The following is a 56,790-nucleotide window of genomic DNA, read 5'->3' on the forward strand; positions in this document are numbered from 1 at the left end:
CCGTGATCTGGCACAACTGGACCATCGGCGCACCCAGCAAACGATCACTCATCGCCTACGACCACTGAGGCAGCTTCAAGGCATCAATCATCTAGCTCTACGCTCCGTGACGAGGGCTGAATTACCGGCATTGCGATTACCGGTAATTCAGTTATTCGGTAATCGCCGGAGCGGATGCGGTCGCAGCGATGCCCATCCGCGTGGTCGGCGTCGCAGCTTACGAGCCTGGCAGGAGCCCCCGGCGAACTTGTACGATCGTACAAGTTCGGTGATCTGGGGAGGTTTCCGTGGCGTACGTAATGCTGGGGCTGGCCATCGCGGTCGAGGTGGTCGGGACCAGCCTGCTCAAGGCCACCGTGGGGTTCACGAAGCTGTGGCCGACGCTGGGGGTGCTCGTCGCCTACACGTTGGCGTTCCTGTTCATGGCGCAGTCGGTGAAGGTGGTGCCGGTCGGGGTGGCGTACGCGATGTGGTCCGGGCTCGGGACGGCCGCCATCGTGGCGATCGGGGCGGTGTTCCTCGGGGAGCCGCTCAGCCTGCTCAAAGTGATCGGCGTCGGCCTGGTGATCGCCGGAGTCGTGGTGCTGAACCTCGGCGGGGCGCACTGACCGCGCCGAACCTCGTGTTCAAATCGAGTCGGTGCATGATCCAGATGGCGGGGCCGGTCTCGCACACCTGAGCGGTGGGGGCAGACCACGCCGGCGCGCCAACCGTGGAAGGTGCGTCGGCGGATCGCTCGGCCGATCCGGGTCCGACTGCTGCGGGGAAGGCGGCCGGCACCGGCGGGATCGGCGAGTGCCGGCGCTCGGTCGGAGCCGCAGTGTGCACGGCATGGCGGTAACACCGAAGGCGACGAGGGAGTGGACGTGGTCAACGCGCGGCGGGACCCGGAGGGACGGAAGCGGGCGCTCGCCGAGGCCGTCGTCGAAGTGGTGGCCGAGGTCGGGGTCGGCAAGACCACGCATCGGATGGTGGCGAGCCGGGCCGGGGTGCCGCTGGGGGCCACGACGTATTACTTCCCGACCCTCCCGGACCTGATCGCGGCCGGGCTCGCGCTGGTCAGTGACTCGGTTGCCGCTGACCTCGCGGACTGGCGAGCGGCGATCGAGCGGGAGCCGGACGATCTGGCGGGGGCGCTGAGCCGGAAGGTCGCGGCGTACGTGGCGGATCAGCCGAAGGCGCTGCTCGAATACGAGCTCTACCTCGCGGCGGCCCGGGTGCCGGCGTTGCGGCCGCTGGCGCGGGCATGGCTCGACGGGGTACACGCGATGCTCGCGCCGCGGACCGGGGATGCCGCCGCGCGGGCGATCAGTGCGCTGGTCGACGGGGCGATGCTGCAGGCCGTGGTCACCGGCGAGGCGGTCGAGCCCGAGGGCCTGGCGGCGGCGATCCGCGACCTGATCCGCTGAGCTCCGGAGGCATCCGACAGCGGCGTGCCGGCCGCTTGCGCGCCGACCCCGCACGCGTGGCCACGACCGTCTCGCCAAAGGGCGGCCGGCAGGTCCGATCAAGACCGGTGCGGGCCGTACCGCCGCTCTCCTACCAGCACACGCTCAGGTCGACGCTGCCCCGGGCAACGCAGCCGTGGTAATACCTGATCTCGGCCTCGAACTGCTCGATGATGCGGCCGGCGAGCTCAGGATAGTTGGCGAGGACGCGCTCGATCTTGGCCCAGACGGCGGCCAGGTCCTCGGCCGTGCGGTACCCGCTGATCCCGTAGCAGGGCACGTCCGTGCCGAAGCCGTACTCCTGGTCGCCCTCGCAATACGCGCTGTGGTGCGCAACCTCGACCGGCACCGCCACGAGCTCCTTCCACGCGGCGTTCCGTTCGTCGAAGTCGTCGCTGAGCACGCCCGTCAGATCGATGCGCTCCGCGGTGTCGGCCGCGAAGAGGAAGTGGCCGAACCAGTCCGGGTCCGGGTACTTTCCGCAGTCGTACGAGCCGAGCCGGCGCCGCTGCTCGGTCGAGAAGGCCAGGTGGGGCCAGGTGAAGCGGGCGCGAAGGTCCTCGTCGGCGAGGGGCGACCAGCTTGCGGCCGCGCTCCAGCGGTTCGCCTCGAACAGAAGGCCGTCGACCCACGCGCTGTCCCGGGGGCGCTCGAGCAGCCGGGCGAGCAGGGCCGCGGGAATCTCCTTGTACTCCTCGTACATTCCCATCGCGCCAAAATACGGGGCCGTATCCGGCGCCCAGGGCTTCGGGTTGCAGATGCAGCAGAACGCGATCGAGCGGCGGGCGTGCCATCCCCGGAAACCCCGGACCGCCGACGCGCGCACGCCTTCGCCAAGATCGGTCAGCCGGTCTCGTTCCAGCCGGGGCCGAGGCGTCGGTACGGACGCCTCGGCCCCGCGGATCACACGAAGGTCGAGCCGTCCGCGGCCTTGGCGCGCAGCAGTGGCGGCGGGGTGAAGCGCTCGCCGTACCGTTCGGCCAGCTCCTCGGCGCGGGCGATGAAGCCGGGCAGGCCGCCGTCGTACTGGTTGATGTACTGCAGCACCCCGCCCGTCCACGCCGGGAAGCCGATGCCGAGGATCGAGCCCACGTTCGCGTCGGCCACCGAGGTCAGCACGCCCTCGTCCAGGCACTTGACGGTCTCGAGCGCCTCGGCGAACAGCATCCGCTCCTGCATGTCGGCGAAGGGAACGGGCGCCGAGCCGGCCGCGAAGTGCTCGCGCAGGCCGGGCCACAGACCGGTGCGTTTCCCGCCCGTGTACTCGTAGAAGCCCGCCCCGCCCGAGCGGCCCGGCCGGCCGAACTCGTCCACCATCCGGTCGATGAGCTCATCGGCGGGGCTCGGGGTCCAGGTGCCGCCGGCGGCCCTGGTCGCGGCGGCGGTCGCGTTGCGGATCTTCTGCGGCAGGGTGAGGGTGAGCTCGTCCATCAGCTGCAGTACCGGTGCCGGATATCCGGCCTGCAGACTGGCCTGTTCGATCGACGGAGCCGGCACGCCCTCGGCGAGCATGCGCAGGCCCTCCATCGTGAACGTGCCGATGACCCGGCTGGTGAAGAAGCCCCGGCTGTCGTTGACCACGATGGGCGTCTTCTTCAGGAGCCGTACGACTGCCAGGGCTTTGTCCAGAGCCGCGTCGGACGTTTCGGCGCCGCGGATGACCTCGACGAGCGGCATCTTGTCGACCGGCGAGAAGAAGTGCAGGCCGATGAAGTCGGCGCGGCGGCGGACGCCCTCGGCGAGCAGGGAGATCGGCAGCGTCGAGGTGTTGGAGCACAGCAGCGCGTCGGGCGCGACGACGTCCTCGATTTCCGCGAACACCTTGTGCTTCAGGCCCGGGTCCTCGAACACGGCCTCGATGACCAGGTCGGCGCCGGCGAGGTCGGCGGCGTCCGCGGTCGGGGTGATCCGGTCCAGGAGCGCCTGGTCGTGGCGGCGGCTCTCGGCGTACGACTTCCCCTTTTGCGCCGCCTCCAGCGTGACGTCCTTGAGCACCACGTCGAGGCCCGACTTCGCGCACACGTAGGCGATCGCGGCGCCCATCATGCCGGCCCCGAGCACGGCGACCTTGCGGAACGTGATGTTCCCGGCACCGCGTGAGTTCGCGGCCTGCAGGTCGAAGAAGAGCGCCTTGATCATGTTCTTGGCGATCCGGCTGGTGGCGAGCTCGACGAAGTACCGGCCTTCGATGACGAACGCAGTGTCGAGGTCGACCTGGGCGCCCTCGACGGCGGCGCAGAGGATGTTGCGCGGGGCCGGATACGGAGCGCCCTTGAGTTCTTTACGCAGCGTGGCCGGGAAGGCCGGGAGGTTCGCGGCGAACTTGGGGTTACTGGGTGTACCGCCCGGAATCCTGTATCCCGCGACGTCCCACGGCTGCACGGCGGCCGGGTTCGCGGCGATCCACTCCCGCGCCCGGTCGACGAGGGAGCCGGCCGGCACCACCTCATGCACGAGCCCGACCTCGAGCGCCTTGGCCGGACGGTGCCGCTGCCCCTTCAGCAGTACCTGCATGAGCGCCTCGGTCACGCCGAGCATCCGCACCGTGCGCACCACGCCGCCGGCGCCGGGCAGCAGGCCGAGCGTCACCTCCGGGAACCCGATCTCGACCCGGGGATCGTCGGCGACGATGCGGTGGTGGCAGGCGAGGGCCAGCTCCAGGCCGCCGCCGAGCGCGGAGCCGTTGATCGCCGCGACGACCGGCCGGCCGAGCGTCTCGAGCCGGCGCAGGAGCTGCTTCAGGTGCGTGGTCGACGCCATGATCTCGGCCGCCTGGTCGGGGCCGAGGCTCACGAGCAGATCGAGGTCGCCGCCCGCGAACCAGGTCTTCTTCGCCGAGGTCAGGATGACGCCGGCGATGTCGGCCTGCTCTGAGTGCAGCCGGTCGACCACGGCAGTGAACGCCTCGGTGAACGCGGCGTTCATGGTGTTCGCGGATCGGGCCGGGTCGTCCATGGTGAGCAGGACGATGCCGTCCTCGCCGCGCTCGTAGCGGATGATCTCCACGTCGCTCCCCCGGTTCACAGTCGCTCGACGATCGTCGCGATACCCATGCCGCCACCGACACACATCGTGGCCAGTCCGTAACGCTCGCCGCGGCGCTCGAGCTCGTCGACGAGCGTGCCGAGCAGCATGCCGCCCGTCGCACCGAGTGGGTGACCCATCGCGATCGCGCCGCCGTTGACGTTGACCTGGTCCAGCGCGAAGCCCATGTCCTTGGCGAAGTGCAGCACGACGGCGGCGAACGCCTCGTTCATCTCGACCAGGGCGATGTCGTCGACGGTGAGCCCGGCCTTGGCGAGGGCCTTGCGGCTGGCCGGGGCGGGGCCGGTGAGCATGATGAGCGGGTCGGCGCCGCTGACCGCCGCGGAGACGATCCGCGCCCGCGGGGTGAGCCCGTGCTCACGGCCGGCGGCCTCGCTGCCGACCAGCACCAATGACGCTCCGTCAACGATCCCGGACGAGTTGCCGGCGGTGTGCACGTGGTCGATGCGCTCGACCCAGTGGTACTTCTGCAGCGCCACGGCGTCGAACCCGCCCAGCTCGCCGATGTTGGCGAACGACGCGGGCAGCGCGCCGAGCCCGTCCATCGACGACTCGCGGATGTGCTCGTCGTGGTCGAGCACGACGAGTCCGTTGCGGTCACGCACCGGCACCACGGAGCGTGTGAAGTACCCGCCCGCCCAGGCCTTCGCAGCGCGAGTCTGCGACTCCAGGGCGTAGGCGTCGACGTCCTCGCGGCTGTAGCCGTCCATGGTCGCGATGAGGTCGGCGCCGATGCCCTGCGGCACGAACCCGCTGGCCAGGTTGGTCTCCGGGTCCATCGCCCAGGCGCCGCCGTCGGAGCCCATCGCCACGCGGGACATGGACTCGACGCCGCCGGCGAGGACGACGTCCTCCCAGCCCGCGCGGACCTTCTGGGCCGCGATGTTCACCGCCTCGAGCCCGGAGGCGCAGAACCGGTTCAGCTGCACGCCCGCCGCGGTCTCCCCGAGCCCGGCGGCGATGGCGGCGATGCGGGCGATGTCGGATCCCTGGTCGCCGATGGGTGACACGACCCCCAGCACGACGTCGTCGATCCGCTCGGGATCGAGCCCGGGATTGCGCCGGCGCAGCTCGTCGATCAGCCCGACGACCAGCGAGATGGGTTTGACGCCATGCAGCGAGCCGTTCTTCTTCCCCCGGCCGCGAGGCGTGCGGATGGCATCGAAAACGAAAGCCTCAGTGCTCACCTACCGAAGAGTAACTAACGGTGGCCGCCAGGCACCAGGGCATCCCGGGACTGGCGCCACCAACCATCCGCGACTTGATCATCACGATTCGCACATGGGGTAGCGGTGCTCATGCGGGTGGCGTGCGGCCGGCGTCCACCTTCGCGGGCGGGGGCCGGAGGACGTCCGCGGCGCCCGTAAGCCACCACAGCCTGCGGTCGCTAACGGCGCACTGGGCCACCGGCCAGAGCGCCGTCGAGGACGCCAACCTCGCCGCCCTCCTGGCCTGGTCTTCGGCCCCGGGTACGCGGTGACGCTTGCCCTTGACACCACGGACCTGGCTGGGCGGTCCCCTCCGGCCGAAGGCCCCTGGGACCGCCCATTTGTCTGGCGGGAGCAACGGTCTGTAACTGACGCGGACCCGAGCCATCTGCCTGATGCCCTTTCGCGGACCCGGCCGCGTCAAATCCGGCGGGCCGTCAGCAGCAGGTACTCCCACTCCATCGACCCGTCGGGCGCCCGGAACCGGGCCGCGAGCTCGTCCAGCGCCGCGTCGATCTCGGCGGTGCGGGCCGGGTCCTCGGCGTGGAGCCGATAGACGGCGAGCGTCGGCCCGTAGTTGCGCTTGAAGTACTCGCGGAATCCGGCGGCCTCCGCGAAGCGCTCGACGCGCACTGTGCGTGTCTGCGCCCGCACGGATTCGGCCCGATCGCCGAGCAGCGCCCGGACATGGGCCTCATCACCCCACAGTGGCGCCGGCTGCGCGCCGGGTGGCGGCGGGGCCGCGAACGGCTTCATCGCCGCGAACAACTGCCCGACGAATCCGGCCGGCGTCCAGCTGATCAGCCCGATCGTCCCGCCCGGCCGGCAGACCCGGACGAGTTCGTCGGCGGCCGCCTGGTGGAACGGCGCGAACATGACCCCGACGCACGAGATCACGCAGTCGTACTCGGCGTCACCGAACGGCAACGCCTCGGCGTCGGCCTCGGTCCAGGTCAGCTTGGCGCCCCGCTCGCCGGCGAGCTGTTGCCCGATCTCGAGCAGTCGTGGCGTGAGGTCACTGGCGGTGACCTCGGCGCCGGCGAGCGCGGCGGGGATGGCGGCGTTGCCGGTGCCGGCGGCGACGTCGAGAACCCGCTGCCCCGGCCCGATGCCGCAGGCCTCGACCAGGATCGGCCCGAGGCTCGGAATGATGTCGGCGGCCACGGCCGCGTAGTCGCCGGAGGCCCAGATCGCACGGTGTTTGTCCTTCTGTGGCGTGGTCATGACCGCACGCTAGGTCGACGCCGAGTGAGCGAACTAGTACTAGATCTGTATCACCACCCGCTGCGACACCTTCGAGACAGATCCCGGGCCGGACGGTGACCGCGGTTTTACGCTGCGGGTCATGGGTGCGGGCTATTACCAGTTCTGCCCCGTCGCGAAGGCGATGGAGCTGCTCGACGAGCGCTGGACGATGCTGGTCCTGCGGGAGTTGATGGCGGGCAGTGAGCGCTTCAACGACCTGCGTCGCGGCCTGCCGCGGATGTCCCCGGCGCTGCTGTCGAAGCGCCTGCACACCCTGGCCGTGGCGGGGCTGATCCGCAACGACGACGGGCGGTACGTGCTGACCGCCGCCGGCCTCGAGCTGGCCCCGATCGTGCAGGCGATCGCGGTGTGGGGCGTGCGCTGGATCGGCGAGCTCGGCGACGCGGACCTGGACCCGAAGCTGCTGCTGTGGGACATGCACCGCCAGGTCGACCACGACGCCGTCCCGGACGGCCGGTCGGTGGTGCGCTTCGAGTTCACGGACGTGCCGGGCGCGATGCGGTCCTGGTGGATGGTGATCGCCGCCCGCGAGGCCGACGTCTGCGACGCCGACCCCGGCTACGAGGTTTCGGTGACGGTGCACGGCTCCCTGCGCCGCCTGACCGAGGTCTGGCGCGGCGACGTGTCCTGGCAGCATGCCCAGCGCGACGGCGGCCTGCGTGTGCTCGGCCCGGAGCACCTGCGCCGCGCGCTGCCGGCGTGGTTCGCCCTGCACGCCTGGACGAGCACGGTCCGCGCTCGCTGAACCCGGGTCGTCACCGTGTCAGCGCCGGCGCCGAGGGTTGTGATGGCGTCACGTTCGGTGCTGGGGGCTGCTGCTCGTACCGATGGAAGAGTGCCCGGCACGCCAGCAGCACCAGCGCGAACACCGGCAGCCACACCACGCGGTCCGCCAGCCACGACGTCCCGGTCGGCGCGGTGTGCAGCCCGGCGAGCGGCCCCGGCACGAGCAGCGACACGGCCAGCAGCGACGTCTGGTGCCACAGGAAGATCGTCATCGCGGAGCGGTTCACCGCGGTCACCGCCCGCCACGGCCGCTCGCGCAGCATCACGCGGCGCAGCACCGGCATCAGCAGGAGCGCCAGGCCGCACTGGGCGATACCGAACGTGACGGCCGCGAGCGTCGGCGGGTTCAGGTTGGAGATCCCCTGTCCCGGTACGCCGACCATCGACACCGGGTAGCCGAACCAGCGCACCAGCACGACCGTCGCCACGAGACCGCCGGCCAGCATCGCCCAGGCGCTCGAGCGGGACCGGAACGCGCCGCGGGACCAGGCCGCGCCGAGGCAGAACGGCACCAGCCACCCGGCGACGAGGTTGATCCAGCCGGTCCAGGCCGGCGCGCCGAGCCCGAACCGCCCGAGGTCCACGAGGACCACCACGGCGAGCGGCCACGCCGGGTGCAGCCGCCCGACGATCGGCTTGGCCATGGTGAGCACGGCGAATACGAGCAGGAACCACAGCGGCGACGCGACCAGCTTCAGCACCGTGTGTGAGCGCAGCGCTCCGGCGAGCCCGCCCGGCTCGACGTACACCCACAGTGTCGCCCCGATCACGATGACGCTCCACACGGCGATCAGCACGAGGACGGGCCGGAACAGCCGCTGCAGGCGCGTGGACAGCCAGGCCCGGTGCGCGGGGCGCGCTCCGCCGGAGCGCCGGGTGGCGACGAGCCCGCCGACGAAGAAGAACAGCGCCAGAGTCTGGAACAGCCACGACGCCGGGGCGAGGGCGGGCACGGCGCGCAGCGGGCTGGCGACCCGGACCGTGCCGTCGCCGACCACCAGGGCGGTGACCAGCCAGTGGCCGAGCACCACGCCGAGGATGGCGACGGCGCGCAGAGCGTCGACGGCGCGGTCACGTGCGGTTGTCATGGCGGGGACGGTAGGAGCGCGACACGTCCGGTCACGTCACGCCACGGAGCGATCCCCGCGTACCTCTCCGGTACTACTTATGCCCATGGCGCGAATCCTGATCACCGGAGCGACGGGCTCCCTGGGGCGGCGGGTGGCGGCCCTCGCCGTCGCCGCCGGCCACACCGTGCTCGGCACCCACGTGCGGCCCTGGATCGACGCGGTGCGCGGCGGCGCCGGCCCCGCGATCAGCCCGATCCGGCTCGACATCCGCGACCGGGACGCGGTCCGCGACGTCGTCGACGCCGTCGAGCCGGACCTGGTGGTCCACGCGGCGGCCGGCCGCGACCGCAACGACTGGGTGACGAACGCAGACGGCGCCGCGAACGTGGCTCTGGCCTGCGGCGACCGGGTCCGGCTGGTGCACGTGTCCAGCGACGCGATCTTCTCCGGCCGCGCCGGGCGCGAGTACACGGAGGCGGACCTGCCGGACCCAATCTACCCGTACGGCGCGGCGAAGGCGGCGGCCGAGACGGCGGTGCGGGCGATCGCGCCCGGCGCCGCGGTCGTGCGCACGTCGCTGATCCTCGGCGACGGCAACGGCGGCCACGAGCACCTCACGTACGACCTGCTCGCGGGGCGGGTCGACGGCGCGCTGTTCACCGACGAGATCCGCAAGCCGGTGCACGTCGACGACCTCGCCGACGCGCTGCTGGAGATCGGCGCCGGCGACTTCCACGGCGTCATCAACGTCGCCGGAGCCGATGCGGTCAGCCGGTACGACCTCGGCGTCCTCGTCGCCGAGCGCGACGGGCTCGACGTGGGCAAACTACGTTCCGCGAGCAATTCGGGACGCCCCGGTGACATCCGGCTCGACACCGGGCTGGCCGCCAAGCTCCTGCACACCCGGCTACGTGGCGCGCGCGAGTTCATGCGCGCGGGCTGACCCACCCCATTAGGGTGATCACTCGTGAACGGTGTCCAGTTGCTGCTCATCATCCTCGGCGGCATCGCGGTATCCGCGTTCGCACACCGCAAGGGGGTGCAGCCGGGGCTGGTCGTGGTCATTCTGGCCGCGGCGGCGTCGTTCCTGCCCGGGGTACCGCGGCTGGAACTGGACAGCGAGCTCATCCTCGCGGTCGTCGTGCCGCCGCTGCTCTACTCCGCGACCCGCAACGCGTCGTTCTCCGGGTTCACGCAGAACCTGCGGCCAATCCTGACCCTGGGCGTGACGCTGGTCGTGCTGACCGCCGGGGTCGTCGGGCTGGTCGGGAACTGGCTGATGCCGGTGCTCGGGCTGCCGGCGGCACTGCTGCTCGGGGCGGTGCTCGCACCGCCGGACACGATCACGACCGTCTCACACGGTGACGAGCTGGGACTGCCGCGCCGGGTGTCGGCGATCCTCACCGGCGAGTCACTGGTCAACGACGCTACGGCGTTGACGCTGTTCGGGCTGGCGGCGGCCGCGGCCGGGGCCGAGGAGACGCTGTTCGACAACGCGTTCGGGCTGTTCGCGTACACGGCGGTGACCGGCCTGATCATCGGCGGGGTTTTCGCGGCGATCGCCCTGTGGCTGCGGCCGCGGCTGCACAACACGGTGCTGGAGACGTCGCTGGCGCTGCTGCTGCCGTTCGCCGCGTTCCTGACCGCCGAGCAGATCCACGCCTCCGGCATCCTCGCCGTCGTGTGCTGCGCGTTCCTCTTCAGCGCGAACACGACCCTGGATCCGCAGCACCAGTACCCCGGCGCGCACCGCACCCGCCTGCAGGAGGATGCGGTCTGGCCGGTGCTGGACTTCCTGCTCGAGACGTTCGTGTTCGCGTACATCGGCCTGCAGCTGCGGTTCGTCATCTCCGATCTCGCGCACGCCTCGGCGAAGCCGGGCCTGACGATCACCCTGGTCGCCAGCGCGGTACTGCTGGTGACGGTGATCGTGTTCCGGCTCGCCGTGGTGTGGGTGCTGTTCTGGTGGTGGGACCTGCGTCGCCGCGCGTTCGTGCGCCGGATGGACGCCGATCCGCGGTTCCGCGAGAGGGTCAAGCGCCGTGCTCAGGCGCGGATGCAGGGTCGCCGCCGTCGGCAGCAGTCGGCGGGCGAATGGCAGGGGCCGCTCGGCGCGCCGACGCCCCGCGAGTCGTGGATCGTCGGCTGGACGGGCATGCGGGGCATCCTGACCCTCGCGGCGGCCGCGGCGGTCCCGCCCATGCTGCACAACGGCGAGGAGTTCCCGGGCCGCGACGCGATCCAGGCGATCGCCCTGTTCGTCACGCTCGGCACGCTGCTCATCCAGGGCACCACGATCCGGGCTCTTGTCCGCCGCCTGAAGATCGACACGAACGGTGAACGCGACCGCGCCAAGGCGTTGCTGGAACGGGGTGAGGCGCTCATCTGGACGACGGTCACGCCGGGTAAGGCGCCCAGCACGGAGGACTTCGACGCGCAGCGGACCGTGGTGGTGAACGCTGTGATGCGCGGGGAGCTCGACGACGACACCGCGAAGGCGCTGGTCCACGACATCGACCTGCACCAGGCGGCCGAGACGCATCTGGCGCGGCGGGAGGCGGAGCACGCTTCAGCTCCCGCCGAAACCGCACGGGCTGCGGGGGTCCGGCGAGACCGGCCGTAATCTCAGCGGCGAAGCCGCGCGAGAGGGCGTTTCAGGGAACGAGTACGACCCGCCGGCCTGGTTCGGCGGTGGCGGTCCAGGCCTGGGTGACGTCGGCGAGCGCGACGGCGACGGGGTTCACCGCGAACGTCCCGGCGGCGATCTCGGCGGCCAGCGCCGGCAGTTCGGCGACGATGTCCCGCGTGGGCACGGACCGTTGCCCGCTGCCCATGATCGCGATGTTGGCCGCGCGGAGCAGGTAGGACGGCAGCGTGATGTCGGGCCCGGCGACGGAGCCGATCTGCACCCATGTAAGTGCCTTGGCCCGGTCGTCACGCACGGTGAGTAGCGCAGGCAGCGCCTGTTCGGTTCCTCGATGACCGGCCTGGTCGGCCGTGCGGAGAAGCGCGGGCTCGTCCGGCGCGCACCGTCGCCGTACGACGGCCGGGCCGTGCTCGTCTCCCTCACCGACGAGGGCCGACGCGCCGCCGCCGAGGGCGAGGCGGAGATCGGCCGTCAGGTCCTCGCGCTGACCGGGCACCTGACCCCGGCCGCCCGTGCGACGCTCACCGAACTCGCCTGGTCCGTGGTCAGGGGCCAAACTCCATAGACATCAGCCGTACCGTGCGGAACCGCTCGAGATGGTGCTCGCCGACGGTGACGGCTGGGACCGGTACGTCGCCCCGCAGTGGTGGACGGTTTCGGACTGGCTGCGTGGAGACGCGCCGCATCCCAGCGCGCCCGCGATGCGCGAGTACCTCCACGCCGTCCAGGACACGTACCTGCGGTACCAGCACCGGCACCTCGGCTGGGGCGTGTTCGTGTGCCGGGTGCCCTCCTGACGCAATCCGCCGGGCAGGCACCCGCCGTCCACCGGTGCGCGACCACGACCCATCCGTGCCGTTCGCACTCGCCGGGTGATCGACCGGTACCTTCCTCGCATGAGCGAAGGACCGCTGCGCGGTGTGCGCGTCGTGGAACTGGCTGGAATCGGCCCTGGCCCGTTCGCCGCGATGCTGCTGGCCGACCTCGGCGCCGACGTCGTGCGCGTCGACCGCCCCGGCCCCGCCTCGCCGATCGCCCCACCGCCCGCCGGCGATCTCGTCAACCGCGGGAAACGGTCGGTAACCGCGGACCTGAAAACCCCCGAAGGCGTCGAGCTCGTCCTGTCCCTCACCGAACGTGCCCACGTGCTCATCGAGGGTTTCCGGCCCGGGGTCGCCGAGCGGCTCGGGGTCGGCCCCGACCAGGTCCTCGCCCGCAGGCCTTCGCTCGTGTACGGCCGGATGACCGGCTGGGGCCAGAAGGGCCCGCTCGCCTCGTCGGCCGGCCACGACATCACGTACCTGGCGCGGACCGGCGCCCTGCACGCCATCGGCCGCGCCGGCGGTCCGCCACAGGTGCCCGTGAACCTGCTCGGCGACTACGGCGGCGGCGCCCTGTACCTCGTCGTCGGCATCCTCGCCGCCCTGCGATCGGCCGAGGCGACGGGCCGTGGCCAGATCGTGGACGCGGCGATCGTCGACGGCGCCGCGCACCTGAGCCTGATCCTGCACAGTCTGTTGTCGGCCGGTCTGTGGCGCGACCACCGCGGCGCGAACCTGCTCGACACCGGCGCCCCGTTCTACGATGTGTACAGGACCGCTGACGATCGGTACGTCGCCGTGGGTGCCCTGGAGCCCCAGTTCTTCGCCGACCTCGTCACGCGCCTGAACCTGACCGACGCCCCGGACCAGTTCGACGTGGCCCGCTGGCCGGAGCTGCGCACCCGCCTGACGAACGCGTTCGCCGAGAAGACCCGCGACGAGTGGGCAGTCATCTTCGACGGCACCGACGCGTGTGTGGCCCCGGTCCTGTCATTGACCGAAGCCCCGCAGGACCCGCACCTGGCCGCGCGCGGCACGTTCGTCACGGTGGACGGCACCACCCAGCCGGCCGCGGCCCCGCGCTTCACACCCTGGCCCGGCCCGCCCGCCAGCACCGCGCCACCGTCCGCGGCCACCGCACCGCCGTCCGCTCCTCCGCTGCCGGGCCAGCACACCGCCGAGGTGCTCGCCGACTGGGGCGTCGCGTGACGCTGCGCCGTTGGTGGCCCGTTCTCCTCACCGTTCCCGCATTCGTGCTGTTCCTCGCGTACCTGCGGATGTCTCGTGCCGTCACGGTCAACAGCGACGGCGCGAGCAACGCCCTCCAGGCCTGGGACCTGTTCCACGGCAACCTGCTGCTGCGTGGCTGGACCCTGTCCGATGTGTCCTTCTACCCCACGGAGCTCATCCAGTACGGCCTGATCCAGCTCGTCACCGGCGTGACCACGGACCAGATCCACATCGCCGCCGCCCTGTCCTGGACCTTGGTCGTCTGCTTCGCCGCCTGGCTCGCACACTCCGTAGTCGCCACCAAGCCCAGCGCATCCCTCTCTACCCCGCTCGCGCCCGCACCACCACACTCACACCCGGTAGCTCCCACGCCACTAGGCGCCGCAGACCCGAACGGGCCGGCCACGCCATCGAGCGCCCAGGACTCCCCCAGTCCGGCGCCCACGCCGACCATCGCCACCACATCGTCATCGGACACACCCGGCCGGGCCACGACGGACGGCGGTCCTGTGTCGCCGTTCGGCCGGCTCAAGGGCGCGCTGGCCAGCGGTGGCTGGCTGGCCGCCGCGATCGCCGTCGCGATCGTCCTGCTCCCGGCCCCCGGCTACAGCTACCAGACCCTGCTGTCGTCGCCGAACCACACCGGCTCCGCCGTCCCGCTCCTGATCACGTGGCTCCTGATCGACCGGGCCCGCGACCGTCCGTGGCTGCCGTTCGCCGTCGCGATCGTCCTCGCCTGGGGTGCGATGGGTGATCCCCTGATCACGTTCGTCGGCGCGGCCCCGCTGATCGTCGTCTGCGCCTACCGTGCCCTGCTTGCCCGCTCGGTGCGCGGGCTCGACGCCCGCCTGGCCGCGGCCGGCATCGCGTCGGTCATCCTGTCCCACGGCATCCTGTGGCTGATCGAGCGCCTCGGCGGCTTCCGCGCCCCGAAGCCGCCGATCGAGTTCTCCCCGATGGAGGCGTGGCCGGACCGCGCCCACACCGTCACCCGGATGATCGGCATCCTGTTCGGCACCGTCCGCCCCGGCATCCAGGCGCCCTGGGTGGAGACGACGCTGCAGCTGGTACGGCTCCCGGGCCTGCTCCTGGCGATTGTCGCCGTGCTGGTCACCGCGGTCGCGGCACTGCGCGGCACCGCCGACCGTGTCGACGCGATCCTCGCCGCCGCGATCGTGTGCGATGTCGCTGCCGAGATCGTGTCGACCCTCCCGAGCGACCTGATGGCCACCCGCGAGGTCGTGCCGGTCCTGTCGATGGCCGCGGTGCTCGCCGCGCGCGTGACGACCCGCTGGCTGCGTGCCCCGTCTCCGGCGCCCCGGCGCGCGCGGATCCGCGTCGCGGCCCAGTCACTGTCCGCCGCGATCCTGGCGGTGCTGCTCGTCGCGCTCGCCGCATACGCTCCGCCACGTGCGGCGCCGGTCGAGGGCCAGGAGGCGGCGGACTGGCTGCGGAGCCGCGGCCTGCAATACGGCCTCGGCTCCTACTGGGTGTCGAACAACATCACCGTCGGCACCGGCCGCCAGGTGACGGTGGTGCCGACGCTGAGTGGCGACGGTGAGCTGCTCGGCATGTGCTGGCAGACGCACACGGACATGTTCGACCCGGCGAAGCACGACGCCCGGTTCGTGTTGCTGGAGAAGCAGCGCCCGTTCTACGGCACGCCCGACGACGTCGAGACCCAGTACGGGCCGCCGGTCGAGCGCAAGGACTTCGACCTCTACGTGATCTTCGTGTACGACAAGAACCTGCTCGAGGACTTCACCCCGACCTGCTGACGTTCGGGGACGGTCGACTGCGGGGCGTGGATCGCTTGCATCCGGCCCGGCGCGGCCTGAACTCGATGGCAAGGCGTTGTCGTAGCCGAGGCTTCTCGAGCTGCTTCGGCGCAGACACCGTGGTTTCGGCGCACATGTGTCGCGCAGTTGAGGAGCACGGGGTTGTGCTCGGACTCGCGCGCGAGCGAGTGGGCGATGCCGGGTGCTGCGGATGTGCGGTGCAGTGCGCTGTGGGTGCGCGGCGAGCAGATGCCGGCGACGCCCGCGGCCAGGGCCGCGACCGCGAGCGGCACCGGGATCAGGAACGTGGGTGGACGTCACGACCGGTTGCTGCGTAGGTACACCAATGCGCGGTCGACGAGGGCGGGGTTCTGTTCGATCGCGCCGACGAGAAGATTGCACCGCTGGCAGAGCAGTCCCCGCACGACGCCGGTCGCGTGGTCCCGGTCGACTGCCAGGCGCCGCGGCCGGCCCTTGTACGTCGCGACCTCGACCGTCTCGCAGAGTGCGCACAGACCGTCCTGCGCGGTGAGCTTGGCGGCGTAGTCCTCTGGCCGGATGCCGTGTTCGGTGCGCAGGACCTGGCGGTGGGCTTCGGCGCCGCCGGTCTCCGCGTATCTGCGCCTGCGCGCGCTCAGCGTGCACGTCCTGCAGTCGGGCCGGTAGCCGCCGGCGCGGACCGTAGACGGGTTCTTGTAGAACTCGGTCACGGGTTTGGTCTCGCCGCAGGTCCGGCACTCTTTCGTCACAGCCACCCGCCAGAAGGTTGATTGGACCAGACCATATTCGTACGCGGACCCGACGATCCGCACCTGGTCACTCCCGGCGGATTACTGCGGCGCGGAACCGGGCTGGGCGCCTGTCCCGACCGGCTGCGTTCGCGGATCGCGATCGGGGCCTGCCGGTCTTCGCCCGGGACGAGGTCCCTCAACGCCTGTACACCACACTGCCAGTCTCACGTCGCACATAACTGTCATTATGGTGTATGCCTTGCTGAGGGTCTTCGGGCCGCATCCGGGCCGCCGGGCGGGGATTATTGAATTACTGGTAATAGCAATTCGATAATTCGGCGTGTCTGGCTGAGCTGCGGCGAAACCTTCGCCTACGCTGTGCCCGTGACTGAGTCTCGGATCGATGTGCGCGTCGACGCCAATGGTGACGCCGGCCGCGAGTGGGTTGTCGAGGACCACGGCGGCGACGATCGGCCGTGCGCGTACTGCGGGCGGCCAGTCCCCCAGCGTTCCGCGGCCGGGCGGCCGTTCCGGTACTGCCGCGACAACGACGGCGAATGTCAGCGCAACGCACGCAATGCGCGGATGCGGCAGCGGACGTCGCCGGGGCTGACGGGGCAGGTCGCGCGGGCGTTCGAGATCGCTGAGCGGCTCGATCAGTCGCTCAGCGATCTCGTCGAGGCGCTGCACGCGGAGGTGTCGACGTCCGGGATTGAGCGGCAGGTTGCCGAGGCTCGGGCGGAGGCGGCGGCCGGCCTGGTCGCGGCGCATGCCGAGCGCGACGACGCCCGGGAGGAGACGCGGCGGGCGCGGGCGGCGCTGCAGGAGGCGCGGCATGAGGCGGCGCGGCATCGGGCCGAGGCCGACTCGTCGCATGAGCTCGCGATGGCCAAGCACGGCGAGCTGCTCGAGGCCCAGGCGCAGCGGCAGGCCGCGGAGGACGAGACCGAGTTCGCGCGCGGTGAGGGGATGGCGCGGGTCGCGGAGGTACAACAGCGGCTTGATGCCTCGGAAGCTCGGGCCCGGCGGGTCGCCGAGGAGGCCGAGGAGCACGGACGCCGGGTTTCGGCCGCGGCGGACGCGAAGGTCGCCGCGGCGCAGGAGGAGGCGGGGCGGCGGGTCGCCGAGGCGCACGCCGCCGCGGAGGCCCGGGCGGCGGAGATGAAGGCGGCGGCCGAACAGGCGATGGCGGAGGCGCACGCGGCCGCGGAGGCCACTGTGACCGAGGCACGAGCGGTGATGGAGCGGACCGTCGCCGACGTGCGCGCGGCTGCGGAGCGGTCGATCACTGAGGCGCGTACGGATGGTGATCGAAGGGTCACGGAGGCGCAGGAGTCGGCGGCGGAGCTGATCGCCGCAGCGCGGGAGGCGGCGGAGCGGTCGATCGCGCAGTACCGGGAGGCGGCCGACACGCTCGGTGCGGAGCGGGATGCGGCGCGTCGGGAAGCGGCGACGGAAGCGGCCCTGCGGGCGGAGGCTTACCGGGAGCGGGATGCGGCCCGCGACCTGGCCGGCAACGCGTTGCGCGAGCGTGACGTGGCGCACACGGCAGTCGAGCGTGCGCTGCGTGAGGGCGCGGACACGGAGGGCCGTCTGCAGCGGCGCCTGGACGCGGAGGGTGCCCGGGCGGCCGGTGCGGAGGCGGCGTTGATCTCCGCACGTGAGGAACTGGTTCGCTTGCGGGCGGAGGCCGATCGGGCGCACGCCTGGGCGGATGACCTCCGCGACCAGGTGACACAGCTCACGGCGGCTCTCACCCGACTGACGGTGTCCGGGAGCACGCCACCCGCCGGCGGGTGAGAAGCGTCAACCACCCGGGTGACCTGCCGAAACTACTAACGGTGAGGCGCGCCAACAAAACGGCCGATGTGGTCGATCATTGAAACCCAACGTAAAATCAGGGTACCGACCCGGCGACGAACCTACCGCAGCGCCAGGTCGGTCGTGTAATCTGCCCGCCCGCGGTGGGAATCGTCAGACCACGTGGCGTCGTTGATTACAGCGAAGCGCAACACGATTCGAAGGGGAAGACCAACCATGGGCGAGCGCATGCTGCGCGGCAGCCGTCTCGGAGCCGTCAGCTACGAGTCCGACCGCAACACCGAGCTGGCTCCGCGTCAGACCCGTGAATACCTTTGCGCGAAGGGGCACCAGTTCGAGGTTCCGTTCGCCGTCGACGCCGAGGTCCCGATGACCTGGGAGTGCAAGTTCGACGGGAGCGTGGCGCGGCTGGTCGACGGCAGCGAGCCTGAGCAGAAGAAGGCCAAGCCGCCGCGTACGCACTGGGACATGCTGCTCGAGCGGCGCTCGATCGCCGAGCTCGAGGACATCCTCAACGAGCGTCTCGAAGAGGTTCGCCTGCGCCGCGGTCGTTCCGCGTAACAGCTTCGATCGTTGTCGAAAGCCCCGGCCGACCCGGCCGGGGCTTTTCGCCGTCCCCAGCGCGGACTCGCAGGTGAGGGCGTTCGGCCGTAGTTATCAGCGGGCTTTGCTCCCGTGGGACCAAGCGCCTGTGATGCCCCGGCGGCCGTAATGATGTTGCGGCGGTCCGTGTGCGCGGTAGCGTCGGCCCGGACAGGAAGGGACCATGAACCCAGAGCTGCGAGCCGATTGCTCCAAGTGTTTCGGACTGTGCTGTGTCGCCCCGGCGTTCTCCCGCTCGTCCGACTTCGCGATCGACAAGCCGGCCGGGCACGCGTGCCCGAACCTGGGCGAGGACTTCCGGTGCGGGATTCACACGCGGCTGCGGGATCGCGGGTTCACCGGCTGCACGGTCTATGACTGTTTCGGTGCCGGGCAGCACGTCGCGCAGGTCGTCGCGGCGGGCCGTGACTGGCGGGCCGATCCGGCGTCGGCGCCGCGGATGTTCGAGGTGTTCGGTGCGGTTCGGATTCTGCATGAGCTGCTGTGGTACCTCACCGAGGCGCGCTCGCTCCCCCGGGCCGCGCCGCTGGCCGCGGAGCTGGATGACGCGCTGTCGTCTACGCGGTCACTGCGTGATGCCGCCGAGGAGCTGACGCCTGAGATCGCGGAACGTCACCGGGAGCGGATCGCGCCGCTACTGCGTGAGGCGAGCCGGCTTGCACGGGAAGGCCGGGGTGCCGCTCGGAATGCCGGTAGCCGCCGCGAACAGGGAGCGGGTATCGCCGGGGAGCCTGGTGACCGTCCGGTGCAGGGCGGTAGCGGCCGTGAGCGTGCTCCGGACGGGTCGGCGGTCGGTGAGGCTGGCGAGCTCGGTGGGGCTGGCACGGACGGACCTGCTGCTGGCGTGACCGGGCCGGCGGCCCGGGCGGGCGGGTCCACAGTCGGCTCGACGGGGCCGGCAGTGGGTGGTCGCGATGGCCGGGGGCGTGATCGGGGCCGGGGGCGACGTTCCGGTTCGCCGGGGCGGCGGGCGGTGGCGCCGGTGCTCGGGCGGCAGTTGATCGGGGCGAAGTTGCGCGGTACTGATCTGCGCGGCGCCGATCTGCGCGGGGCACTGCTCATCGGCGCCGATCTGCGGGGCGCGGATCTGGGCAACGCCGATGTGATCGGGGCTGACCTTCGTGGCGCGAACCTGTCCGGGGCCGATCTGAGTGGCACCTTGTTCCTGATTCAGTCGCAGCTGGATGCGGCTGTCGGGGACGCCTCGACGAAGGTGCCTGCGCGGCTTCACCGGCCGGCGCACTGGCCCAGCGGCGAATGACCGCGGTGGCCGAGTTCTGCAGGAGTCAAGAGTCAGGTTCGACCGTCCCCGCCGATGGCGCCCAGGCGATTGGTGCCGTTGGTGATCGGCGTTGGCGGGGATCCGCGACTTCGCCTGATGGTGCCGGTCGTGCGGGCCGCTGCCGGCCCGATACTGCTTGCCCGCATCTCCAGCGCCGGTCACGTCGGCGTCGACCAGGCCAACCGGCACTTCGCCCGCCGATTGTGGACGGCCGGGGCCAGGAACGGGGCACGCGGCGCCCGGGTACCGGCGAACTGGCGCTGCCCGTTCGCCGGGTGCGCGGCGCGGCCGAGGCATGTTGTCGGCCGAGCGGCGCGGCCCGGGAGAGGGAGTTCGACGTGAGAGGGCGCTGCGCGGGGAGGTCTGCCGGGTGCCTGACCTTGGCATGGCCGGCAGTGCTGTGCGATTGCGTGGCGCGTCCGTCGGTCCCGCTGTTGGTTACACGGCGGGGGCGGGCTGGAGTGCCTCGGTGACTGTGGCGTGCACGGGGATCGGGCCGGTCAGACCGACCGTGCGTAACAGCCGGGCCAGGAACGGCGAGGGGGCGGCGAGGCGCAGGAAGCCTCCGGAGGCGGCGCAGTGATTGCGGGTGTACGCGAAGGTGCCGAGGCCGATGGAGTCGCAGAAGTCGACGCCGGCAAGGTCGACCACGATGCGTGTGTGGCCGGCTTCGAGGAGCTGGTGCATCGCGTCGCGCAGGGCGGGGGCGGTGTTGATGTCGATGGCGCCGTGGATGCTCACCAGGGCGATGGCGCCGTCACGGTTGGTCACTGCAATATGCATGGCCAAATCCTGCCTGTGATGCTTACATTCCGCAGCATTGCAGGCACCCGATTGGGTGATGGCTGGTGAGTGCGGCTCGGTTGCTGATCGCCGCGGCCCTGGCGCGTACAGCTGATTCCGGTGCCGGGGTCGTGATCGTGCTGGCGTCGGTCAGCCGGTTCGGTGGTCCGGCGCAGGGGTCGCTGATTCTCGCGGTGTTGCTGGTGCCGCATCTGCTCGCCGGGCCGCTCGTCGGTCTGGTCACCGACCGTGCGCGGCATCCGGGGCTGGTGCATGCGGGGTTCGTTGCCGGGTTCGGCGCGGCCGTCGGCGGCATTCTGTCGCTGATTGGTCACGTACCGCAGCTGGTCGTGCTGGTGCTGGCGTTTGTCGCCGGGTGTTGCGGCTCGATGGTGTTCGGTGGGCTCTCGAGTCGGCTCGATGATGTGGTCGCGCCGGAGAACCGGGCGCGGGTTCGTGGTCTGGACGCGGCCACGTACAACGTGGCGGACATCTTCGGGCCGGCGGCGGGGGCGGCGCTCGCGGTGTCGGTGGGGGTGCCGGTCGCGGCGGTGGTGATCACGGCGGGGTGCCTGTGTGCGGCGGTGTTGTTGCTGACGGTGCGGGCGCTGCCGGTGGCGGCCGGGGGTGCGGAACCAGGACGCAGCGTTGAGCCGGCGGTGACCGCGGTGGCGTTGGTGGACCTTACTGGGGCTGAGGCCGCGTCCATGGCAGTTGCGCCGGCCGGGGTCGTGGCAGACATGGCGGTGGAAGGCGCGGGGGCAGGAGACGGCGAGGGCCGAGCGCGGCAGGGCGCGCACGGCGGGGTTGACATGCCGGCTGCTGGAGCGGGCGGCTGGGTCGAGGTGCCGGCCGCCGGAGGAGGCGGCAGGGGCGAGCAGCCGGCTGCCGGAGAAGGTGGCGGGATCGAGCTGGCGGCTGCCGCAGGTGGCAGCAGGGTTGACGCGCCAGTTGCCCCGGTCAGGAGCGTTGACGTGCAGACCGCCGGAGCAGGCGGCGAGGTCGAGGCGGCAGCTGCCGAGGGCGAGGGCGTTTCCGTGCTGGCTGCTGGAGCAGGCGGCGGGGGCGAGGTGCCGGCCGCTGGAGGTGGCGGGGAGGCGCGCGGGTCGTTTGTCGAGGATCTTCGGGCCGGGTTCCGGGCGATTGTCGTTTCGCCGCCGTTGCTCGCCGTTACCGCCGCTACGTGTGTCGCGACGTTCGGGCACGGGATGATGGCGTCGATTGCGGTGTTGCTCGGTGTCGAGCATGGGCATCCGGCCGGTGGTGGGCTGCTGGTCACGGCGATCGGGGTCGGGGCACTGGCCGGGTCGTTGCTGATGGCTCGGTGGCCGCTCGGGGTGGCGCCGCATCGGGTGGTGTTCGTCTGCCTGGTGGTGACCGGGGTTGGGCTTGCCGCGGTGCCGCTGGTGCCGGGCTGGGCCGGGATTGTGGCGCTGTTCGCGGTGGTGGGGCTGTTCGACGGACCGCTGTTCACGTCGGTGTTGCAGGTGCGGTCGAGTGAGGCGCCTGCTCGGGTTCGGACGCAGGTGTTCACGCTCGGGTCCGGGGTGAAGCTGACGGCGGCCGCGATCGGGGCGGCGGTGTTCGCGGGGCTCAGTGGGTGGCCGCTGTGGGTGTTGGTGGTGGGGCTTGGTGGGACGCAGCTGGTGGCGGCTGCGCTGGGTGTGGTGTTGCTGGCCTGGCGGCGCCGCTCGCAGGCCGGTGTGGTGGGTGGCGTCCGGCACGCCGTGGAGCGGTGAAGAGGAGCTGCGGCGGTGTGTTGATCCGGCGGCCGGTGCGGCGGGTGACGCCCCGCAGGCCCTCGAGCCGTGAGGAGAGACTGCGGTGGGTGGCGACCAGCACGCCCTCGAGCCGCGTGAGAAGGCCCCGCGCTTGGGTAGCTGTCGCCAGCCCCAAAATTACTGATGGGTAGATTTCGGGGTGTGCGGCGAGGCCCCGGCTTCTCGGGCTTGGGTGAGGGAGTTACGGCGGTTGTGGCCGCGTGTCAGCCTTGCCTGTCTGGGTGCTGTCGTCGTCGAGTGGTTCGAGGTCGTCGGCGGGGTCGTCGTCTTCTTCCTCGGTGTCGCCTTCGTCGTACAGCCAGGGGTCGTCGAGCGCGTCGGGGCCTTCTTCCCAGGTGTCGCGGGCGGGCCAGGCGCTGCGGTCGGTGGCCAGTGACAGGGCGGTGCGGGCGGCAGGATCGTCGTAGCTGACGCGGTTGGCGTCGGCGTCGTAGATGAGGTAGTTGCCCTCGGTGTCGCGGGCCAGGGTGATGGCCTCGTGCTCGACGCCGAGCACGACGGCGGTGACCTGTTCGTGTTCGATGTGATCGTCGATGTCGACGCAGACCATGACCGGTAGTTCGAAGCGGACCCAGCGACGCGTCACGATGTTCCTCCTGCTCATCTGCCCGATGGTCGCGGCCTGCGCGGGGCCGGCTCGCGGGTGAGCGTACCGAGGCCGGGTCGATGCCGATGGAGGTCTATGCCTGCGTGCTGGGTGTCTGGCAGCCTGGCTCGGTGCGTCGTGAGTGGAGTCTGGAAGATCTGATCGATGCGTGGACGCTGGTCGACGCCGATTGGGACCTGATCGCGAACAAGTACGGGCCGACGAAACTCGGCTTTGCCGTGATCTTGAAGTTTTTCGAGATCGAGGGCCGGTTCCCCCGCCATGGCGGGGAGGTTCCGGCGGCCGCGGTCGAGTTCGTCGCCCGGCAGGTGAAGGTCGACCCGGCGATGTTCGGCACGTACCGGTTCACTGGCAGCACGATCGAGTACCACCGGGCGCAGATCCGGCGGGCGTTGCGGTTCGGGGAGTGTACGGTCGCCGATGCCGAGGCGTTGACCGGCTGGCTGGCCGAGCAGGTCTGCCCGTCGGAGCTGAGCCCGGACCGGCAACGTCAGGCCCTGCTGCTGCGGTGCCGGTCGCAGCGGATCGAGCCGCCGACCCCGGGCCGCACCGACCGGATCATCGCCAGCGCGGCCGAGACGGCGGACGGCCAGTTCTGCGCCACGACCGTTGCCCGGTTGTCCGCCGCCGGCGCGGTGACCCGCCTCGAAGCGCTGGTCGCCCCAGCCGACGACGAGGGTGAAGAACGCGACGAGGGCGCTGACGACGAGGTGCCGGCCCAGGGGGCGGCGGGACTGTTGGCCGAGATCAAGGCCGATCCGGGGCGGCCGGGGCTGGACACGTTCCTGGACGAGGTGGCGAAGCTGCGCCGGGTCCGCAGCCTCGGGTTGCCGGCGGACTTGTTCACCGACGCCGCGGAACGGCGGGTGACGTTGTGGCGCAACCGGGCCGCGCTGGTGGCCCCGTCGGCGTTGCGCCGTGACAACGCCGACGAGGTACGCCAGACCTTGCTGGCGGCGTTGTGCTGGCGCAGGCAGACTGAGCTGACCGATTCGCTGGTGGACCTGTTCATCACGCTGGTGCGGACCATCAACACCCGCGCCGTGAACAAGGTCAACAAGACGGTGGAAGCGGAGATCCGCCGCGTTCTGGGCAAGGAAGGCATCCTGTTCAAGGTCGCGGAGGCCGCCGTCGACCATCCCGACGCCACCGTGCGGGAGGCGGTCTATCCGGCGGTGGACGGCGGGGAACAGACGTTGCGGGCGCTGGTCGCCGAAGCCAAGGCGAACAAGAACGCGATGAAGGCCAAGGTCCGCACTGTGCTGGAGTCGTCGTACTCCAACTACTACCGGCGGATGCTGCCGCAGGTGCTCTCCAGCATGGATTTCCGGTGCAACAACACCGCCTACCGGCCGGTGATGGACGCCCTGGACCTGCTGCGCCGCTACGCCGACCGGCCGAAAGTGCCATACGACGCGGCCGAGGTCATCCCGATCGACGGGGTGGTGCCGGCCGAGTGGCGGGAGGCGATATACAACAAATCTGGCAAGGTGATCCGCACCTCGTACGAGTTGTGCGTGCTCAGCGCCCTGTCGGCGGCGATCCGCCGCCGCGAGATCTGGGTCGACGGCGCGGCGAAGTGGCGCGACCCGGAGGCCGACCTGCCGCGCGACTTCGACCTGGCCCGCGACATGCACTACGCCGAGATCGCCCAGCCGACCGACCCGACGGTGTTCACCGACACCGTCAAGTCCCGCCTGGACGCGGCGCTGGCCGGACTGGCGGCGGGACTGCGCGACGGCACCACTGGCGGGGTCCGGGTCACCACCCGCCGCAACCAGGTGTGGATCTCGGTGCCGCGGCTGGCCGCGCTGCCCGAACCGCCGACGCTGGCCGCCTTGAAGGCCGAGCTGGTGCGCCGGTGGGGTGTGGTCGACCTGCTCGACATCGCCAAGGAGACGTTCTGGCTGACCGGCTGCGACGCCGAGTTCACGTCGCTGGCGTCGCGGGAGCATCTCAGCCGCCACGAGCTGCGGGTCAGACTCCTACTCGTTCTGTATGGGCTTGGCACCAACGTCGGGGTGAAGCGGATTGCCGCGGCCGGTGACCATGGTCTGAGCGAAGCGCAGCTGCGCCGGACCCGCAATCTGTACGTCAACCGCGACGGGCTGCGCGGGGCGGTCGCGTCGGTGGTCAATGACACCTTCGCCAGCCGTGACCCGCGCTGGTGGGGAACCGGGACGGCCTGCGCCTCGGATTCGAAGAAGTTTGGATCGTGGGACGCGAATCTCAACACTGAGTGGCATGCCCGATACGGCGGGCCCGGAGTCATGATCTATTGGCACGTCGAGCGGAAGAGTGTCTGCGTGTATTCGCAGGTTAAGACCTGTTCGTCGTCCGAGGTCGCGGCGATGATGGAGGGCCTGATCCGGCACTCTGCCGACATTGACTCGGCGATCGAGGCGAACTACACCGATACGCACGGCGCCAGCATCGTCGGGTTTGCGTTCTGTCATTTACTCGGCTACCGGCTGCTGCCCCGGCTGAAGAACATCGGCTCGGCACGGCTGTACCGGCCCGGCGACGGCATCACCTACGCCGGGCTGGAGACGGTGCTGTCCCGGCCGATCCGATGGGACCTGATCAATCAGCAGTACGACCAGATGATCAAATACGCGCGGGCGTTGCAGCTGGGTACCGCCGAGGCCGAGCAGGTGCTGCGCCGGTTCACCCGCAACGGCCCCAAGCACCCCACCTACCTGGCGATCGAGGAACTCGGCCGGGCGATCCGCACCATCTTCATCTGCGAGTACCTGTCATCCGAGGCGCTGCGCCGCGAGATCCACGGCGGGCTGCAGGTCGTCGAGCAGTGGAACAGCGGCAACACCGCCATCTTCTACGGCAAGGACGCCGAGCTGACCGGCCCGGACCGCGAGCACCAGGAGATCTCCATGCTCGCCCTGCACCTGCTGCAGTCCTCCCTGGTGTTGATCAACACCAGGCTCATCGACCACGTGCTGTCCGAACCACAGTGGGCCGACCGTATGACCGACGAAGACCGGCGCGCCCTGACCCCGCTGTTCTGGTCCCATGTGGCACTTTACGGCCGGTGGGTCCTGAAAATGGACGAGCGGCTCGACTACACCCGCGGCCCGGCACCTTATCCCGCCCCGCACGACGCTGCCGCCCAGCCCGCCACCACGACGGCGTGATCGTCGACAGCCACGTCTTGCCCGTTACTTCCTTTGGTGGTGGCTATTCAAAACGTGCTGTTTCCAGGGACGTGATGCGTCGCAGTGGGATGGTGGCCGCGAGCGCCACCGCGAGCGCGGTGGTGAGTCCGGCGGCGAGGGTCCACCAGTAGCTGGCACCTGGTGGTACCCACGGCATGTGGTTGACGCGCAGCACGTCGGCCGCGACGGCGAGCCCGAGCATGACACTCGTGCCGGCGATGCCGATGAGGGGTGCGGCGGTCTCGACGATCAGCACCCGGGACAATTCGCGGGAGCGCATTCCGGCGAGCCTGAGCAGCGCGAAGGGTCGTTTGCGTTCGACCAGGCCGCCGGTGACGGACACGGCCAGGCTGAACCCGGCGATCACCAGGGTGACGAGCAGGATGCTGTTGGCTATGCTGGTTATCCGGTCTACCTGGCGGTTGTTCAGTCCCTTGAGCTCGGTGGTCGTCCACGGCAGTGTCGGTGCGTCATCGGTGGTAGCGGACTCGATCGCGGTCCGCACCGATTCGATGGCGCTGACACTGGCGTCGGTGGTCACCAGCAGCCCGAGCATAGGTAGTGAGTCGGCACGGGCGGTGGCGTCGGTGCGAACGTCGCGTACGTCGCCGCTGGCCAGGCCGCGGGCGTCGACTGACACGGTGCCGGCCGGGTCCGGACAGTCGGCCAGCGCGGCGGCGCGCAGGTTGGCGCAGCGGGTGAGGACGCGCACTGGGTCGTTGCGGTTCGCGGGCAACGAGCTGGCGCTGGTGCGGAGGTCGACGACGGCGGTTACACCGGCGATCGCGTGTAACTGTGCGATGAGGGCGCTGGTTCGCTCGGCGGACAGCGGTACGGCGTGCTGGTCGCCGAACTCGGTGCCGACTGTGCCGGCCGGAAGCACGATGCGGCCCGGGTCCGGCAGGCGGGCGAGGGTTGCCGCCGACAGGGCGCTGATCAGGGTCACCAGGAAGACGGCCAGGACAAGACCGCTGATCGACCGGAAGCTCCCGGACGGGTCTGCGGTCAGACGATGCCCGGCCAGTGTCGTGGGAGCCCGCCGACCGACCCAGATGAGTACCTTGCCGACGCCCGTGGTCAGCCAGGGTCCGACGATCACGATGCCGATGATGAGCAGTGCCATGACGGCGGCAAGGAGCCACAGGGCGCCGTCGCCCTCGGTGGTGGTCAGGATGGGCAGGGTGACCACGAAGCCGATCACTCCGGCGGTGAGGGGGAGGATCCGCCACCACGCGGCCGGCTTCCTGGTCGCTTGGCGGGTAACGCCGAGCGGAGACATCTGCACGGCGCGCAGCGAGACCAGGGCGGCCAGCGCTGACAGCGCGGGCACACCGAGACCGACCAGCACCGCAGACGACCAGGCGAGGTGCAGGTCGGCGGGGAAGAACGGCGACCCGTCCATGTCGGTGCGGGCCGCGTAGGGCCGGGCGACAGCGAATCCGGCGAAGCCGAGCGCGGTTCCACACAGCGCGGACAGGGTGGCCTCGATCGCGGCGATCGCCCGGATCTGTCGCGGCAGGGCGCCGACCAGGCGCATCGCGGCAAGTCGCTGTTCGCGGCGGGCGGCGGCCAGTCGGGTGGCCGAGCCGATCAACACGAGGATCGGCAGGAGCAGGGCTGCGCCGCCGATGCCGATGATGACCCGACCGAAGCGCGTCGGTGCAGCGTTGCGTGGTGCGCCCTCGATGCTGCGGACCTGAATGACACCCGGTTGCCCGGTCAGGTGGTCGGGGTCGTATCCGACGAAGATCACGAGCGAGTCGGGTGCCTGCAGCGCGGCCCGACCGACGGTGGCCACGATCCGGCCCGGGAACCGGTTGGCGAGTTGGGCGGCCGGTACGTCGGTCATGAGCCGGCGCAGCGCCGGTGACACGGCCAGCTCACCCGGCCCGGGTAGGCGGCTGATACCCGGTGGCACAGGGCTGTGCGGACCGAGCGGGGCGACATCGACATGCAACAGGTCGCGGCCGGCGAAGCCGTCGTCGCGCATCCGCCACAGCAGCGGGTCGGTGCGGCTCTCGTCCTGCGCCGGCTGGGCGTTGTGCGCTGACGTGTCGGTCCATCCGGCGCGTGCCTCATGGGCCTTGAACGCGGGGAACGTGACTGCGGCGAGCAGCAGCAGCACCACGCCGAGCCCGACACCGACCGCGGTCACCACGAGGCGGACGAGTTGCTCGCGTCCACCCGCGATGGCCAGCCGGATCGCAAGGAGGATCATCGCGTACCCATCCCGTGGTGCTCAATTGCCGGTGCGGCGGCATAGTCGGTGACCTCGCCGTCGCTGACGAGGACCTCGCGGTCCGCGCAGGCCGCGACGCGGGCGTCGTGCGTCACCAGCACGACGGTCGCGCCCTGTTCCCGAGCCGAGGCCACGAGAAGGTCGATGACGTTCTGTCCGGCGTGGGAGTCCAATGATCCGGTTGGTTCGTCGGCGAACACCACCGACGGTCGGGTGACCAGCGCGCGCGCCACCGCGACCCGCTGCGCCTGGCCGCCGGACAGTTCGCCGGGCCGCCGCCGGTGCAGTCCCTGCAGATCCAGCCGGTCCAGCAGCGCCGTCGCCGCGTTTCGCGCCACCCGCCGCGAGGTGTGGCCCAGCAGCAGCGGCAGCATCACGTTCTCCAGGACGGGCAGTTCCGGAACGAGTTGGCCGAACTGGAACACGAATCCGAACCGGTCCCGACGCACCAGTGTCCGTGCGTTCTCCGACAGGGTGCCGAGCCGCTGCCCGTCGAAGACGATTTCACCGCTGTCGGGGCTCAGGATGCCGGCCAGGCAGTGCAGCAGCGTCGACTTGCCCGAACCGCTCGGTCCCATGATCGCTAGGACCTCCCCGGCGGTCACGCTCAGGTTGGCATCGCGCAGGGCGGGGGTGGGGCCGAACGACTTTGTGACCGCGTGCGCGGCCAGGATCGGCACGTTCATCGGGCGAACTCCTTCCTGAGTTGGTCGAGGCGGGCCGAGGTCAGCTCGATCCACCGCAGGTCCGCGTCGAGGTGGAACAGGCCGTAGTCGGCCAGCAGGGACTTGCTCAGCCGATCCGACTTGCGTATCGCGGTCAGTTCACGCATCCGCGCGAGGTGCGCCGTGCGCTGGGCGTTGAGGTAGGCCTTCGCCGGCCGGTCGGACATCAGCGCGAGGACGACCTTGACGAACAGCACTGCCTGCAGGTGCGGCTCCGGCTGCTCGGGGGATTCCAGCCACTGCTGCAGCCGCGACACACCGGTCGGCGTAATGACGTAGCGCTTGCGCTCCGGCCCTCCGCCGGGCGCGACGCCCTGGACCTCGATGTGTCCGTCACGTTCGAGCCGAGACAGGGTTCCGTAGACCTGCCCGATCGGCAACGGACGCCCGCCACCGAACATCGAGTCGTACTCGCGCTTGAGTTCATATCCATGGCTGGGCTCCGGTTCGAGCAGCCCCAGCAGCGTCGTCGGTACGTTCACCCGGCGACTATAACCTGAGGGAGCACGCTGAGGTAATACCTGCAGTAATAATTAGCTAGGTCAACCCCACCTGGTCCGGTCGCGCCCGTCGTCTTGGTCCGGTAAGCGTCTTGTCGGCGCGGGCCAGCAGGGAATCGAGACCGTCCTCGGGCGTCAGCTCGCGCGCTCGCACCCGGGGCAAAAGCATCGGCGGTGCCAGCGTCACCGACGACCACATGCTGTCCATGGCACTGCACCTGCGCAGCCAAGAGATGAGCCTGCGCGACATCGCCTCGCAACTGGTCATCACCAAGGGGAAGAAGAAAGGACAGCACCCGTCCCCCGCGACGATCCTGCGCCTGCTGCGCGAGCACGACGAAACGACCACCGCAGCGACGGCGAGCGCCTGACCAGACCGCCGGGACCAGTCAGAAATCTACCCGTCAGTAACTTTGGGGCTGGTGACAGCTACCCAAGCGCGGGGCCGAGAAGAGCGGGACGAGCAAGCTCACCGTGCACGAGATCCGGACGGCGTTGCCCGGGCACCACGTCGATGGCCGGGGACTGGGCGCAGCGGTACGGGCGGCCTCCCAGCTGGGGGACCGCCCGTACGGCTGCCGAACTCGTCCTACCGGTGGCCGCGGTGGCCGTAGTCCTTGGCGATGAGCAGCCACGAGCCGCCGCGGCGGCCGTTGAATGCGGGGACGCAGGTGCCGTCGTCGAACCGGCCGCGCTGCTCGCCGACCCACGCGAAGAACTGGCAGGTCTTCTTGGTGTTGTAGCGGCCGGCGATCCAGGTCCGGACAGGGTCGCGGCGGCCGTTCCAGTTGCCGTTGCGGTCGCCGTCGTGGTCGTGCGGGCCGGGCTTTGCGGCGGTCGCCTGGCGGCCTGCCTCGGTGGACGCGCTGGCGGCTGTGGCGGTCATGCCGAGGACCGCGCCGGCGGTCAGGGTCATGGCGCCCAGGGCCAGGATTCGCTGTGCGTTTCGCATCGTGACTCCCCCTCGTATCGTGATGACGCGATCACACTATGTAGCGAAAAGCCGCAAATCTCGCGAACCGCATCACCCGTTCGGCCAGAGAGTGCACGCCATGTAGTCAGCCGATTACAGCGTGGGCCGGGCGGGTCAGGACGGTCCCGCCGGCGGTGAAGGGCTCGCGGTCCGCCGGGGTGAAACCGCAGCGTAGGTAGGCGTTCATGGCGGCGGTGTTGCCGCAGGCGAGCTCGAGTTCCACGGTGTCGTGGCCGTGGTCGCGGGCCCATCTGGTCACGGCGTCGGCGAGATGGGCGGCGATGCCGCGGCCGCGGGCGGCGGGTACGACCCACATGCTGATCAGATGCGTCGTGGCCGGGTCGGCGGCGGCCACCCAGGCACCCGCGATCCCGAGCGGCACCACACACGCGGACGGGTCATGCCGGTCGGCGGCGATCCCGAGCGGCATCCCCGAGGCCGGGAGCACACCGCGCGAGTCTGGCGGGTCGTGCCGGGCGGCGGCAGGCGGTGGCGAGACGCGGGGCTGGGAGGGCGGGAGGGGGCCGAAGGCGGCGAAGAAGGCGCCGCCCGCGGGCCACGTGCGCCAGTCGGCCTCGCCGCGTTTGGTCTCGCGGGCCCAGGTGCTGGCGAAGGCGTGTGGGCTGTCCTTGAGGGCGCTGAGCCGCAGGTCCCGTTTGAGTTGCCATTCGCCGGGTGTCAGTGGGCGTACTTCCACGGGAATGAACCTTCCCAATTCACCCGCGAAAGGGCAAGAGGGATTCCGCCCTACGAAAAGCCCCGCGCCGGCACGCCACTCAGGTAACGGACGAGCCACGGTCACCGCCCAGAAAGGTGGCGGTCCGGACCGGAGAAGTAAGCCGACGGGGGCACGCCGGTCAGGTGACGGCGCGGTCCGGATCGAGCTGCTGCAGAACCGGCCCGACAAGGTCGGACAGGTCCCGGACGAGCACGGTCACGGCCCGCGCCGCCGCGGCGACCACATCCTGCGGCGCGGCGTCCGCGTCCGGGGTCTCCGGCAGCCCCTCGAGCGGCAGCGGCGCCTCGATGAGCAGCGTGGTGCGCAGGTGCGGGTAGCGGCTCAGGTCCCGGTCGGTGGGCTGGACGAACTGCCCGAACAGTTCGGGCCAGCCGCGCCAGCCCCGGTCGCGCCACCACGCGCGGGTGGTGGTGAGCTCGGCGGGCAGGGGTGAGACGAGCTCGACCCGGGCGGTGAGCCCGCCGTCGAACGGGTTGCGGGCGCAGGTGGCGGACAGCACGCGCCGGTGCCAGCGCACGTAGCCGGGGTCGAGGATCGGCGGGGTGGCGAACGTCCAGGCGGTGCACGCGAACGTGACGGGGGCGATGTCGCCGAGGCTGTAGGCGAAGGCGTTCGGGGCGGAGGCGACGAGTTCCTCGTACCGATCATGGTCGCGGTCCAGCCAGAACGTCTTCACGCATCCGACGGTAGTCCCTGATCACGCCACTGCCAGCCCCGTCCGCGCAGAGCCGAACCCGCAGGTCAGACGGCGGTCACGAGAGCCGCTGCCAGTTCCGTCCGCGCAGAGCCGAACCTGCAGGTCAGATGGCGGTCACGAGCGCGGGGTGGGCGGGGTCGTCGGCGCGTACGACGACGTCGGCCTGGTATTCGGGCATGACCTCGTCCCGGTAGCGCCCGTATGCGGGCACGGTCCACGCCAGGTCGGCCGGGAGCCGGCGGGTGAGGGCGGCGTCGCTCTGCATGAGGTGGACGGCGACGTCGAAGTCGAGGCCGGCGCCGAGCAGAAACACCCCGGACACGATCACGACCCCGTGCGGCGGGACGTCGGCGTAGGCGGCGCGGGTGGCCCGGTCCAGCACCGGGTCCCACAGCGACGGCAGGACCCTGCCGGTGCCGCCCGGCCCCGCGGGGGTCAGCACCTCGCGGGTGAGGGCGCGCAGGTCGAGCCAGTCCTCGTAGTAGGCGTCGGGGTTCGTCCGGCCCCGTTCGAGGCGCAGCGACGCCGCGCGGAGGAACCCTCCGGCGGGCACGTGCAGGGCGAAGACGCCGGCATCGTGCAGTACACCTGCAACGGCTTCGGCGAGATCGGCGGTGCCGGCGGTGGGTGCCCCGTCGACGGCGACCCGGGCCGGGTGCGTCCCGGCGGTGGTGCGGGCCCGTTCGGCGAGGTCGGCGGCGAGGGCGGCGACGGTGACCGGGGAGGCCTTCACCGGGCCGGCGGGTCGACGATCTCGCCCTCGACGACGTCGCCGCTGATGCTGGGCGTGTCGCCGGGGGCGGGGGTGGTGACGGGGCCGCGTTCGGCGCGCACGACCCGCGGGCCGAACAGGTCCCCGGCCGCGGCGGGTGAGATGCGGCGTTCGGCGACGCGGCGGACCTGCCGGCCGGTGAACCCGCGGACCGGCGGGACGAGCAGCAGCAGCCCGGCGGCGTCGGTGATGAACCCGGGGACGATGAGCAGCAGCGCGCCGATGAGGCCGGTGAGGCCGTCGGTGACCTCACCGCCGGCGGGGCGGCCGTCGGCGAGGGTGGCCCGGAACCGCCGCCAGGCGCGGACCCCCTCCCGCTTGACCAGCATGCACCCGAGGATCATGGTGGCCACGCCGATGACGATGGCCAGGCCCCAGCCGATCGCCTGGGCGACCAGCACGAACACGGTGATCTCGGCGATCACCAGCAGGAACGCGCCGATTGCCGCCCAGCCGAGCCCTCGCATCAGTTCCGTCCCCTCCTCAGCGCCCCTGGTCGCTGCCCTTGGCCGGGCCGTTGCCGGCCACGGCACGCCTGAGCGCGTTCCAACGGGCGGCGGTGCCCCACACGGTCACCTTCCACAGTGCCTCACGAACGATGGAGGAGCTCATCTTCGACTGGCCCCGTTCGCGTTCGGTGAACGTGATCGGCACCTCGGCGACCCGGAACCCGTCCTTGACGGAGCGCCACGCCAGGTCGACCTGGAAGCAGTACCCGTGCGACGCGATCGTGTCCAGCTCGATCTTGCCCAGGACCGGGGTCCGGTACGCCCGGTAGCCGCCGGTCGCGTCGCGCAGGTGCATGCCGAGCGCCATCCGCACGTACACGTTGCCGGTGCGGGAGATCGCCTGCCGGTGGAACGGCCAGTTGACGGTCTTGCCGCCCTTGACGTACCGCGAGCCGAGGACCACGTCGTTGTCGGCGAGCGCGTCGAGGAGCTTCGGCAGCTCCTCCGGGGCGTGGGACCCGTCGGCGTCCATCTCCACGACGGCGTCGTAGCCGCGTTCGGTGCCCCAGTTGAACCCGGCGATGTACGCGGCGCCGAGGCCCTGCTTCCCGGCACGGTGCATGACGTGCACGGCCGGGTCGCTGCCGGCGAGCTCGTCGGCGATGTCGCCGGTGCCGTCCGGGCTGTTGTCGTCGGCGATGAGGATGTCGACGGCCGGGGTGGCCTTACGGACCCGGTCGACGATGATCCGGATGTTGTCGGCCTCGTTGTAGGTAGGGATGATGACGAGGACCCTGCCGACTCCGGGGTATTGGTTCACGCCTCGGTCGGGTGTACTCACAGGTCCTCCTTGATGCCTGGCTCGGCAGTGTGGGTGATGTCGGTAACCGTGGTGCGGCGCCTCCGCCCGATCCGGGCGGCGGCGATCAGTGCCATGGCGAGGGCGGCGATCACATATTCGGGGATCGCTCCCAGCCTTGTTGCAAGCGTACGTTCTGTGCCCAGGTGCAGCTCGGCGAGGATCACCCCGGGCTTGTCGAACTCGGTCTCGCCGCTGGTGGTGCCGGTGTGGCCCGCGAACGCGGAGATCCCGACGGTGGAGGCCATGAGCGCGTCGCGGCCGTGTTCGACGGCCCGCAGCCGCACCATGGCCAGCTGCTGGCGGGCCTCGGACTCGTTGAACGTGGCGTTGTTCGTCTGCACGGCCAGGATCTGCCCGCCGCCGGTGACGGTGTCGCGGACGATCCCGTCGTAGGCGACCTCGAAGCAGATGACGTCCCCGACGGTCGCCGGCCCGACCTGCAGGACGCCGGGTTTCGTCCCGGCGGTCATGTCGGTGACCCGGTCGACCTCTTTCGACACCATCCGGGCGATGCCGCGCAGCGGGATGGTCTCGGCGAACGGCACCGGGTGGCGTTTGACGTACTTCTGGACGGGGTCGCCGAGGCTGCGGCCGGGGTTGAACACGAGCCCGGCGTTCTCGACCCCGGTCTCGGGGCTGTACAGCACGGCCCCGACGAGGATCGGCGCGCCGACGGCGTCCGCGGCCTGGTCGATGAGCAGCCCGGCGTCGGTCTGCCGCAGCGGGTCGATGTCGCTGGCGTTCTCGGGCCACACGACGAGGTCGGGCCGCCGCGCGCCGGCCTTCACCGCGTCGCCGAGGGCGATCGTGGCCCGCACGTGGTTGTCGAGGACCGCCCGCCGCTGGGCGTTGAAGTCGAGCCCGAGCCGGGGCACGTTGCCCTGCACCACGGCCACGTAGACGGATTCGCCGCCGGGACTGCCCAGTGGTACCGCCGCGGCCGCCCCGGCCACGGCGCACCCGGCCACGACCGCGGCCAGGGGTGCGACGGCCCGGCGGGCGTCGGTCCCGGCGCTGATGCCGCGCAGGACCGCGTAGGCGGCGAGCCCGCCGATGAGCGCGACGGCGAACGACACCAGCGGCGCCCCGCCGACCGCGGCGAGGCGCAGCAGCGGCGACGTGTCCTGGCTGAACGCGAGCCGCCCCCACGGGAACCCGCCGAACGGGGTCCGGTCCCGCAGCGCCTCCTGCGCGACCCAGAGCGCGCCGACGGCGACCGGCCACGCCCACCCGCCGTTGCGGCGCAGCAGCGGGCTGATCCAGGCCCCGGCGGCGCCGACGAGCCCGAAGTACAGCGTCTCCAGCACCGACAGCAGCAGCCACGGGACCATGCCGGTGTGCAGGTTCGTCCACGACAGCAGCGGGGTGAAGAACAGCGCCCCGGTGACGGCGCCGAGCCAGAACCCGCCGCGCGGCCGCCGCCCGTGCACGGCGATGGCGAGCAGCGCGACAGCGGCCGGCGCGGCCCACCACAGCCCGTACGGCGGGAACGCGACCAGCATCGCCCCGCCGGCGACGGCGGCGGCGAGCAGCGCCGCCCACGTCGGCAGCGCGGGACCCGGGACGGGCCGCGGCACGTCGGCTGCCGCGGGTGGTGCGGCTGCGTCTGGTTCGACCAACGTCACCTGCGCCATCCCCGAGTCGTCCGACCGTGCTTGCGGCTTGCGGCGCCCATTATGCGGGGTAAGTCGCTCGAACGTGGAATCGCGGGGTCATCGCCGCAATTTTCGGGGCGCGGGGCTCCGGGCCCGGCCCGACCCGGCAGGCCGAGCCGGGCCCGGAGATGGTGACGTTCGGGCCGCGGACCCTGCGGCTGCCCGGGCGCGAACTGAAATGGGGGCGCGACCGTAGTCGCGCCCCGCGCTCCCAGGCCCTGTGTCCGGCCGGTGCGGCAGTGACGTTCGTGCGCGGCCTTCGTTCCGGCGCGGCACGAGGCTGGCTGCCCGTGCGCGTGCCGTTGTCTACTGGTCGCGTGATCCCCCCTGCCCATACACCGGTGGATGCCCGTTCGCAGCCCCCGCCGACCCCCGCCCGCTGTGGCCGGGGGCGTCTCGCCGGTTGACGAGGACGTCCGGCCTGTTGGGCGTTGCGGAGTAGCGAACCGCGGTCATCCTTCCCGAAGTAGGACGCAAGGACGTTACGCGCACGCTCGGGGGCGATGTCAACCGCCCCGGGGGATGGATTTCACCCGGGCGGCGTGTCGTGTTGGCGTGTCGGTGCCGGTTCACCCGGCAGCTGACCGGCTGTCGCCGGCCGGTCACCGTGCGAGGCCGGCACAGAGCGTGAGGGCCGCGTCGGGATGGTCGGCGGCGATGAGCCCGGCGGCGGCGAGAATGTAGGTGGTGTCGACGGTGGTGCGGGGTGCGCGCGGCAACGCCCAGCCGCCGGCGTGGTCGTGCAGCGCCGGGGCGAGGGCCGCCAGAGCGGCACCGGGTTCAGCATGCCGGAACACACCCCCGGACGCCACGACCGTCGACACGTGTCGCAGGTCGCGTCCCGCCCGCGAGTGACGCCGCACCGCGATCGTGACCGCGGCCGCCGCCAGCCCCAGCGGGCCGTCGCCGGCCGCGACCCGCTCCCGCACGGCCGCCGCCCGGATGCCCTCCACGTTCCACCGCACGCCCAGATCACCCTCGACGGTCCGCAGATGCCACGACACCCCCGCAACAGCGTCCTGGGGCGCCTCACCGGGCTCCAGCGCCGAATACACGTCCGTGGTCGCCCCGCCCACGTCCACGACGAGCAGATCCCCGCCGCCGGCCCGGGCCAGGACCCCGACACCGGTGAGGACCGCGTCCGGGGTCGCCGCCGACACCAGCCGCGCGAACCGCGGCCCCCGCGACAGCCGCTTCCCGCCGATGACGTGCCGGATGAACAGGTCCCGGATCGCGGCCCGGGCCGAGTCCGGGGCGGTGACCCCGATCCGCGGCAGCACGTTGCCGGCCGCGACCGCCGGCAGCCCGGCCAGCACCGCCATCACCTCCGCCTGCGCGTCGGCGTTCCCGGCCACGACGACCGGCACCCGCCAGCGGGCCGCCGCGAGCCGCCGCGCGTTCGCCACGACCGTGTCCGCGTCACCGCCGTCGGTCCCGCCGCACAGCAGCAGCACGTCGGGCCGCGCCGCCCGCAGCTCCCGCACCGCCGCCGCCGTCAACAGCCCCGTCGTGGTGTGCACGACCCGAGCCCCCGCCGACAACGCCACCCGGTACGCGGCGTCCGCCGACACCAGCGCCTCGAACCCGACGACCCCGAGCCGCAGCCCGCCACCCGCCGACGAGCAGCAGTACACGTGACCGACCGGCCCCGCGCCGGCCAGCAGCGCGTCGACGCCGTCGAGGACGTCACCGCCGAGGGTCGTCGGATGCGTCGCGCTCGACACCAGCGCCCCGGTCCGGGTGTCGACGACGGCGAGTTTCGTGTCCGTGGAGCCGACGTCGACGCACGCGACCCTCACGGAACGACGACGGTCCCGGTCGCCGACACCGCCAAAATGGGCGGGTCCAGGACCGCCGCCGCCGACGGGCCCCGCGCCGGGTCGGCCCGGCACGTGACATGACAGGCGAACGCGACGGTCCGGGACCGGTTGCCCTGCCGGGTCACGGTCGCGGTCACCTCCACCACGTCACCGGCGTGGACCGGCGCGTGGAACGTCACCGCCTCGTACCCGGCGAACAGGCCCTCGTCGCCGTCGGTGCGGATGCACAGCTCGGTCGCCGCGTCCCCGAACAGCCCGAGACTGTAGGCGCCGTCGACGAGGTTCCCGCCGTAGTGGGCGTGCGCGTACGGCACATACCGGCGGTGCACCACGGTCGTCCCGGCGAGAGTGTCCATCAGCGGCTCCGGATCGTGTGGGCGAGGTACGAGGCGACCTCGCGGGGGGTGGTCCCGCGGCCGAAGATCCGGTCGACGCCGAGCTCGGCGGTGGCCAGCTCGTCGAACCTCGGGCCGCCGGCGACGAGCAGCGGCCGCCGCGCGGCCGGGAACGCCTCCCGGAACGCGGCCGACATCGCCCGGACGTTGTGCAGGTGGGCGTCGCGCTGGGTGACGACCTGCGACACCAGGACCGCGTCGGCCTTCTCCGCCACCGCCGCGGCGACGAGGTCCGGCACCGACACCTGCGCGCCGAGGTTCACGACCCGCAGCTCCCGGTAGTACTCCAGGCCCTTCTCCCCGGCGATGCCCTTCACGTTCAGGATCGCGTCGATGCCGACGGTGTGCGCGTCGGTGCCGATACACGCCCCGACGACGACGAGCTTGCGCCGCAGCCGGGCCCGGACGGCGGCGTTGACGTCCTTCGGTGACAGCAGCGGATAGTCGCGTTCGGCGACGACGACCTTCCCGGGCTCGACGAGATGGTTGACCCGGCCGTAGACGACGAAGAACGTGTGCTGCTCACCGATCGGCCGGGCGTGCACGACCATCGCCGGGTCGACACCCATCTTCCCGGCCAGCTGCAGGGCGGCACCCTCGCCGCGTTTCCCGGCCGGCAGCGGCAGCGTGAACGACACCTGGATCATCCCGTCGCCGGTGGTGTCGCCGTAGGGGCGGACGACCTCGTGCATCACGGCCTCCCGGTGAGCAGCGCTTCGGCGGGGTTCCAGTAGTCCGCGGCCCGGCGGGCGACCCCGTCGAGGCCCTTGCCACGGTCGGCGGGCCGGCGCATGATCCCGAACGTGCCCTCGCCGATCGCGTCGAGCAGCCCCTGCCCGCCGATCCGCTCCAGCAGCTCGACCGCCTCGGCCAGTACCGTCGCCGCCCGTCCTTGAATGAACGGGCCGGGAACGAAATCCTCGTGGAGGTTCCCGGCGGCGCGCAGCACGTAGTGGACGTTCTGCAGCGCGATGTCCCGGTCGGACAGCCACGGCGTGACGACCGCCTCCGTCATCATCCCCACCAGCAGGATCCCCTGCCCGGTCAGCGCCCCGGCGAGGTTGAAGAACCCGTCGAGGAGGTTGCCCCGGAACACGTCCCCGGTCATGTGCCGCGTCGGCGGCATCCACTTCAGCGGCGCCCCCGGGAACAGCTCCCGGGCCAGCAGCGCGTGCGCGAGTTCCAGCCGGAACGACTCCGGCAGATCCGGGTTGATCTCGAACGCGTGCCCGAGCCCCAGCTGCCACGTCTGCAGCCCGGCCTCCCGCGCGAAGTACTCGTTGAGCAGCTGCGACACCGTCACCGTGTGGGCGGCGTCGACGGCGTCGGCGGTCGTCAGGTAGTTGTCCTCGCCGGTGTTGATGATGATCCCGGCCCGGGCGTGGATCTGCCGCGAGAACCGCTGGTCCACGAACGTGCGGATCGGGTTGATGTCGCGGAACAGGATCCCGTACATCGAGTCGTTGAGCATCATGTCGAGCCGCTCGAGCCCGGCCAGCGCCGCGATCTCCGGCATGCACAGCCCCGACGCGTAGTTCGTGAGCCGCACGTACCGGCCCACCTCCCGCGACGTCTCGTCGAGGGCGGCGCGCATCAGCCGGAAGTTCTCCTGCGTCGCGTACGTCCCCGCGAACCCCTCCCGGGTCGCGCCCTCCGGCACATAGTCCAGCAGCGACTGCCCCGTCGACCGGATCACCGCGATCACGTCCGCGCCGGCCCGGGCCGCCGCCTGCGCCTGCGGGATGTCCTCGTAGATGTCGCCGGTCGCGACGATCAGGTAGATCCACGGCCGGCGGGGCGGGTCACCGAGCCGGCCGATGAGCCGCTCCCGTTCCCGGCGGCGCCGGTCGATCCGGGCGATCCCCCGCCGGACCGCGGCCGCCGCCGGACGCCGGGCCCGCCGCGTCGACGGCACCGTAAACCGGACACTGCCGGCCGCCGCCTTCTGCGCCAGCAGCGTCACGTCCGCGTGCCCGTCGCCGATCAGCGCGTCGAACACCGGCCCCAGCACCCCGTGCTCGAGGCCGATGTCGGCGACGACCGCGTCCACGAGCCGGTTCACCCACGGGATACCGTCCGGGTCGGCGCCCTCGACCCCGGCCAGCCGCAGGGTCGCACGTTCCACGGCGACGGTGGTGTGGGTCCGGGCGAGGTCCACGACGGGCCGGCCCGCCTCAGCCGCCAGCGCCCGCGCCCGGGCGACCACCGCCGGGTCGAGGCCGAGTTTCCCTGCCACCACCGTCTCCTCCTGCTCAGGTCGTCCAGATCCCGGTCCCGGCCAGCACGGTCGTGCGGGCCGCCGGCGTGTCGTCGCCGGTCAGGACCCCGGTGAGGGTCTTCGTCGTGTCCCACACGGTGAACGTCGCCGTCCCGCCCGGGTTCAGGACACCCTCGTCGTCGACGCCGACGGCCCGCCAGCCGCCGCGGGTGTGCGCCGCGAACGCCGCCTTCGCCCCGATCCGCTGCACCGGGTTGTGGTGGCGCATCGCCGCCCGGCACGACCCCCACGGGTCCAGCGGCGTCACCGGGCTGTCGGACCCGAACGCCAGCAGCACCCCGACCCCGGCCATCGACCCGATCGGGTTCGCCGCCAGGGACCGCACCGCCCCGAGCCGCTGCGCATACATGCCGGTCTCGCCGCCCCACAGCCGGTCGAACGCCGGCTGCACCGACGCGACGATGCCGTACTCGACGAACTTCGCGATCGCCGCCTTGTCCAGCAGCTCCGCATGCTCGATACGGTGCCGCCCGGCCCGCAGCCGCTCGACACCCACCTTCGCCGCCGCATACCCGAACCCGGCCAGCACCGTGCCGATCGCCGCGTCGCCGATCGCGTGGAAGCCGCCCTGCACCCCGTGCGCGGCACACCCCACGAGATGCTCCCCGACCTGCTCGGCGCTCAGATACCCGTGGCCGCACCCGCCGTCGCCGTCGTCGAGGTACGCGTCGTGCAGGTGCGCGGTGCGGGCGCCGAGCGCACCGTCGGCGTACAGGTCCCCGGCCGCGCCCCGCGCGCCGAGCTCCCGCGCCTTGCCCGCCGCGCCGGCCTCACCCCACAGCCCGAACACCCGCGGGAACGCCGGGCCGTGCCCGAGCGCGGCGGTGAAGTCGGCCTCGCCGGACGTGCCGGGCCCGCCGCACTCGTGCACGGCGGCGATCCCCAGCGACGCCGCGTGCCGCAGCGCCGCCTCCTGCGCCGCGTGCGTCTGCGCCGCCGTGATCGACGCGTACGCGGCCTCCCGCACCACGTGGTGGGCGTCGCGGCGCAGCCAGCCGCCGTCGTCGTACCCGGCCGCGGCCTTCGCCTCCGCGGTCAGCAGCGCGGTCGAGACGAGCGCGGCGTGCACACACGTCCGGGACAGGTACACGGCCCGCCCGCCCCCGGCCCGGTCCAGCTCACCCGCGGACGGGGTCCGCTGGTCGGCCCACCCGGACTCGTCCCACCCGTGCCCGATCACGACCGCGCCGGCGGGCAGCGCCGCGGCGTGCGCGGCGACGGCGTCCAGCACGTCCCCCGCCGACCGCGCCCCGGTCAGGTCGAGGCCCTGCAAGGTGAGACCGGTCGCGGTGGTGTGCACGTGCGCGTCCACGAACGCCGGCGTCACCAGGGCACCGGCGAGGTCCACGACCCGGTCCGCGCCGGCCGGGGCGTCGGCGTCCGGGCCGAGCCAGGCGATCCGGTCGCCGTCGGTGAGCAGCGCGGTCGCGGACGGATCGGCCGGGGTGTGGACGCGTCCACCACGGTAGAGGGTTCTCATGGCGCCCAGTCTGCCAACCGCGGCGCGAGCCGCGCCTCGAAGAGGGCCCGCACACCCGGGTCGGAGCGCAGCAGGGCGATGGCGTACTCGGCGTGGCCCGGCACGAACCCGTTGCCGATGAGCATCGTCACATCCGCGGCGAGCCCCTCCGCGCCCAGCGCCGCCGCCGGGAACGACGTCGCCATCGAGAAGAAGATGACCGTCCCGCCCGGCTTCGTCGCCAGGATCGCGGCGTGCTCGCAGCCGGGCACGTCGACGCACACGACCGTCAGGTCCGCCTGGACGAGACCGCTGAGCGTGACGGCGTCGCGGGCGTCGGCGACGACGACCTCCGTCGCCAGCCCCGCCCCCTCCAGCAGGGCACGTTCCCGCTCGTCGCGCACGACCCCGACGGTGTGATGCCCGCGGGCCGCGGCCAGGGCGAGACTGCCGGACTTCCCGGCCGCGCCGAGCACGAGCACCGTGCCGCGCAGGTGCCGCTTGACGAGGGCCGGCGCCCCGCACACGTCCAGGACCGCCAGGGCCAGCTCCGGCTCCAGGTCGCCGGGCAGCACCGCGGCGACCGACCGGGCGAACAGGATCGCGTGGCCGTCGCACGGCACCTGCTCGCTGAGCCCGTCCCACCGGCGCAGCCCGTCGGTGACGGCGAGCGGGGTGAGGGTCAGCGACACCAGCGTCGCGACCCGGTCACCCACGGCCAGGCCGAGCGGCGAGCCGGGCCCGGCCGCCTCGACGGTGCCGATGAGCATGCCACCGGAGCCGGTGACCGGATTGTGCATCTTGCCCCGCGCCGCGATGATCCCCGCCACCGCCGCCCGGATCGCGTCGCCGTCACCGTCGTGGGCGTCGGCGAGCTGCCGGTACGAGGCCGCGTCGAGGTTGAGCCGCTCGACCCGCACCCGCACCTCGTCGGGCCCGATCGGCGCCGACGCGTCGAGGCGCTCCGCCGCCTGCGGCAGGACCCCGCGGGGCGCGACCACGCGATGCAACCCGATCGGCGAACTCATTCTTCCCGCACCACCCCACCGTTGACCGAAGATTTTCCGGCACAGTAACGCGACTACAGGATATCTTTCAAGCGCGGGTCAGCGACAGGACATGCTCCACCAACCCGATCAACACCGCCTTCGACGACGCCCGGTCCCGCGCATCACACAACAACAACGGCACCCCCACATCCAGATCCAACGCCTCCCGCACCTCCCCCTCCGAATACGACACCGCATCGTCGAAACAGTTCACCGCCACCACGAACGGCATCCCCCGCCGCTCGAAATAGTCGATCGACGGGAAACAGTCCGCCAGCCGCCGCGTATCCGCCAGCACCACCGCACCGATCGCACCCAGCGCCAGCTCATCCCACAAGAACCAGAACCGGTCCTGCCCCGGCGTCCCGAACAGATACAACACAATGTCCGGCCCGATCGTGATCCGCCCGAAATCCATCGCCACCGTCGTGGTCGACTTGCGCTCCACCCCCGTCACATCATCGGTCCCCACCCCGGCCGAGGTCAGCGACTCCTCCGTCTGCAACGGCCGGATCTCACTCACCGCCCCCACCAGCGTCGTCTTCCCGGCCCCGAACCCACCCGCGACCAAAATCTTGATCGCCGTCGGCACCGCCCGCTCAGAGCGCCCGGAGTCCATGGATCACCGCCTTCAACACACCCGCACTCGGCAGCCCGCCCACCTGCTGCGGCTCATACAGTTCGATCAGTCCCTGCGACAGCAGATCCCCCAGCAGCACCCGCACCACCCCGAGCGCCAAATCCAGATGCGAGGCCACCTCCGCCACCGCGACCGGCTCCCGGCACCAGGCCAGGATCGCCCGATGCTCCGGCTGCAGCCCATACCCGGCATCCCCGGCCACCGCCACGACCATGGCGACGACATCGAACCTGTCCGACGCCGGCACCACCCGCCCGCCCGTCATCGCATACGGACGCACCACCGGCCCCGCGTCACGATCCGCCCACTCGTAACCCCACGCGTGCCGGCCCGGCGGCTCACTCATGCCCACCCTCCACCGCCCGCGCCGACGCCGTCAGGTTCTGCCCCACCCGCTGCACCAGCATCGCCATCTCATACGCGATCAACCCGATGTCCGCGTCCGCCGCCGCCAGCACCGCCAGACACGCACCCCGGCCCGCCGCCGTCACGAACAGAAACGCCGACTCCATCTCGATGATCGTCTGCCGCACCGCACCCCCGCCGAAATGCCGCCCCGCACCCCGCGCCAGACTCTGAAACCCGGCCGCCACCGCCGACAGATGCTCCGCATCCTCCTGCGACAACCCCTTCGACGCCCCGATCATCAGCCCGTCCACCGACAGCACCACCGACCGCTGCACCGACGGCACCCGATCCACCAGATCATCCAGCAGCCAGTTCAGGCTCGCCCCGGCCCCGCTCACGCCTGCTCCCCCTCACCACGGGCCTCGTGCCGCCCCCGGGTCGTCCCCGCCTGGAACGACGACATCATCTGCCGCAACTGCTCCGGCGTACGCCCCTGCTCCGGCGAACGCCCCTGCTCGGCCGCCCGACCCCGCGCCGCCTCCACCTGCCCAGCCGGCACGACCACCGTCTCGTCCCCCTGCAACTGCGGCGCCAGCGACCGCTGCCGGACCCGCTTCGGCAACCCACCGGCCGTCCTCGCCGCCACACCGTCCCCCGGCACCTCCGCTTCCGGCATCGGTACCACCAGACGCTCCGCCGCCCGCAACGGCGGCACAGGCTCAACCACCGGCTCCGGCGCCGGCACCACCGTCAACGCCGGCCGCGCCGGCCCCTGCACGAACGGCTCCGCCGCCACCGCCGGCAACGCCTCCACCGGCTCCTGCGCCACCACCAGATCCGCCGGCAACAACGCCACCGCCGTCACCCCGCCATACGGCGACGACCGCAGCACCACCCGCACCCGATGCCGCGCCGCCAGCTGCGCCACCACGAACAACCCCAGCTGCGCACTGTTCCCCGGATCGAACTCCGGAGGCTGCGCCAACCGCCGATTCGCCTCCTCCAACGCCTCCGCGGTCATCCCGAGCCCCCGGTCCTCGATCTCCACCACGAACCCGTTCGGCACCTGCTGCCCCGTCACCTGCACCCGCGTATGCGGCGGCGAATACGACGTCGCGTTCTCCAGCAACTCCGCCAGCAGATGAATCACGTCACCGACCGCCCGGCCGACCACCGCACCCTCACCGACCGACACCACCTGCACCCGCGCGTAGTCCTCCACCTCCGACACCGCACCCCGCACCACATCGATCACCGGCACCGGATGACGCCACCCCCGCCCCGGCGTCGACCCGGCCAGAATCACCAGGTCCTCCGCATGCCGCCGCATCCGCGTCGCCAGATGGTCCACCCGGAACAGATCCGCCAGGTCATCCGGCTCATGCGTCCGCCGCTCCATCCCGTCCAGCAGCGACAACTGCCGGTGCAGCAACGTCTGCGACCGCCGCGCGATGTTCAGGAACACCTCGTTCATGCCCTGCCGCACCGACGCCTCCTCCACCGCCGACGCCACCGCCGTACGCTGCACCGAGTTGAACGCCTCCGCCACCTGCCCGATCTCATCCACACCCAGCCGCAACGGCGGCGCCTCCACCGCCACATCCACCTCGTCACCCCGCCGCAGCCGCGCCACCACCGCCGGCAGCCGCGTCTCCGCCAGCTCCCGAGCCGCCACCGCCAGCCCGTCCAGCCGCCGCGCGATCGACCGGCCGATCCGCACCGACAACACCACCGACGCCGCCACCGCCAGCAGACCCACCACACCCGCACCGATCAGCTGCAGCACGATCCGGTCCGACGCGTCCGACGCATGCCGCACATTGACCTTCTGCACCTGCGACCGGAACGCCGCCAGCGCCGTGTTCACCGGATCGAACGCCGCCCGCCACTGCCCCAGATCGATCCCCGACGCCCGGCCCGGCGCCGTACCCAGCAGCTGGTTCTCCAGGCTCTGCAGATTCTTCAACGCCGCGCTGCCACCCAGCACCTGCTGATACTGCGCCTGCTGCGGTGCCCGCAACTGCGACGCCGCATACGGCAGCAACAGCCGCGACTGCCCCACCAGGCTCGCCATCTGCGCATGGTCCGCCAGCGTGAAATCACCCTCGGTGGTGAAGTCACCGACCAGCGCGTCCTCCTCCGACAGCAGCTCCCGCGCCATCGACAACACGAACACCCCACGCGCCTCGGCCGCCACCTCCGAGTCCTGATGGTTCGACGCCGCCTGGAACAACCCGTACGTCGTGTTCACGATCAGCGAGAACCCGTTACGGGCATCGTCCGGCTCACCACCGTTGTCCGCCCCCGCCCGGATCCCCGCCAGCGACGCGAGGACCTGGTTCACCGCCCCCAGCGCCGCCTTCAGCTCCGCCGACGCCGCGTCCTGCGCCGCCCCCGACGACGACGACCGCCGGAACACCGCCACCGCCTCGTCGGTCTTCTGCCGCGCCTGCACCATCACCGCCTGCCCGGACCCGCGCCCCGACGCCAGGAACGCCCCGGTCAGCTGCCGCTCCGACTGCAACGCCGCCACCATCGCCTCGGCCGGCTCACCGACCCGGTCGGCGATCGTCGACGCGCCGCGCAGATCCAGCGCGGAGGGCAGCGTGATACTCACCGCGAACAGCCACAGCCCCGCGAGCATGACCAGCGGCACGGTCATCATCGCAGTGATCTTGGCTCGGACGGACCAGCGACTTTTCATCGGACCTCGGGTGCGCAACAGGTGCGGGCAGGGTGCCACGCCTCGAGTCGCCAACCTATGCACCACAACCCGCGCCGACGTCGGGCCACGGGACCGCAATCTCGCCCAACCAGCGGACAGACAAGAGATCTTCCGCTCCAGGGATCGCCTACCGAAGAATTTCCCGCTAATCTGCCCTCAGGACACAAAACCTTGAGGAGTCGGACCGTGCAGCCATACGCCTACCAGCGCCACGCACTCACCGAACCCGACTGGCGCCGCTACCCCGGCTGGCACGACGTCACCCGCGACCAATGGGAAGACGCCCAATGGCAACGCGCCCACTGCGTCAAAACCATCCCCCAGCTCAAGGCCGTCCTCGGCGACACCGTCACCGACACCTTCTACGACGACCTCGCCACCGACCAGACCAACCACGCCACCATGTCCATGCTCATCCCACCCCAAATGATCAACACGATGAGCCCCGGCACACCCCCCACCGACGACACCCTCCGCAACGACCCCATCCGCCGCTACATGCTCCCCATCGCCACCGACCGCCACCCCGACTTCCCCTCACACCCCTACGCCACCCGCGACTCCCTCCACGAACACGACATGTGGGTCGCCGAAGGCCTCACCCACCGCTACCCCACCAAAGTCCTCGCCGAACTCCTCCCCACCTGCCCCCAATACTGCGGCCACTGCACCCGCATGGACCTCGTCGGCAACAACACCCCCACCGTCACCAAACTCAAACTCGCCAACAAACCCGCCGACCGCCACACCGCCATGCTCGACTACCTGCGCACCCACCCCGGCGTCCGAGACGTCGTCGTCTCCGGCGGAGACGTCGCCAACCTCCCCTGGCACCAACTCGAAACGTTCCTCATGCACCTGCTCGCCATCGACACCATCCGCGACATCCGCCTCGCCACCAAAGCCCTCGCCGGCCTCCCCCAGCACTGGCTCCAGCCCACCGTCGTCGAAGGCCTCGAACGCGTCGCCCGCACCGCCGCCCGCCGCGGCGTCAACCTCGCCATCCACACCCACGTCAACCACGCCCAATCCCTCACCCCCCTCGTCGCCCGCGCCGCCCACACCGCCCTCGAGGTCGGCGTCCGCGACGTACGCAACCAGGGCGTCCTCCTGCGCGGCGTCAACGCCACCGCCGAAGACCTCCTCGACCTCTGCTTCGCCCTGCAAGGAGAGGCCGGCATCCTGCCCTACTACTTCTACATGTGCGACATGATCCCCAACGCCGAACACTGGCGCGTCGCCGTCTGGCAGGCCCAGCAACTCCAGCACGACATCATGGGCTACCTGCCCGGCTACGCCACCCCCCGCATCGTCTGCGACGTCCCCTACGTCGGCAAACGCTGGGTCCACATGGTCACCGAATACGACCGCGAACGCGGCATCAGCTACTGGACCAAGAACTACCGCACCAGCATCGAAGACGACGCCACCCAGCTCGACCGCACCTACCCGTACTACGACCCCATCGACACCCTCACCGCCACCGGCGCCGACTGGTGGCGCAAGGAACACACCACCTGACCTTCCCCGAAACCCGCACCGGAGGAAGGCCGCAGAGCGCACGCTGGAACCGTGCGCCGCACCGTCCTCCGCCTCCTCGGCATCGCCCTCGCCGCCGCTGCGCTCATCACCTACGTCAACTGGGCCGGCAGCCGCGACGCCGCCCGCTTCGACCCCGCCGCCCAGCTGCGCTGCGCCCACGGCACCCAGATCGCCGGCGCCCAGGCCACCGCCGAGCCCACCGCCCGGGAGACCCGCACCCCCGACCAACTCGCCGAGGCCTGGGCCAACGCGCGCAACCCCGGCCTCGTCGCCGGCAAGCGCCGCCTCTTCGACAGCGACGACCGCGTCGACATCGGCTTCGACGCCAAGGCCCAGACGGTCGCCGTGCTGACCTTCCGCGCCGACAAGACCCTCGGCTGGCACCTCGACGCCGTCGTCGCGTGCCAGGCCCGCCCGGTACCCACGACCAGCTGAGGCAGCCGGCGGCGCGAAACGCAAAAACCTAAGTCAGCCGCGTAGCGGCTAGGTACTGCTTTTTCGGACGTGGCGTAGCCACGTCGTGTAAGCCGTCCTAGGATGCTAGGATTAGAACATCTTCGCAGGTCAGGCCGGTTGCGGGTAGCCGATCTGGGCGACGTCGTCCTCGAGGTCGGCGAGCTCCAGGTCGGGGTTCAGGCGGCGCACGAGCTCGTCGGTCAACGGGCGCAGGGCGAAGACCTCGCCGACCATCCCGGGATCCACGGCCGTCTCGTAGTAGTCCTCGGCGAAGCGCCGGTACGCCGCCGCCGTGCCGTCCACCAGCACCTCGAACAGGCCGCCGGCGCCGTCAGGATCGTCGCCGTCGGGGAAGTCGAGCTCGCCGGCGTACCACCGGTCTGCCGCCACAGGCACACCGTGGCCTCGAGGACGCCCTCGAAGCTGAACGCCGGCTCGGCGACACAGTCGGCGAAGACCGCCGGCACGGTGTCGACCAGGCCCGGCCACAGCGCACCGTCGTTGGCGACCGGGGTCATCTTGGACTCGTGGTCGAAGCCCCGCAGGAACGCGCCTGCCGGGGAGAACACAATCGACCACTCGGCACCGGACCCGTCGCGCATGGACGCCATCTGCTCACCCGGCGCCCAGTGCGCGTTGAACGAGTAGTACCGGGACTCCCAGTCGGGGCTCAACATCGCCTCCAGCATCGCCAGGGCGCGGCAGCGGTCGCGAAGCGCGGGGATGTCGGGCAGGGCCTGGGCTACCTCGTAAGCGGTCACCCACCCACCCAAAACCGGGGTGGCGCCCCCTCGCGGCGTGTAGGGCATCCTAGGACACTAGGATCAGTGGCTGGCAACGCTGACCTGGCCCTGTTCCGTCACGGATCACGATCATCGGGTCCTGGTGGCTCGCCGAGCCGGACGTAGATGCCGAGGGTGGCCAGGTGCCGGTGGCGGGACTTGGCCTGCAACTCAGCGCCGCTGCGTCCCTTGGCCGCGAGGTGGGTCAGCCCGGAGTGGCGCAGTTGGTGGAGGGTGTACCCGGCGCCGTGCGGGTCGTGGAGCGTAGATGCCTGCTTGAACAGGTACTCGGCGCGCGGGTACGACAGCCGGCCGCGGCCGGTGTCCGGGCAGACGTCGACCAGGGCCGGCGCGGGGCGCCCGGCGCCGGGAGCGCGCCGGTCGGCCAGAAACACCGGCCCGACGGTACGACCGGTCAACAGCCGGGGCAGCAGGCGTGCGGTCGGGGTCTCCCAGTGCACGTAGGCGCGGTCGCCGCCCTTCTCGGTAACCAGGGCGCGGCGGAACGCCATGTCGAGGTCGGGCACGTCCAGGCCGAGGATCTCCTCGGCACGGGCGCAGGTCTCGTAGAGCATCCGCCACAGCACCCGCTCGCGCAGCGGGTTGCGGTCGTCGGTGAACAGTCGCTCCAGCCGGGCACGCGGGATGGCCTTATCCCGGGACCGGGTGACTTTGCGGCGTTCCAGGCGCCGGCCAGGGTCGGTGGTCAGCCAGTCCTGGCGGCGGCAGTAGGCGGTGAACGAGGTGAGCGCCGACAGGTGCTTGTTCCAGGTGTTCGCGGCGCCCTGAACCCAGCGGGTCATCGTCTGCTCGTAGAGCTCCGGGGTGAGCGCGGCGACCGGGAGTTGGTCGTCGGCGTTCTCGCGTAGCCGGCGCAGGGTCTCGGTGTAGGTGACGCGGGTGCCGGGGTCGTCGCGGAACCGGTCGAGGAACGCGTCGATGGCGACCACGAGCGCCACCGGGCGCCGGGCGGTCGGCAGCGGGATCACAGACACCTCGGCGGCCTCTTCCAGTGATGTGACACAGAATGTGACCGAGTCGCCGTCGCCGCGGTAGCGGCGTCCCGCAGGTGGCGATGGGTGGATCATCGGCACTGTGACACAGAATTACAAGGTTCTATGTCACATTGAGAAGCCTCGCGAGATGCCCGCCAGGGCTGCTAACGTCGCCGTCGTGGCACGAGGTATCTGGTCGCATAAGGTGCGCCCCGCCCGCTGACGGCGGCGCGTCCCTGTTTGCTGAATCCGCGCTTGCCGTCCCGGTTCCCGCCGGGCGGCCGCTTGTTGCTGCCCGGCTCCACTGCGAGCTGCGGAGCACCGTTGAACCTCACCCCGAACTTCAAACCCATGTCCTTGCCCGTCGAGGCGGGCCAGAGCGCACACGTCCGCGCCGAAAACGTCATCGTCGTCCGCGGGTCGCGGCACGTCCTGAACGATGTTTCGGTCACTGTCTCGGCCCGGTCCCGCGTCGCCATCGTCGGCGAGAACGGCCGCGGCAAGACGACGCTGCTGCACGTTCTCGCGGGCCTGATCTCGCCCGACGACGGCACCGTGCATCGGGCCGGCACGATCGGCCTGGGCCGCCAAGAGCTGGCCGCGCGCGATGGAGAGAGCGTCGGCACTATCACGTCCGAAGCACTCGCGCCGTCATGGGCGGCCCTCACCGCGCTGGAGCAGGCGACCGGCACCCTGGCCGCCGGCGATGACCCGGCGGCCGGGGATCGCTATGCCAGGGCGCTCGACGCCGCCGTCAGGCTCGACGCCTGGGACGCCGAGCGCCGCGTCGACATCGCTCTCGAATCCCTCAGCGCTTGTACGGACCGTGACCGCCCCCTGTCGACGCTGTCGGTCGGACAGCGATACCGGGTGCGGCTGGCATGCCTGCTCGGCGCGCGCCACGACGTACTGCTGCTCGACGAGCCGACCAACCACCTCGACGCAGTCGGGTTGGATTTCCTGACCCGCCGGCTGCGTGAACACCAGGGCGGCCTGGCTGTCGTCAGCCACGACCGGGCGCTGCTGCGCGACGTTGCCGACCGGTTCCTCGACCTCGACCCCAGCCGTGACAGCAGACCGCGCCTGTACGCCGGAGGTTATGACGCCTGGCAGGACGCACGGCGTCGCGACCGTGAGCGCTGGCAGCAGGACTACGAAGATCGGCAGGCTGAGCACCGCCGGCTGAAGGACGCGGTATCGAAGGCTCGTGACCGGCTCTCCACTGGCTGGCGTCCGGACAAAGGGACCGGCAAGCACCAGCGCCAATCCCGCGCGCCGGGCGTCGTTCAGGCACTGAACCGTCAGGAGGAAGCCCTGCAGGCGCACCGGATCGACGTGCCGGAGCCACCGGCGATGTTGCGCTGGCCCGAACTGGACATCCGGCCGGGTACGCCACAGGTGCGGGCACACGGCGTCGCCGTAGACGGGCGCCTGGTCGATCCCATCGACCTGGCCCTCGACGGCGGTGACCGGCTGCTCATCACCGGAGCCAACGGCGCCGGCAAGTCCACGTTGCTCGCGGTGCTAGCCGGTGCGCTGCAGCCCACACAGGGACACCTCTGGACGGCGAAAGAGGCACGGGTCGTCCTGATCACCCAAGAAACCGCTGAGCACAACCCCGGCCTTACCGCCCGTGAGGTATACGCCCGCCATGTCGGTCGGCTGGTGGCCCGCCGGGCGCTGCCTGACGCCGACGCCGTCCCGCTCAAGGCGCTCGGGCTGCTGGACTCCGATGCCGTGGCCACCCCAGTCGGGCGAATGTCGCAAGGGCAGCAGAGGCGCCTCGACCTGGCGCTCGCGCTGGCGGGGCGCCCCAGCATGATCCTGCTCGACGAGCCGACCAACCACCTGTCGTCCGCGTTGGTCGACGAGTTGACCGAGGCGATCCGCCGCACAAGCGCCGCCGTCGCAGTCGCCACGCACGACCGGCAACTGCTACGAGATCTGGCCGACTGGCCGCGCCTGGAGATCGAGGGCCGGCGCGGAGTGACAATGCCGGGAAGCTAAGTACCCGGTGCGGTGCCGGGGCAGCCTCGGCACCGCATCGGGTGCACGGCGACCGCGTGCGGCCTGACGGTGATCGCGATGCGGCGGGGCACCTTCCCGCAGACGTTCGACGTACCGCTGCGGCCGTGGTCGGTCGCCGCGTTCCGGCCTCGATGCCCTCGCCACAGCGGTCGAGGCTGCCGTTTCCTACCGCCAGCGGACGGACGGGTACGTCAGCGGACGGAGGACGGCTCGCTCATCCGCAGCGGCCGGTAGCCGTCGGTGTCGAGCTGGGCGAGTTCGCTGTCGATGTCGACGGAGTGGGTGCCGTAGAAGTGCACGCTTTCGTGGTGGGTCGGCCAGATGTGCGCCAAGACCTCGTCGTCGACGTCGCGGCCGGAGCGGCGCAGGGCGGGCGCCGGTGGCGTGCAGCCCGGCCAGCATGCTCACCGCCTGGTCGAGCAGCAGCAGGGTCTCGTCGAGCACGTCGACGGCCGACTGCGACAGCAACGTGAGCAGGATCGGATACCGGCGCTCCGGCTCACCCCGCTGCAACGCCTGCCCGGTCAACCGACGACCGGCGCCGGCCAGGAACCGGCGCCGCTCGGCCGGCAGCATCGACAGGTCGAGGGTGTGCGCATCGAGGTGCCGCAGGTAGGCCAGCTTCTCCAGCTCCGCCTTCACCGCGGCAGGGCTCGACGACGCCGGTCGGTGAGCAGATGCCGCACCCGCGCCGAGGTCTCCGTCCGGGCGCGGGCCCGGGCCGCGGCCACCCGGCGCAGCAGCAGGATCGCCCCGGGCCGGATCACCCGGGACGAGAGCAGGTATTCGCAGGCCAGCCGGAGCAGCAGCTTCGGCGAGTCGCGCTCCATGGCCCGGGCGAACAGGAACTCGTCGAGGTCCTTCCACTCGGCGGTGTCCATCGACAGCCAGCCGGCGTAGCCGGCCACCTCACGCAGATGATCCGTACGGGTCTGCTCCCGCTCTCCGTACCCGCGCAGCTCACCCATCGCGATCCCGCGCCGCTGCGACAACCGGCCCACCGCGGCGTCCGGCGCCAAGCGTTGTTTTTGGTCCGGAAACTACGGGCGGGCCTGGTGCGGCACGGCCTGGCCGACGCCGTGCCGCACCGCCGTCGCCGGCAGGACAACCGGCGGTGGCAAGACGACCCCACGACAGCGCCGCCCGACACCATGACCCACCACCTTGGGCGTGGCCTGGTTCAAGGTCGCAGACCCGAGCCCTCAATCCGCCGGACGATGAGCGCGACATCGCTGCTGGTGGCGATCACCAACGTTCGGCCGGATGGAGAAAACCCAGCCGCGCGCAGCTCTCCATGCCGTTCGTCGTTGAAGACGTGCCACCACGTCGTCCCTGGCTCCCCGTCGTTGCGGCCGCCATCCGCGGAAAGCATGACCCGGTGGTGGGGCCACTCAGGCGCGACCACGTCGATGGTCCATCCATCCTCAGTCGTGGCGTGCAGGCCGCCCCCGAACAACCCTGCGATCCGCACTCGGGTTCCCGCCAACACGCCGATGCCTGGACACGCCAGGTCCGGTCCGTCCGGCGTCGACGCCTCCGGGTCGGGCTCACGGTCGCGTGCGACCTTCACGCCGGTAGTTGCCTCGATCAGGCCGAACCCGCCCATCGAGACAACCATCAACAGGTCAGCGCCAGTATCCGGATGCACCCCGAACCCGACGCCCTGCAGCCCGCCGACCGGAATGCAGGACCTCGGCCCACCGATCGATCGCCACGGCTCTGGCGGCCCGACGAGTGGGGCAGCCAGATACTTCGCCCTTAGCTGCCGCTGATACTCCGAAAGCAATTCGCCGTCCCCACAAAGATCGTCTACTCGGACGTGTCACCCATGTCCTGAGACCCGACAGGACTGATAGTAGGGGCGCCCGCGGACCTGGCAGCCCGAGCCCGCCCGGCGGGCGGCAACGCCAGTTCAGCCGCCCTCCTGAAACCGGCGCTGCGGCCGATCGTCATGTGGGGCACGAACGACGACGGCCGTGCCGCGCCGGTCAGCGCCAGGCCGTAGACCGACTCGTGGAGCCGGCGCACCTGCTCACGGCCCAGCTCGACCAGGGCGACCGCGGGCTGCAGCGCCGCGGCCAGCGTGGACGCGGGGCCGGGTCACGAGCACGATCCTCAGTCTGGCAGCAGCGGGACCGTCGGGCCCTGGCGGCGGCCGAGCAGCGACGCGCGGGTCACCGAGGCCGAGCCGAAGCGGTCGCGGACCTGGTCCAGGGCCGAGTCCAGGGAGTCGCCCGCGGCCACGTCGAAGGGCAGCTCGAGCTGTGACGCGCCGTCGCCGTCCAGGTTCGACACGGCGATGCCCACCAGGGTCAGGCCCCGGTTGGCGATGTCGGAGACCGCGGCGGCGTGCAGGCGCAGGACCGCGTCCAGGATCGTCTGCGTGTGCGACGTCGCCCGGGGCAGGGTGCGCGAGCGCGTCACCCGCGTGAAGTCGGCGAAGCGCAGGCGCAGCACCACGGTGCGGCCCGACCGGCCGGCCGCGCGCATCCGTCGCGTCACCCGGTCCGTGAGCTCGGCCAGGACCGCCTGCTGGAACGCGTGCGGGTGGGGGCCGCGGCCCAGGGCCCGCTGCGCGCCGATCGAGCGCCGGCGGCGGCCCGTCACGACCGGGCGCGGGTCGCGGTTGTGCGCCAGGGCGTGCAGGTGCCGGCCCTGGCCCTCGCCGAGCATCGACACGAGGGTGGCCTCGCCGAGGCGGGCGACCTGGCCGACGGTCGTCACGCGGTGGGCGTGCAGTTTGGCGGCGGTGACGTGGCCGACGCCCCACAGCCGTTCCACGGGGAGCCGGTGCAGGAAGGTGAGCTCGTCCGCGGGCGGCACGAGCAGCAGCCCGTCGGGCTTGGCGACGCCGCTGGCGACCTTGGCCAGGAACTTCGTGCGCGCGATGCCGACGGTGATGGCGAGCCCGACCTCGGCCCGCACCCGCTCCCGCAGCCGCGCGGCGATCCCGAGCGGGGCGCCGGCGATGCGGAACAGGCCCGAGACGTCCAGGAAGGCCTCGTCGATCGACAGGCCCTCGACGACCGGGGTGGTGTCGCGGAAGATCGCGAAGACGTCCTTGGACGCGGCCGAATACGCGTGCATCCGGGGCGGCACCACGATCGCCTCGGGGCACAGGGCGCGGGCCTGCCGGCCGCCCATCGCGGTGCGCACGCCGCGGCGCTTCGCCTCGTAGCTGCACGCGAGGACGACCCCGCCGCCGACGATCACCGGGCGGCCGCGCAGGCGGGGGTCGTCACGCTGCTCGACGGACGCGTAGAAGGCGTCGAGATCGGCGTGCAGGATCGTAGCCCCGTCCGACACGAACACATGTTCGCATAGGACGGGGCTACCAGGGAATACGTCAGGCGCGCAGGGCCTTGATCGTGTCGCGGTACCAGTGCGCCGACCGCTTCGGCGTGCGCTCCTGGGTGTCGTAGTCGACGCGGACGATCCCGAACCGCTTGTCGTAGCCGTAGGCCCACTCGAAGTTGTCCATGAGCGACCACGCGAAGTACCCGCGGATGTCGGCCCCTTGCTGCCGGGCGAGCGCGACGGCGCCGATGTGCGAGTCGAAGTAGGCGACGCGGTCGGCGTCGTCGACGAACCCGGTCTCGTCCGGCTCGTCGTCGAACGCGGAGCCGTTCTCGGTCACGTAGATCGGCAGCCGGTAGTCGGTGTAGAGCCGCACGAGCAGCTGGGTGAAGCCCTCGGGGACGATCTCCCAGCCCATGGCGGTGATCGGCCGGCCGGTCGGGATGACCCGCCGCACCGGCAGCCCGTCGACGTCGGTGGCGTTGCCGTCCTCGTCGACGCCGGAGACGGTCTCGGAGAAGTAGTAGTTCACGCCGAGCACATCCAGCGGGGCCTTGATGGCCTCGAGGTCGCCGTCCTGGACCGGCAGGGTGATGCCGCGCTGGGCCAGGTCCTCGACGAGGTCGGCCGGGTAGCGGCCGTGCACGAGCGGGTCGAGGTAGATGCGGGTGCCGAGGGCGTCGGCGCGGCGGGCCGCGTCCCGGTCCGCCTCGGAGTCCGTCTGCGGCGTCGAGACGCCCATGTTCAGGGTGATCCCGAACTGGTGGCGGCCGTCGGAGGCCTCCCGCATGCGCTCGGTCGCGAGGCCGTGGCCGAGCAGCAGGTGGTGGACCGCCGACATGGCGGCCGCGAAGTCCCGCCGGCCCGGGGCGTGGTCGCCGTAGGCGTAGCCGAGCATCGCCGAGCACCACGGCTCGTTGAGCGTCGTCCAGGTGGTGATCCGGTCCTGCAGCGCGTCGAAGACCATCATGCTGTAGTCGGCGAAGCGGTAGGCGGTGTCGCGGTTGGGCCAGCCGCCCGCGTCCTCGAGCTCCTGGGGCAGGTCCCAGTGGTACAGGGTGACCCACGGCTCGACGCCGTTGGCGAGCAGCTCGTCGGCGAGCCGGTCGTAGAAGCCGATGCCCTCGGGGTTCACCGGGCCCCGGCCGCGCGGCTGCACGCGCGGCCAGGCCACGGAGAAGCGGTACAGGTCGACCCCGAGGTCGCGGATGAGCGCCACGTCCTGCGGCATCCGATGGTAGTGGTCGCAGGCGACCTCGCCGGTGTCGCCCTTGGCGACCGCGTC

Annotated in this window: 53 protein-coding genes and 2 pseudogenes (1 of these 55 only partly in view); 18 read left to right on the top strand and 37 right to left on the bottom strand. The window is 71.5% G+C overall.

Features of this window, described 5'->3' with window-relative positions:
• Nucleotides 1-287 precede the first annotated feature (287 nt).
• Both ABT369_RS36475 and ABT369_RS36480 read left to right on the top strand, forming a co-directional pair.
• Nucleotides 288-608, top strand: a complete 321-nt coding sequence (locus ABT369_RS36475; RefSeq protein WP_350619124.1) for a DMT family transporter — start codon at nucleotides 288-290, stop codon at nucleotides 606-608.
• Nucleotides 609-866: 258 nt separating this feature from the next.
• Nucleotides 867-1,409 carry a TetR/AcrR family transcriptional regulator gene (locus ABT369_RS36480; RefSeq protein ID WP_350619125.1) on the top strand — a complete coding sequence of 181 codons (543 nt, stop codon included), beginning with the start codon at nucleotides 867-869 and terminating at the stop codon, nucleotides 1,407-1,409.
• Nucleotides 1,410-1,539: 130 nt separating this feature from the next.
• On the opposite strand, the gene ABT369_RS36485 is transcribed toward ABT369_RS36480, so the two are convergent.
• From ABT369_RS36485 to ABT369_RS36500, 4 genes are all read right to left on the bottom strand, one after another.
• The gene (locus ABT369_RS36485) at nucleotides 1,540-2,157 is read right to left on the bottom strand and encodes a hypothetical protein (RefSeq protein WP_350619127.1); all 618 of its coding nucleotides are present in this window, start codon (nucleotides 2,155-2,157) and stop codon (nucleotides 1,540-1,542) included.
• A gap of 194 nt (nucleotides 2,158-2,351) precedes the next feature.
• Entirely contained in the window at nucleotides 2,352-4,472 is a 2,121-nt protein-coding gene (locus ABT369_RS36490) for a 3-hydroxyacyl-CoA dehydrogenase NAD-binding domain-containing protein (protein WP_350619129.1), read from the bottom strand.
• On the bottom strand, nucleotides 4,469-5,680 hold the full coding sequence (locus tag ABT369_RS36495; protein ID WP_350619131.1) for an acetyl-CoA C-acetyltransferase: 1,212 nt from the start codon (nucleotides 5,678-5,680) through the stop codon (nucleotides 4,469-4,471). The genes ABT369_RS36490 and ABT369_RS36495 overlap by 4 nt, the downstream gene beginning before the upstream one ends.
• A gap of 441 nt (nucleotides 5,681-6,121) precedes the next feature.
• Nucleotides 6,122-6,925 carry a class I SAM-dependent methyltransferase gene (locus tag ABT369_RS36500; RefSeq protein ID WP_350619133.1) on the bottom strand — a complete coding sequence of 268 codons (804 nt, stop codon included), beginning with the start codon at nucleotides 6,923-6,925 and terminating at the stop codon, nucleotides 6,122-6,124.
• A gap of 121 nt (nucleotides 6,926-7,046) precedes the next feature.
• On the opposite strand from ABT369_RS36500, the gene ABT369_RS36505 reads away from it, so the two are divergent.
• Nucleotides 7,047-7,712: a winged helix-turn-helix transcriptional regulator gene (locus ABT369_RS36505; protein WP_350619135.1), complete on the top strand. Its 666-nt coding sequence runs from the start codon at nucleotides 7,047-7,049 to the stop codon at nucleotides 7,710-7,712.
• Between the two features lie 10 nt (nucleotides 7,713-7,722).
• On the opposite strand, the gene ABT369_RS36510 is transcribed toward ABT369_RS36505, so the two are convergent.
• Nucleotides 7,723-8,841, bottom strand: coding sequence for an acyltransferase family protein (locus ABT369_RS36510; protein ID WP_350619137.1), 1,119 nt, complete (start codon nucleotides 8,839-8,841; stop codon nucleotides 7,723-7,725).
• An 85-nt stretch (nucleotides 8,842-8,926) separates the two neighbouring features.
• Here ABT369_RS36510 and ABT369_RS36515 point away from each other — a divergent pair, with 85 nt between their 5' ends.
• Together ABT369_RS36515 and ABT369_RS36520 are read left to right on the top strand one after the other, a co-directional pair.
• Entirely contained in the window at nucleotides 8,927-9,766 is an 840-nt protein-coding gene (locus tag ABT369_RS36515; protein ID WP_350619139.1) for an SDR family oxidoreductase, read from the top strand.
• Nucleotides 9,767-9,790: 24 nt separating this feature from the next.
• A complete protein-coding gene (locus ABT369_RS36520; RefSeq protein WP_350619141.1) occupies nucleotides 9,791-11,446 on the top strand; it encodes a cation:proton antiporter in 1,656 nt (551 codons plus the stop codon).
• A gap of 31 nt (nucleotides 11,447-11,477) precedes the next feature.
• Here the strand turns inward: ABT369_RS36520 and ABT369_RS36525 are convergent, their stop codons facing one another.
• A complete protein-coding gene (locus tag ABT369_RS36525; RefSeq protein ID WP_350619142.1) occupies nucleotides 11,478-11,765 on the bottom strand; it encodes a hypothetical protein in 288 nt (95 codons plus the stop codon).
• 36 nt (nucleotides 11,766-11,801) lie between these two features.
• On the opposite strand from ABT369_RS36525, the gene ABT369_RS36530 reads away from it, so the two are divergent.
• The 4 genes from ABT369_RS36530 to ABT369_RS36545 all read left to right on the top strand — a co-directional run bounded on the left by ABT369_RS36530 (nucleotide 11,802) and on the right by ABT369_RS36545 (nucleotide 15,299).
• Nucleotides 11,802-12,035: a MarR family winged helix-turn-helix transcriptional regulator gene (locus tag ABT369_RS36530; protein WP_350619144.1), complete on the top strand. Its 234-nt coding sequence runs from the start codon at nucleotides 11,802-11,804 to the stop codon at nucleotides 12,033-12,035.
• Between the two features lie 31 nt (nucleotides 12,036-12,066).
• Nucleotides 12,067-12,267, top strand: a complete 201-nt coding sequence (locus tag ABT369_RS36535; RefSeq protein WP_350619146.1) for a hypothetical protein — start codon at nucleotides 12,067-12,069, stop codon at nucleotides 12,265-12,267.
• A 99-nt stretch (nucleotides 12,268-12,366) separates the two neighbouring features.
• The gene (locus tag ABT369_RS36540) at nucleotides 12,367-13,500 is read left to right on the top strand and encodes a CaiB/BaiF CoA transferase family protein (RefSeq protein WP_350619147.1); all 1,134 of its coding nucleotides are present in this window, start codon (nucleotides 12,367-12,369) and stop codon (nucleotides 13,498-13,500) included.
• Nucleotides 13,497-15,299: a superantigen-like protein SSL4 gene (locus ABT369_RS36545; protein WP_350619149.1), complete on the top strand. Its 1,803-nt coding sequence runs from the start codon at nucleotides 13,497-13,499 to the stop codon at nucleotides 15,297-15,299. Before ABT369_RS36540 ends, ABT369_RS36545 begins: the two co-directional genes overlap by 4 nt.
• Nucleotides 15,300-15,616: 317 nt before the next feature.
• On the opposite strand, the gene ABT369_RS36550 is transcribed toward ABT369_RS36545, so the two are convergent.
• A complete protein-coding gene (locus ABT369_RS36550) occupies nucleotides 15,617-16,111 on the bottom strand; it encodes an endonuclease VII domain-containing protein (RefSeq protein WP_350619151.1) in 495 nt (164 codons plus the stop codon).
• Between the two features lie 297 nt (nucleotides 16,112-16,408).
• Between ABT369_RS36550 and ABT369_RS36555 the strand changes: the two genes are divergently transcribed.
• From ABT369_RS36555 to ABT369_RS36565, 3 genes are all read left to right on the top strand, one after another.
• Nucleotides 16,409-17,830: a coiled-coil domain-containing protein gene (locus ABT369_RS36555; protein ID WP_350619152.1), complete on the top strand. Its 1,422-nt coding sequence runs from the start codon at nucleotides 16,409-16,411 to the stop codon at nucleotides 17,828-17,830.
• Nucleotides 17,831-18,067: 237 nt separating this feature from the next.
• Nucleotides 18,068-18,412: an RNA polymerase-binding protein RbpA gene (locus ABT369_RS36560; RefSeq protein WP_190257344.1), complete on the top strand. Its 345-nt coding sequence runs from the start codon at nucleotides 18,068-18,070 to the stop codon at nucleotides 18,410-18,412.
• A gap of 205 nt (nucleotides 18,413-18,617) precedes the next feature.
• Nucleotides 18,618-19,715 (top strand): pentapeptide repeat-containing protein, encoded by a 1,098-nt coding sequence (locus ABT369_RS36565; RefSeq protein ID WP_350619154.1) that lies wholly within the window; start codon nucleotides 18,618-18,620, stop codon nucleotides 19,713-19,715.
• 459 nt (nucleotides 19,716-20,174) lie between these two features.
• On the opposite strand, the gene ABT369_RS36570 is transcribed toward ABT369_RS36565, so the two are convergent.
• Entirely contained in the window at nucleotides 20,175-20,519 is a 345-nt protein-coding gene (locus ABT369_RS36570; protein ID WP_350619156.1) for an STAS domain-containing protein, read from the bottom strand.
• 80 nt (nucleotides 20,520-20,599) lie between these two features.
• On the opposite strand from ABT369_RS36570, the gene ABT369_RS36575 reads away from it, so the two are divergent.
• Nucleotides 20,600-22,258: an MFS transporter gene (locus tag ABT369_RS36575; RefSeq protein ID WP_350619158.1), complete on the top strand. Its 1,659-nt coding sequence runs from the start codon at nucleotides 20,600-20,602 to the stop codon at nucleotides 22,256-22,258.
• Between the two features lie 223 nt (nucleotides 22,259-22,481).
• Here the strand turns inward: ABT369_RS36575 and ABT369_RS36580 are convergent, their stop codons facing one another.
• The gene (locus ABT369_RS36580) at nucleotides 22,482-22,904 is read right to left on the bottom strand and encodes a hypothetical protein (protein WP_350619160.1); all 423 of its coding nucleotides are present in this window, start codon (nucleotides 22,902-22,904) and stop codon (nucleotides 22,482-22,484) included.
• 62 nt (nucleotides 22,905-22,966) lie between these two features.
• On the opposite strand from ABT369_RS36580, the gene ABT369_RS36585 reads away from it, so the two are divergent.
• Complete coding sequence (locus ABT369_RS36585; RefSeq protein ID WP_350619161.1) at nucleotides 22,967-26,059, top strand: Tn3 family transposase; 3,093 nt, start codon at nucleotides 22,967-22,969, stop codon at nucleotides 26,057-26,059.
• Nucleotides 26,060-26,102: 43 nt separating this feature from the next.
• On the opposite strand, the gene ABT369_RS36590 is transcribed toward ABT369_RS36585, so the two are convergent.
• Genes ABT369_RS36590 through ABT369_RS36605 form a run of 4 tightly spaced genes read right to left on the bottom strand, consistent with a single transcriptional unit; the run spans nucleotide 26,103 to nucleotide 29,752 of the window.
• Nucleotides 26,103-28,298 (bottom strand): FtsX-like permease family protein, encoded by a 2,196-nt coding sequence (locus tag ABT369_RS36590; RefSeq protein WP_350619163.1) that lies wholly within the window; start codon nucleotides 28,296-28,298, stop codon nucleotides 26,103-26,105.
• A complete protein-coding gene (locus ABT369_RS36595; protein ID WP_350619165.1) occupies nucleotides 28,295-29,005 on the bottom strand; it encodes an ABC transporter ATP-binding protein in 711 nt (236 codons plus the stop codon). The genes ABT369_RS36590 and ABT369_RS36595 overlap by 4 nt, the downstream gene beginning before the upstream one ends.
• Nucleotides 29,002-29,526 (bottom strand): helix-turn-helix transcriptional regulator, encoded by a 525-nt coding sequence (locus tag ABT369_RS36600; protein ID WP_350619167.1) that lies wholly within the window; start codon nucleotides 29,524-29,526, stop codon nucleotides 29,002-29,004. Before ABT369_RS36600 ends, ABT369_RS36595 begins: the two co-directional genes overlap by 4 nt.
• A 55-nt stretch (nucleotides 29,527-29,581) precedes the next feature.
• Nucleotides 29,582-29,752 carry a hypothetical protein gene (locus ABT369_RS36605; RefSeq protein WP_350619168.1) on the bottom strand — a complete coding sequence of 57 codons (171 nt, stop codon included), beginning with the start codon at nucleotides 29,750-29,752 and terminating at the stop codon, nucleotides 29,582-29,584.
• Here ABT369_RS36605 and ABT369_RS36610 point away from each other — a divergent pair.
• Nucleotides 29,751-29,915: a hypothetical protein gene (locus ABT369_RS36610; RefSeq protein WP_350619170.1), complete on the top strand. Its 165-nt coding sequence runs from the start codon at nucleotides 29,751-29,753 to the stop codon at nucleotides 29,913-29,915. The two genes, ABT369_RS36605 and ABT369_RS36610, sit on opposite strands and share 2 nt — an antisense overlap.
• A 218-nt stretch (nucleotides 29,916-30,133) precedes the next feature.
• Here the strand turns inward: ABT369_RS36610 and ABT369_RS36615 are convergent, their stop codons facing one another.
• From ABT369_RS36615 to ABT369_RS36695, 17 genes are all read right to left on the bottom strand, one after another.
• A complete protein-coding gene (locus ABT369_RS36615) occupies nucleotides 30,134-30,496 on the bottom strand; it encodes a hypothetical protein (protein ID WP_350619172.1) in 363 nt (120 codons plus the stop codon).
• Between the two features lie 106 nt (nucleotides 30,497-30,602).
• Nucleotides 30,603-31,214, bottom strand: coding sequence for a GNAT family N-acetyltransferase (locus tag ABT369_RS36620; protein WP_350619174.1), 612 nt, complete (start codon nucleotides 31,212-31,214; stop codon nucleotides 30,603-30,605).
• A gap of 160 nt (nucleotides 31,215-31,374) precedes the next feature.
• Entirely contained in the window at nucleotides 31,375-31,932 is a 558-nt protein-coding gene (locus ABT369_RS36625; RefSeq protein WP_350619176.1) for a hypothetical protein, read from the bottom strand.
• Nucleotides 31,933-32,056: 124 nt separating this feature from the next.
• Entirely contained in the window at nucleotides 32,057-32,686 is a 630-nt protein-coding gene (locus ABT369_RS36630) for a nucleoside/nucleotide kinase family protein (protein ID WP_350619178.1), read from the bottom strand.
• Nucleotides 32,683-33,192 carry an FxsA family protein gene (locus tag ABT369_RS36635; protein WP_350619180.1) on the bottom strand — a complete coding sequence of 170 codons (510 nt, stop codon included), beginning with the start codon at nucleotides 33,190-33,192 and terminating at the stop codon, nucleotides 32,683-32,685. Before ABT369_RS36635 ends, ABT369_RS36630 begins: the two co-directional genes overlap by 4 nt.
• Before the next feature lie 16 nt (nucleotides 33,193-33,208).
• The gene (locus tag ABT369_RS36640) at nucleotides 33,209-34,015 is read right to left on the bottom strand and encodes a polyprenol monophosphomannose synthase (RefSeq protein WP_350619182.1); all 807 of its coding nucleotides are present in this window, start codon (nucleotides 34,013-34,015) and stop codon (nucleotides 33,209-33,211) included.
• The gene (lnt, locus tag ABT369_RS36645; protein WP_502891862.1) at nucleotides 34,012-35,670 is read right to left on the bottom strand and encodes an apolipoprotein N-acyltransferase; all 1,659 of its coding nucleotides are present in this window, start codon (nucleotides 35,668-35,670) and stop codon (nucleotides 34,012-34,014) included. The genes ABT369_RS36640 and lnt overlap by 4 nt, the downstream gene beginning before the upstream one ends.
• Before the next feature lie 623 nt (nucleotides 35,671-36,293).
• Nucleotides 36,294-37,490: a glutamate mutase L gene (locus ABT369_RS36650; RefSeq protein ID WP_350619186.1), complete on the bottom strand. Its 1,197-nt coding sequence runs from the start codon at nucleotides 37,488-37,490 to the stop codon at nucleotides 36,294-36,296.
• Nucleotides 37,487-37,867 (bottom strand): 3-aminobutyryl-CoA ammonia lyase, encoded by a 381-nt coding sequence (gene kal, locus ABT369_RS36655; protein WP_350619188.1) that lies wholly within the window; start codon nucleotides 37,865-37,867, stop codon nucleotides 37,487-37,489. Before kal ends, ABT369_RS36650 begins: the two co-directional genes overlap by 4 nt.
• A complete protein-coding gene (kamE, locus tag ABT369_RS36660; RefSeq protein WP_350619190.1) occupies nucleotides 37,867-38,598 on the bottom strand; it encodes a lysine 5,6-aminomutase subunit beta in 732 nt (243 codons plus the stop codon). The genes kal and kamE overlap by 1 nt, the downstream gene beginning before the upstream one ends.
• On the bottom strand, nucleotides 38,598-40,142 hold the full coding sequence (gene kamD / locus ABT369_RS36665; RefSeq protein ID WP_350619192.1) for a lysine 5,6-aminomutase subunit alpha: 1,545 nt from the start codon (nucleotides 40,140-40,142) through the stop codon (nucleotides 38,598-38,600). The genes kamE and kamD overlap by 1 nt, the downstream gene beginning before the upstream one ends.
• Nucleotides 40,143-40,158: 16 nt before the next feature.
• A complete protein-coding gene (locus ABT369_RS36670; protein ID WP_350619194.1) occupies nucleotides 40,159-41,664 on the bottom strand; it encodes an amidohydrolase in 1,506 nt (501 codons plus the stop codon).
• Nucleotides 41,661-42,671: an L-erythro-3,5-diaminohexanoate dehydrogenase gene (gene kdd, locus ABT369_RS36675; RefSeq protein ID WP_350619196.1), complete on the bottom strand. Its 1,011-nt coding sequence runs from the start codon at nucleotides 42,669-42,671 to the stop codon at nucleotides 41,661-41,663. Before kdd ends, ABT369_RS36670 begins: the two co-directional genes overlap by 4 nt.
• Before the next feature lie 67 nt (nucleotides 42,672-42,738).
• On the bottom strand, nucleotides 42,739-43,311 hold the full coding sequence (locus ABT369_RS36680; protein ID WP_350619198.1) for a GTP-binding protein: 573 nt from the start codon (nucleotides 43,309-43,311) through the stop codon (nucleotides 42,739-42,741).
• On the bottom strand, nucleotides 43,292-43,678 hold the full coding sequence (locus ABT369_RS36685) for a DUF742 domain-containing protein (RefSeq protein ID WP_350619199.1): 387 nt from the start codon (nucleotides 43,676-43,678) through the stop codon (nucleotides 43,292-43,294). Before ABT369_RS36685 ends, ABT369_RS36680 begins: the two co-directional genes overlap by 20 nt.
• Nucleotides 43,671-44,078 (bottom strand): roadblock/LC7 domain-containing protein, encoded by a 408-nt coding sequence (locus ABT369_RS36690; RefSeq protein WP_350619201.1) that lies wholly within the window; start codon nucleotides 44,076-44,078, stop codon nucleotides 43,671-43,673. Before ABT369_RS36690 ends, ABT369_RS36685 begins: the two co-directional genes overlap by 8 nt.
• A complete protein-coding gene (locus tag ABT369_RS36695) occupies nucleotides 44,075-46,345 on the bottom strand; it encodes a sensor histidine kinase (RefSeq protein ID WP_350619203.1) in 2,271 nt (756 codons plus the stop codon). The genes ABT369_RS36690 and ABT369_RS36695 overlap by 4 nt, the downstream gene beginning before the upstream one ends.
• A gap of 210 nt (nucleotides 46,346-46,555) precedes the next feature.
• Here ABT369_RS36695 and ABT369_RS36700 point away from each other — a divergent pair, with 210 nt between their 5' ends.
• Complete coding sequence (locus ABT369_RS36700; protein ID WP_350619382.1) at nucleotides 46,556-47,926, top strand: KamA family radical SAM protein; 1,371 nt, start codon at nucleotides 46,556-46,558, stop codon at nucleotides 47,924-47,926.
• Between the two features lie 51 nt (nucleotides 47,927-47,977).
• Entirely contained in the window at nucleotides 47,978-48,382 is a 405-nt protein-coding gene (locus ABT369_RS36705) for a hypothetical protein (RefSeq protein ID WP_350619205.1), read from the top strand.
• 129 nt (nucleotides 48,383-48,511) lie between these two features.
• Here ABT369_RS36705 and ABT369_RS36710 read toward each other — a convergent pair.
• Together ABT369_RS36710 and ABT369_RS36715 are read right to left on the bottom strand one after the other, a co-directional pair.
• Nucleotides 48,512-49,212 (bottom strand): annotated as a pseudogene (locus tag ABT369_RS36710) (hypothetical protein).
• A 50-nt stretch (nucleotides 49,213-49,262) separates the two neighbouring features.
• Nucleotides 49,263-50,180, bottom strand: a complete 918-nt coding sequence (locus ABT369_RS36715; RefSeq protein WP_350619207.1) for a tyrosine-type recombinase/integrase — start codon at nucleotides 50,178-50,180, stop codon at nucleotides 49,263-49,265.
• Nucleotides 50,181-50,504: 324 nt separating this feature from the next.
• On the opposite strand from ABT369_RS36715, the gene ABT369_RS36720 reads away from it, so the two are divergent.
• Nucleotides 50,505-52,187: an ABC-F family ATP-binding cassette domain-containing protein gene (locus ABT369_RS36720; RefSeq protein WP_350619209.1), complete on the top strand. Its 1,683-nt coding sequence runs from the start codon at nucleotides 50,505-50,507 to the stop codon at nucleotides 52,185-52,187.
• A gap of 212 nt (nucleotides 52,188-52,399) precedes the next feature.
• Here the strand turns inward: ABT369_RS36720 and ABT369_RS36725 are convergent, their stop codons facing one another.
• The 5 genes and pseudogenes from ABT369_RS36725 to ABT369_RS36745 form a co-directional block, all read right to left on the bottom strand.
• On the bottom strand, nucleotides 52,400-52,540 hold the full coding sequence (locus tag ABT369_RS36725) for a hypothetical protein (RefSeq protein ID WP_350619388.1): 141 nt from the start codon (nucleotides 52,538-52,540) through the stop codon (nucleotides 52,400-52,402).
• Nucleotides 52,541-52,610: 70 nt separating this feature from the next.
• A pseudogene (locus ABT369_RS36730) lies at nucleotides 52,611-53,224 on the bottom strand (DUF4158 domain-containing protein); the annotation flags it as partial.
• A gap of 164 nt (nucleotides 53,225-53,388) precedes the next feature.
• Nucleotides 53,389-53,814, bottom strand: a complete 426-nt coding sequence (locus ABT369_RS36735) for a hypothetical protein (RefSeq protein ID WP_350619211.1) — start codon at nucleotides 53,812-53,814, stop codon at nucleotides 53,389-53,391.
• A 509-nt stretch (nucleotides 53,815-54,323) separates the two neighbouring features.
• Entirely contained in the window at nucleotides 54,324-55,514 is a 1,191-nt protein-coding gene (gene dinB, locus ABT369_RS36740; protein ID WP_350619213.1) for a DNA polymerase IV, read from the bottom strand.
• 40 nt (nucleotides 55,515-55,554) lie between these two features.
• Nucleotides 55,555-56,790, bottom strand: partial view of a GH1 family beta-glucosidase gene (locus ABT369_RS36745; RefSeq protein ID WP_350619215.1) — the 3' portion only. Its footprint extends 159 nt past the window's final position; only the last 1,236 of its 1,395 coding nucleotides appear in the window; its start codon lies off the right edge, out of view; it ends in the stop codon at nucleotides 55,555-55,557.

The sequence above is a fragment of the Dactylosporangium sp. NPDC000244 genome (assembly GCF_040300725.1).
Classification (GTDB): Bacteria; Actinomycetota; Actinomycetes; order Mycobacteriales; family Micromonosporaceae; genus Dactylosporangium.

Excerpts from the sequence above, each read along its gene's own strand:
- ABT369_RS36540 (WP_350619147.1), top strand. The coding sequence starts at position 12,367 with ATGAGCGAAGGACCGCTGCGCGGTGTGCGCGTCGTGGAACTGGCTGGA.
- ABT369_RS36580 (WP_350619160.1), bottom strand. The coding sequence starts at position 22,904 with ATGAGCAGGAGGAACATCGTGACGCGTCGCTGGGTCCGCTTCGAACTA.
- ABT369_RS36695 (WP_350619203.1), bottom strand. The coding sequence starts at position 46,345 with ATGATGACCGTGCCGCTGGTCATGCTCGCGGGGCTGTGGCTGTTCGCG.
- ABT369_RS36615 (WP_350619172.1), bottom strand. The coding sequence starts at position 30,496 with ATGCGAAACGCACAGCGAATCCTGGCCCTGGGCGCCATGACCCTGACC.
- ABT369_RS36505 (WP_350619135.1), top strand. The coding sequence starts at position 7,047 with ATGGGTGCGGGCTATTACCAGTTCTGCCCCGTCGCGAAGGCGATGGAG.
- ABT369_RS36670 (WP_350619194.1), bottom strand. The coding sequence starts at position 41,664 with ATGAGAACCCTCTACCGTGGTGGACGCGTCCACACCCCGGCCGATCCG.
- ABT369_RS36685 (WP_350619199.1), bottom strand. The coding sequence starts at position 43,678 with ATGAGTGAGCCGCCGGGCCGGCACGCGTGGGGTTACGAGTGGGCGGAT.
- ABT369_RS36590 (WP_350619163.1), bottom strand. The coding sequence starts at position 28,298 with ATGATCCTCCTTGCGATCCGGCTGGCCATCGCGGGTGGACGCGAGCAA.
- ABT369_RS36560 (WP_190257344.1), top strand. The coding sequence starts at position 18,068 with ATGGGCGAGCGCATGCTGCGCGGCAGCCGTCTCGGAGCCGTCAGCTAC.
- ABT369_RS36680 (WP_350619198.1), bottom strand. The coding sequence starts at position 43,311 with ATGGACTCCGGGCGCTCTGAGCGGGCGGTGCCGACGGCGATCAAGATT.
- ABT369_RS36610 (WP_350619170.1), top strand. The coding sequence starts at position 29,751 with ATGGCACTGCACCTGCGCAGCCAAGAGATGAGCCTGCGCGACATCGCC.
- ABT369_RS36515 (WP_350619139.1), top strand. The coding sequence starts at position 8,927 with ATGGCGCGAATCCTGATCACCGGAGCGACGGGCTCCCTGGGGCGGCGG.
- lnt (WP_502891862.1), bottom strand. The coding sequence starts at position 35,670 with ATGGCGCAGGTGACGTTGGTCGAACCAGACGCAGCCGCACCACCCGCG.
- ABT369_RS36570 (WP_350619156.1), bottom strand. The coding sequence starts at position 20,519 with ATGCATATTGCAGTGACCAACCGTGACGGCGCCATCGCCCTGGTGAGC.
- ABT369_RS36500 (WP_350619133.1), bottom strand. The coding sequence starts at position 6,925 with ATGACCACGCCACAGAAGGACAAACACCGTGCGATCTGGGCCTCCGGC.
- ABT369_RS36535 (WP_350619146.1), top strand. The coding sequence starts at position 12,067 with ATGGTGCTCGCCGACGGTGACGGCTGGGACCGGTACGTCGCCCCGCAG.
- ABT369_RS36510 (WP_350619137.1), bottom strand. The coding sequence starts at position 8,841 with ATGACAACCGCACGTGACCGCGCCGTCGACGCTCTGCGCGCCGTCGCC.
- ABT369_RS36565 (WP_350619154.1), top strand. The coding sequence starts at position 18,618 with ATGAACCCAGAGCTGCGAGCCGATTGCTCCAAGTGTTTCGGACTGTGC.
- kdd (WP_350619196.1), bottom strand. The coding sequence starts at position 42,671 with ATGAGTTCGCCGATCGGGTTGCATCGCGTGGTCGCGCCCCGCGGGGTC.
- ABT369_RS36485 (WP_350619127.1), bottom strand. The coding sequence starts at position 2,157 with ATGGGAATGTACGAGGAGTACAAGGAGATTCCCGCGGCCCTGCTCGCC.
- ABT369_RS36530 (WP_350619144.1), top strand. The coding sequence starts at position 11,802 with ATGACCGGCCTGGTCGGCCGTGCGGAGAAGCGCGGGCTCGTCCGGCGC.
- kamE (WP_350619190.1), bottom strand. The coding sequence starts at position 38,598 with ATGCACGAGGTCGTCCGCCCCTACGGCGACACCACCGGCGACGGGATG.
- ABT369_RS36735 (WP_350619211.1), bottom strand. The coding sequence starts at position 53,814 with ATGGGCGGGTTCGGCCTGATCGAGGCAACTACCGGCGTGAAGGTCGCA.
- ABT369_RS36635 (WP_350619180.1), bottom strand. The coding sequence starts at position 33,192 with ATGCGAGGGCTCGGCTGGGCGGCAATCGGCGCGTTCCTGCTGGTGATC.
- ABT369_RS36605 (WP_350619168.1), bottom strand. The coding sequence starts at position 29,752 with ATGGACAGCATGTGGTCGTCGGTGACGCTGGCACCGCCGATGCTTTTG.
- kal (WP_350619188.1), bottom strand. The coding sequence starts at position 37,867 with ATGGACACTCTCGCCGGGACGACCGTGGTGCACCGCCGGTATGTGCCG.
- ABT369_RS36595 (WP_350619165.1), bottom strand. The coding sequence starts at position 29,005 with ATGAACGTGCCGATCCTGGCCGCGCACGCGGTCACAAAGTCGTTCGGC.
- ABT369_RS36585 (WP_350619161.1), top strand. The coding sequence starts at position 22,967 with ATGCCGATGGAGGTCTATGCCTGCGTGCTGGGTGTCTGGCAGCCTGGC.